This window comes from Candidatus Margulisiibacteriota bacterium (genome assembly GCA_003242895.1).
Taxonomy (GTDB): Bacteria; Margulisbacteria; Riflemargulisbacteria; order GWF2-39-127; family GWF2-39-127; genus GWF2-39-127.
In genome coordinates, this window is the sequence record QKMY01000021.1 from 57672 (window position 1) to 115342 (window position 57671).

Consider the following 57671-nt stretch of genomic DNA (forward strand, 5'->3'; position numbering starts at 1 on the left):
ATCTGGCGATTTTAGACGATGAATAATCAATATTATTATCCTGTTTTAAGTTCTTTTTGAATTCTTTTTGAAATTCTTCAAGTATTTTCTTGTGTTTTGCAGGATCAGTGGTATTTAATTTATGTAGAATGTATAATTTAACTGTTTGGAAATAGAATAATTTTCTTCTTGCTATCATTTCATTTCTGTATGCTGGAACATCTTTTCCGCTTTTATTGCTTTCTGAATTCAGCCCCCTATGTATTTTAAGTAAATCATTTACATATTCCAGGCTATTTGTATAGTTTCCGTTGATTATATGGTAATGCATCATTAATTCTGTATTGAGTTCTTCATAGTATTCATTCGGGATCATAATTCCCTCAGCAGGTTTCTTCTGGCTTAACAACGCTTCCAATTCAGCATATTGATCTTCTCTTTCTGCTAAAGTTAAATTACCTTTGTATATCCTGCTTTGTATCTCAATAGACTTCAACTGGTAATCCATAACTTCAGGAAAACGTTCATTGTAATCTTTCAGGAGTAGTTCAATCTGATCATAATCTTTGTTATTATATGCGGCTATACTGGCTAGCCGGTACAGGTCCTTTTGTAAAGGTAAATTACTTACACGGTTTATTGCTTCCTTTAACTGACTCGACATGTCATTGCCCAAAAAGTATTGGCATAATGATTCAAATTGTTTTCTGCTTTTTGCAAGAAAAAACTCATGATAGCGTGGGTTTTTTACTTTGTAGGGTTCCCCCTTTTCTAGGGTATCAAGAATATCAATGCTGTGGGAGAGGAACTTTTTGCCCATTTCAATTAAATTCTGATCAGAAAGCGGATTTCTTTGCTGTTCATCCTTGGTTATATTCAGCTTGCTAAAAATATTGACTAGTTGTTTGTCGAATTCTCCTGCTTCTGCCAGCGTATTCATTTTTTCGTCAGAAAAAGTATAATTATCAAATATAAAAGAAAGAAACCCGAAACTATTAACATACTCGTAAAGATAATACACATTTCCCTCATCCAGGCTGTTGCATTTTTCAAAAATATCAATATAATTTGCGAATTTATCAAAAATATTTTTGAGTATATTAGCTCTTGCCTCTGTGTTAATATGACTGTTATCCAACAATTTTATCAATCTCTCAATTTTATTGGTCAAACCGGAAACTGATAATTCGGCATAATGGTTAATTGCCAGAAATTCCCGTGTTCGTGGCAAGAGGGTTGCAACTCCTGCTTTTTCCAGGTCGCTGGAGATTTCTTTTGTTCGAAAAACTGTTTCCCCTATTAATTGGCTGATATTTTTAGAATCTTCACTAAAGATTATTTTGTTGTATTCGTTAATACTTTTATTTCCTTCATTCATGCGGTTATAATGTTCATTCAGAAAGAACAAAATGACTGTCCAGACAACCAGATCATCCTTCGCGTGTTTTTTTGCCTGCGTTACCAATTCCTGGGGAGTGCCGAACTTTTTTTCTAATTGTTTATAGAACAAACTTGTTTCCAGGCTAATGACACCGGTGTCTCGTTTTCTAAAAAGGAACGTATGATCTGCTTTTTGATAAGCAGTTCCTAGCATGCCATAGAATTTATCTTGTTCATTATTTTTACTATGTGATACGCTAATAATTTTTTTGTTCATATTTATCTTTCTTAAACTCCTGTCAACGAAAATAAATTGTAAAGAATAAATCCTTATCTATATATCGAGTGTTAATTTGTTTTATTTCACCTTTAGTGTAGCCCTGATTGTGATTGATAGGAACATGTTTTTGAGTTTTCGAGAAGCATAAGTTTATTAGATAAGTACAAGTTAAAAGGGTGACTCGCGGACCGCACATACTTAATCTGAGCTTTAATGATTAATGAGGGTATTGATGATAAATCTCTCAATACCCTCAGAACATATTATATAGCAGACAGTATATTAATCGTCAAAATTGCCTTCAGGCCCTTTATCGCTTTCGAGCTTGGCTGCTCTTGCATGGATCATATCTTCAGTCCAATCTGCAGGGTTCTCAATAACCTTTACATCACGTGCAATCTTATATCCATTGGCTTCTTCAATAGCTTTGAGTGCGTAGTCAGCAGTACCTGTAGAATTGAAAACATCCGTCATCAAATGATAGACAAATGCTTCGACATCAGCGACCATACGTTCCTGAACTTCGGCAGGTTGAGCTGCAAGCATTTCATCAATTGGCTTGTTAAGATTCTTGACGTTACCGCCGGTCCATCCTTTTTCGTCTACCAGTTTCATCATAGCTTCCCATGACTCTTCGGTTACTCCTTTGCCCGGTACTTTAACCGGTTTCTTGTTTTCCATTTTGGCGTTGCCGTATTTATCAACTTCACAACCCCAGGAAATCATCTGAAGTGCTGTTGCAACGTTTGCTTTTGTTGTGTTTGTCTCCATAGCTATCTTTAATAGTTTGTAAATGCTGTTCCCAGATGTGCCATGCTGTGCTCCGGATACACCGTATTTAGCTACTGCTTCATGAATTTGGGCAGTCAGCGAAGTCTGGATACCAGCGCCGTCAGCTTCGATTCCATGGGTTGTTCCATTATTTACTGCTATCCAGATAGGATGAATTCCGTGAGCGTTGAGCCCGGCGATGAGGAATTCAGCCTCATCAGGAGTTGAGAGACCTTCCTTCCCTTTGATTTCTCCGACTTCAACCTCAAGTGAAATATACGGAGCGATTTGTTGAATAAGCTTAGCAAGCTTGATGGTTGTCAGGAGATTTTCTGCATTAGGTAGATGTGAAGGATCAAGAGCAATTGAGGTTACTCCGGCATTGATCATCTGAGGGATCTCTTTGTATGCCTTTTCTATATCAACCTCATTCTTAATGCCGTAGTGGTCAGCATGGATAGCTACAGGAACTGTAATTCCAAGGCGGTTAGAGATTTTATCGACAACTTTGGCCAGTTCAACTATATTATGTGGGCAATAAGCTTTTTCGATGCCGCCTTCTGATTTTGCGATTTCGATAATTAGTGCTGAATTCGCTTTTTGAGCTGCACGAAGCGCTCCTTCAATGACCCAGCTGTTTCTGCCGTTAACGGCTATTGACATCGCATTGCCTTTCATCTCCATAGCCTTTTGGATAACTTCGCCGCTGACCAACAGTGTGCGGGATTTCGGGAATGCTGCCTGTACATTAGGCGTACGTCCGATTTCGAGAGCTTTTTCGAAAAGTGCTTTTCTTTCCTCTGAGTCAAGGATATTAACAATACTACCTTTTCTCATTTCAGCTGTATAATCAACAGCTTTCTGGTTCTCATGGCTGATGTAGAAAATCGACGGCATTCCGCCTGTCTCACCGTAGCTCTTACCACCAACGAGAGACCCGTTGATAAATTGCTGCATACCAAGTTCAAATGAATTCTCTTCATTTACAGACCCGCCATACTGAATAGCGATCTTTTTAGCTGCTTCTGCACCGAACTTTGTAACCAGTAGACTGTTAATGTATGCGCAGGTATCGTTTGCCTGTTCAGGTGTAGCTGTTACTCCAGTGCCGATAGCCCATACAGGTTCATAGGCAATGGTAATCGGACGGCCTTTGGCAGCTAATGTTTCGACATCGGCTGTTGTTACTCCGGACAGAGCACCTTCAAGCTGCGATTTTAGCAGAGATCTGACTTGCGATATGTTTTCTGTTCCCTCTTTACCCTGAGGGTATCTGGTATCGAATTTTTCACCGATGCAGAGTACCGGGGCAAAGCCTGCTTTAACCAGCTCGTTTACTTTTTCTCCATAAAAATCATTCTCTTTTTTCGAGTCAGTAGTAACGTTCTTCCTAAAGTTCTCACGATTCTCCGAATGACCGACTAGTGCACCAAAGACAAGTACTCCCATTTCCTCAAATTCTTTTAGTTGAGCAACTGTTACATTACCGGTGTTTTCTTTCCCGGTACCTACATTAATATCCTGTGCGACGAGATTAATCTCTGTGCCTTTAATGAGTTGGGCAGTAGAATATAGAAGTGCTTGGGACGGCGCAACAAAAAATATACCGCCAGGTTTTTTATTTCTTCTTATTGTATCAACAAAGTCCTTTATCTGCTTGTCTTGCTCCTCCATTGACTTGTTTGTTTTCAGGTTCGCACCTGTAATAGGAGCGCCGTCATAGGTAACTGTGATTTTCTTCGCTGATTCACTCTTCTTCGCTCTATCTGTCTCACTTGCAATAATCTTATTATTCACTTTCTTCCTCCTTAAGTTATTTTCTTTCTTAGACAAAACACAATCTTACCTGTTTCACGACACCTCCTCATGTCACATTACTCTAAAAAATATCACCAAAGAACTATTTTGAATAAAACTCTATTCTCAATAGTATCGTAAAGAATCAAAGATAATTTCAGTATATAGTTGTTGTTATCAAATATAGCTTTATTGCATATTATTTCGCAGGTGTTTTTTTCAACGGTTTCTATTGAGTCTTATTGATATTTTGAGAGTGGTTCTTCAGATTAAATTGGTATGGATAAAGTTGTCGGAATGAAAAAAAAGGGCCGGTTCATATCCCGGCCCTTTTTTAAGAAATAATTATATAATTCTACATTCTTACAAAGTTTTCTGGCTGACCTATAAGCAGTCCTTTGTTTTTCTCACCTTCTACCGCAGAGGCTATTTTATCCCATCTTGCTTGCGATGTGCCGAACCGTTCTTGCACATTTGGGTTATCCGGGTTATTAAAGAATGAAAAAATCCTGTTGTAATCCCATATGTTCCCTGGTGAAAAGATTTGTCCAGCCAGGTCCCATTTCTGGTTAGCTACTTCGCTGGCTTCCATAAGCAACTCATGAGTAAATCCTCCGACGTTGTCATAATAGACAACTTTGAAATTGATCTGATATGTGCCGTCTCCATTATCTTTTACTGTGAGCATATCTGGATCAATGATTGCTGTTTGTAACAATCCTTTCATTCCCATTGCTGAGTTGATTGAAAAGTTCTTTTTGTTATGCGCTGCGAGTGCGCTTTGAGAAATGATAGCCAGTTGTTCAGACATCGGGCCCTCTGCTTCTTTTTGAAGTTTCGCAAGGAGGTTCTCTTTAGTAAGGATTTCTTTTGCTTTGACATTCATTGTAAGTGTATAGAATGAAGAACCTGCGACATTTGCGCGGACAGCATAAGCATCGATATTGGCTACTCCGGCAATGTCATTTGCAACAACCTTTGCGGCTTTAGCAAACCCTGTAGATTGAGGGGCAAAATTGAGATCAAGCTGCTCCAACAGATCTGAAGGTGTGCGTGAATGTATGGAAGACAAGTTTCCGGAGATAATTTCAAAGCCATCAATATTTTTTGCCAGTGCACGAAGTAATACTGTTCCTCCATGAGTGGTGCATGATCCGGTATATAGAAGTGCAGCTGTTGTCGGGTTTGTTGCGGATGCCAAATTTAGCCATTTGTTCTGAGGTATATTGTTTCCCATATTAACGCCAAACAGCATGTGAGGGATCTCGGTCCCTTTAGGTATATTCTTTCCTGGAGCAGTTCCAATAGTGAGAAGTCCGGGATATTGCAGATAACCCTGCATAAACTCGTATTTTACCTGTCCTGTAGCATCAATCATCATAGCTGGATTTCCTGCAGCTAATAGAGGAGGAAGCATTTTAATATCAGTTCCATCTTTTTCAAAATGCAATCTGGCAGGTAATGCTTTTCTTCCGTAATCAGAGTCAAACACAATATCCATGCTTCCGTCATCATTTCTTGAGATAACGTTTATACCTTTTATTATCCTTGCATAAGAATAGTTTGATCTGGAAGCAAAATCTGCACTGGAGTCCATTGCTTTAATCCAGAATTTATCTGTCCAAGGCTCATCGGCATATTTAGCCCGGGTAATGAGATGGATATCTATCGGATGTTCAGCTTTCGGTCTTAACATCGCTAATTCAAGTGTGGTAAATCCGATTTCTCCTCCTCCTCTGATAATGACTTTTGCCGGAGCATTTGTTGTCGTCTTTTCGATGACCGCCCTTGAACTTATTACTTTAGTACGCATTAATATGACCTCCTCTGATATTTTTGTGAAATGTATAAAGTTATATCGAAGGATTAATCGGAAAGTTTCAGTAAATAATTAATTTCTAAAAACAACAATATAGTATTGTCTTGATATCTGCACAAATTTATGTGCGACTTATCAAAAATCTTGCTCATGGGCATGGGTGTCGTCCTGTGGAAAGAGGCTGAAGTAGGCATGAAGCATATCTGCCATAGATTGAGTCAATGTTTTATTAAAGGGCGCAGACAATTCTAGTTAATAATCTCCATTTAATGCGTCCCTGATAACGTTAGCTATACCGGAATGGTAAATCTTTTTAATAGCTGTTTTAACAATATTGATATCATTATTATTTTTATACGCCCAATTAATTATATGAGTATATTCCTCTTCAGTTAATATTTCCTGTAATTTCGACTGCCAGGCTGCAGAATGTTCCTCTTCGATTATCATATCTTCAGCGGTAAAATCATCTACCGCAGCCAAATTCCCAGAATAAAAGCCCATTCCCATTGTATTTTCCGGTTCTTTTTCTTTTAATGATTTAATAAGCAGAATACCGAGCCAGCCATAACTTATAGCAACCAGTTCCATTAATGCCGTAAATTTTTCCCGGGGTGAGTTATAAAAACCTTCAAATACCTGTTCGATTTCTTCCTGTGTAAATAGTAATGATAACAATGTTATTGCCAGCTTAGCTCTTGCTTTTTCTTTTTCTCCCCAGCTTTTCTCATGTGTAACCAAAAGGTAATCGTTATTATTATTCAATAACATTTGGTCGATAATTTCCTTGAAATTATCTTTTAGCTGGCTGTCGCTTTGGGCTAGTGAGAACAAAGCATGCTTGGGTATGTGCCGTTTAATATAATTATTTTGCTGCCATTCGTTGACCTGCGAGACAATATCACTCCAGGCATTAGGATATCCCATCGCCAAAGTTTTAGCCTGAGAATCTGATAAACCAGGGTTTTGTCTCCTGATCTCCGGATATGTCTCAAATAATATTTTTCTCCAATTATTGGGGTAATGTATGGCAAAATTAATGACAGCATAATCTGTTAGCCCGAGATTTGCTGTTTTTATTTCCTGGGTGGTTTCATGCAGAATTTTTTTCCAGGTATTGGGGTAATGTATTGCCAGGTTAATGACAGCATAATCCGCTAGTCCGGGGTTTGCTGTTCTTATTTCCTGGGTAGTTTCATGAAGAATTTTTTCCCAGGTATTGGGGTAACTTATGGCTAACTTCTTTGTGTCAGCATCGGATATGCTGGGCGCCTGTTTTTTTATTTCGTTCATCGTTTCAGATAATATCTGTTCCCATTTATTGGGATAGCTCATAGCCAGCTGTATACAATAAGAATCGGATAATTCTGGATTATCCCTTTTAATTTCCTGCGTTGTTTTATGTAGAATGTCCCTCCATGTCCCAGGGTAATTAAGAGCTAATTGAGTGCAGTAATAATCAGATAATTCGGGATTCTCTTCTTTTATTTCTTGTATCCGGGACAAAACAATTTTCCAGGTATTGGGATTTTTTATTGCCAGTACTTTGCAGTCATAATCGGAAAGACCTGGGTTTTTCTCTTTTATTTCCGTTACAAGATTTAAAATGTTTTTCCAGTTTTTGGGATGTTTAATTGCTAATAGTTTAGCTTCATAATTGGAAAGATCAGGAAAGTGGGCTTTTATTTCTGTTATCGTTTCATTTAAGATTTTTCGCCAGGTATTAGGGTACGTGATTGCGAGTTGTTTACAATCTGTATTGGAGATAGTAGGGTTTTCTGCTTTTATTTCTGCTACCGTTGTATACAGGATTTCTTTCCACTTGTCCGGGAAAATAATAGCTAATTGCTTGCAGTCGTAATCGGAAAGATCAGGGTTCTCTTGTTTTATTTCATAAATAGTCTTCAACCGGATCTTGCTGTTATTGCGCGCTGCCCGGTCAATGTTAGATTTGCTTAATTTATAGGTGGTTATATATTTATTTAAGATACCAGCGCTGATGGCTTTATTTATCTGTTCTTCCGTCAGGTCCAAGTCTTTATTATTCAACAGTTCTCTTTTCTGCTCTTCTATTCTGTTCTCAATTTCTTTCCAGTTTTCAACTACCCATTCTTTATCGTAATCTGGTAAATCCATATTATTTATGCAGATGCTGTTAATAAAATAGTGACTGTCCGGTGCAGCTTGCCCGGATAACTGTTTGAACCAGGGATTAGTAGTATTGGCAACCTTTTTTCTGGAGCGTGTTGTTAGCAGATATTCTATCTTCATGTTAGCAGGCAGGTCCATAAAATCATCTAAAGAAGCTTCTGTTAGAATCTTCAGTCGGGTATGATAAAAATATTGCTCAATAGCCTGACAGGTTTGTTCATCTTTATTTTTCGCATATATGTGCAAAAGTTCTTCCGGGGCTATTCCGGTTGTAAGAAAAGCTTCCCGCAGTGATCCTGCTCCACACTTTTGCCTCACGAATTTTTCGAATGCGGCAGGCAGTGAATCCTTTGTATTGTTTATTTTTATGTTGATAGCTATTAATTTGTTGTTCATTTTTTTCGACACTATTAGTAATTAAATATATTTTTAATATACCCGTTTTGATTTTTTATAAAACATAGCGATCAAGCTATTCGCCTCATCCCGGGCAAAAAAGTGTGGAATTTACATGTAATTGCAAAGGCAGCCTGGTTGTTTATCCGTACTGTAAAATCTTGGCTTGGTTTAGTAAGAAAGAAGTTCCCTGGTTATGCTTTAATCCGAATAATTCAGGTATCGATATTTGTTCGGATTTGGGATGTTTATTGCCTACCGTTATACTCAGCCCGGTTTTAAGGAGATGAAGATCACTTCCCTGTCCCTGGTCCCCGATGGAGATCAGATCATCAGGCTTAATATCGGTAATCTTTGAAAATTGATCTAAGGGCATCGATTTATTTTGATCTTCAGAAACTATTAATACAGAATTTTCAGATGGGGAGGCACGGTATGGCAGATCATCAAAAAGATCAAAAATACTATTTAAGGTGAAGGCGGCTTCAAGAGGGTTCATATTAAGTTGTTTTAATAAAACCCTGTAGTTTTCAAATTGCATTTGAGATTCGTCGAGGCCTAAATATAATGTAATAATTTTTTTCAAAGCATCAGCGTTTAAACTATCAATGGTGTTTTCCGGATTATTTTTAATAATAGTTTCAAAATCTAATGCACCATTTGTTACGTATTCCCCGGTGTTAATAAAGGTCCCACCTTCACTGGATGAAATATAGAGGTTCTTGAGTATATCGGGGGAATAGCCTTTTTCTGTAAGTCTATTATAAAAAGTTTTGAGGAAACCTGTTTCTTTCAGAACAAGACTATGTACATTCCTTGCTGTGAAAATCCCTATAGGTATACCTTCTTTTAAACGATCGAGGATAAAGTCCAATATATTCAGATCAAACTTGCCGTCAACTGATGTGATAGTGTGGTCGATATCCATAACAAGCCCTTTGTACGTATGTTCTAATCGGCGCTCAAGATCGAGCTTAGCTGTACTATGAATAGACCTTTCATGCCTTTTATCCTTATTTATTACGAGAAAAGAATTGAGTCTGTCTTTTTCATAATTTGTTTTAAATATGCTAAAAAGCTTGTTGTCCCAGATGGTAGCGAAATCTCTCGTGGTATGATTTTTTAGAACTTTTTTCCTCGATACTTCTCTTTCCTCTTCTCTTTTTAGAGCCCAGGATTTTAACGAGGTCTCATCTGCATCGATAAAGATAGAATAATCCAGCAACTTATGTAGATACTCATAAGGTCCGGATTTGTGATGAAGAACATTTAATCCTTCCACCAGAATAATTGGGGCGGATTCTATAATTGCTTTTTCTCCACCGGATTTACTATTAATATGGTCATAACTTTTTTGAATTACCTTTTTTCCTTGCTTCAAGTTTGATATTCTCTTGATAGTGGCTTTTATGTCATAAGAATCGGGATGAGTCTTTTGTATGCCATATAGTTTTAGCATCCAGTCGGGTAAAAAATCGTTATCAGTCTCATAGTGGCTTGTAGCAGCAGATCCCTTGCAGTCAACTTGCTCATTATTTAACTTATCAAAGATCAGATTAATAAGGAATGCCAGATCTTTCGTAAAAGAAGTTTTTCCGGAGGCAATGGAACCAGCGATGCCTAATATTAATCGATAATTCTGGTCCCCGGTTTCTTTCGCTTTCATTTCTCTTAATGTAATAATATTTATGGATATTGGAAGAAAAGTATTCCAGATTTCCAGTGGCGTTAATTTTGTTTGCGTAAAGACTATTTTGCTTTGGCATATTTCGAAAAACAAAGACATTTTTAATCTCATAAATTGCGGGGCTATCTCAGAGAACAAAGGATGTGAGGGCGGACAATACTGATTGTCCTGATTAACCTGCCTGTCATAGGCAATGAGCCTGTGCATAAGGAAATCCGACGGCTCATTAAATAATTCGGGTTTAGATAGAACCTGTTCAATCCAGGTTGCCCGTTCATTTTCAGAAATTAAGCTGTCTATTGCATTTCCTTCGGAAAAAGGGGGAAGGTGCCCTTTCATGGAGAGCGGTATTTTTGGGAGTGATGTTTTAATGCCGGTTTCTTGCGAATGATTTTTCCTGGCGGTAATCTCCAGTCTTTGGTCCATAATGGTTGGAATTGATTCTATCGGAATTTCCTGAGAATTTCTGTATAAAAAATCTTCCGGATGAGACAGACGGAGTTTAAAATAGTCATTATACATCGATAACTGTGTAATTTGCTGATGTACATCACACATTACGCAGGAGAATCCACTATCCTGAAGGTATCCTGAATACTCAGGTGCGGTGAAGTAGTGATAAAGTTCTTGAATCTCTTTATCCATACTTGTTAATCCGCTCCTGAAGTCCTCTGCCATAAACTGGATTTTTTCTAAGTAATAGTTTAATATTCCAGTTGAAATCCCAAACCAGCTGTTTCCTCCTATTTTACCTCCGCCTAGCATCATATCCCCGGAATAAGGATAGGTACTTATTAGTTGCAATAGTTTTGCAAATTCATCAGTCCGGCCTTGATTATACTTGATGAAAACAGGTGAATTCATTAATGACGGATCTGGTCTGACTCCATCCAGTATTTTCAAAATGCCCTGGTCTTTGAGTAATACGTGGGCCATGTTTAAGGTTTTTTTCACACTTGCTATTCCAATATTTCTGTCATGCGAATAATGAGCAAATTCTTCATCATCTTTCGCTTCGTTGAACTTTATGCCCGGGAAAGAAAATACTTCATGAAGAACACTTGTAAAATCAATATAATCGAAAGAGTCATTTAAGCCTTTTTGATAAATATAGTCTAAAATATCTTCCTTTCGAAGGTCCAATACTTCAAGTTTTGCCTCAGGGTTGAGATCGTGAGTTTTGCTTAAAAACTCTTTATCAATATCAAATGCAAAGTACTCGATAGTAAGATCTAACGCTTTGGCACACATGCGGTTATAGTATACTTTTTTCCCGTTTCCAGGACCAAAAATCACAACTTTTAAGGGCCTGGATAGATTTAATTCTTCATTGTATTCCTTTAAGCCCTTAGCAAAATCGTGATGATACTGTGGGTAAAGAAAATGTTGGTCCGTTGCAAAAAATGGACTTGCAGGAGAATCTCTTAAAATTGAATCCAGAAATAATAACTTTTCATCATCAGTCAGTTCGAACTTTAATTCAGGATCATTTAAAAGGTCCATACATTTTTCAATATGTAAATTATTATCAGAAAATAGAAGAAGCTCCTTTAAAGTCTTCATAAAAAGATCTTTGTTTTTATAAGTCCCGGGAGAAAGATTTAGGTCATAAACAGAGTTCTTTTGAATATCCCATTTAATAGTTAACCCGTTATCTTCGAAAACTCGAATCTCTTTAATATCTGCGTTAAAATAGTTTTTTAAATAATCAATTATATTTGGGTACCCTCGAAGAATATGTTCCATTCCTTTAACAACAGAAGTTCCTTGTGCAGATAAAGCTGCCATTATCAGGACCATTGTAGCCCGGAGATCTTTTCCTTCGACAACAGTTCCTTGAAGTTTTTGAACACCCTGGACGATGAAGTCATGACTGCCATCCAGAATCTCGATTTTTGCCCCCATTTTTTTGAGTTCCAATAAGTATGAATCACGATCTCTCAAAAGAGTATCACCAAGCCTGAAACAAACATCTTTTTTTAAGGTTGCAGCAAGAGCAATGAATGGAAGCATGTCAGAATTAGTTCGTGGCAGATATCCTGCTTCGATTTTGTCAGGAGCATATGGTTTAAGGTCTGGGTCGTTTGATAAAGTTAAACAGTCCTTGCCTTCGATATGGGAAAATTGAACGTGAATGCCTAAGTCTGAAAGGTGATCTATGGTATTTCCAAAATCTTCTTTACGAACGTCAACGACTGTAACCGATCCGTTGGTCATCGGTCCGAGAAGTGCAAATGATAAAGCCCAGGTCCGGTCCGGAGGTATTTCAAAAACAGCAGGATCTGTACTTTTATTGATCCCTTTATTAACCCTAATATATGATCCGGACTCGTTTTGAGAATCAAAGTGAACCTCAATGTCAGCACCCAGCGTCCTTAGGAATTTTGCAGCGTCCAGTATTTCGGTTTCTCTGGGAATATTTGAAAGCAAAAGGTTTTGGTTTAATTTTGAGGCAACGATCATGGCCAAAATAGTTACGGATATCTGAGGCTTTTCAAGATTAATATCTATTTTTTTCGGGAAATGTTCATCAAGCATTGCTTCAACTCCATCATGAAGCATTGTATAATTCATCCCCATTTTTTCTAATACCTGAAGATGTTGTGAAACCGGGCGATCTCCTATTTTATCTCCTCCGGGATATGCGATTGTGACTTTGCCTTTTTTTGTAAGCAAAGGAGCAATAATATGAAACGAGGCGCGAATGCTTTGAATCAATGAGTTTTTTGGTGCTAAGTTGTTAATTGAACTGGGATCGATCGTAAGTACCTGACTGCTTTCAGAATATTCAGGTTTTGCACCGATATCTTTTAATATCTCGACCCAGGAAAAAGTATCTAAAGTTGGCGGGACATTATGGAGGATAACTTTACGGTCAGCAATTAATGATGCCGTGATCATCTCCGCGACACCCCATTTACTGCCTGGAGCTTTAAGCGGGAATTCTGAAGAAAACAGAGGCTTTCCTCCGCTTATAATAAGCTCGGTTTTTTTAGCTTGATTAAGTTTCTTTGTGAAAATACTTTCAGCATCGGCTAAACGGATAGTTTTATTTAGACAGTCTAAAGGGAACCCGAAGGTTTTTTCTGGAATAAAAGATATTGTTTTATTGATCAATCTGGGTCTCCTTCATTCTTATATTGAACTAGTCTTTGTTCATATAGGTTATCTTGGACAAGAGCTACGTAATCTTTATTCCATTGTAAATTTTTTGCATATTTCGGTCCTATGAATATATCGAATGATCTGAGAGGGAGATTCATTAAAATAATTTGATTATAATTTGATTATATGGAGTTGTTTAATAAAGTGGATGCATCTATAATCACTCAAAATAATTCAAAATATACAATGAATTTATTCGGGTTTATTGTAAAAAAGTTTATGATTGGAATCGTGGAATGGAAAAGAAGAAAAAATTTTTGTCTGAACCGGGATTTCATGCGTACCTGTTTTCTACTTTTATCCTGGCTTTTTGTTTGCCTTTTCTTGATTGTATTATTGAATCAGTCTTAATTAATTTGTATGGTTACCTTTTTCTAGTGTGGGCTGTTATTATTGTTTTATTGTTTTTTATCTCACGGGTATTGATGGATCAAAATGATAAGGTAAGGTAATGTAAGGTAACGGTAAGGTTGAGATAAATGTTTAATCCTTTAATCATTTTAGCAATTGTTCTTATTTATTTAGTATTATTATTTCTTCTAGCTTTCTGGGTTGAAAAAAAGGCTGCTGCTGGTACTAATATTGGCAATAATGCATATATTTATTCCTTATCATTAACTGTCTATGTTACCGCCTGGTCATTTTATGGCAGCGTTGGCAAAGCTGCCTCAGCTGGAATGCTTTTTCTGCCCATCTATCTAGGGCCTTCTATTGCCTGTGTGGTTTGGTGGACAATACTAAAAAAATTACTAAGAATTAGAAATACCTATAGGATATCGAGTATTGCCGATTTGCTTTCACTTCGCTATAACAAGTCGCTCAGGATAGCAGCTTTATCGACATTAATAATGGTCGTAGGAGTTGTTCCCTATATTTCTCTCCAGCTTAAATCTATTATATTGACCAGCAGTTTGATATCCCAGAAGTTCGTAAATTTCAATATGGATTTAGGGCTCATTTTTGTACTCTCTTTGATTTTTTTTACCATAATATTTGGAGCGAGGAGGCTTATACCTACCGAAAGACACCAGGGCATGGTAGTAGTGATAGCTGTTATGGGCCTGGTTAAATTAATCAGTTTTCTGGCTATCGGTTATTTTGTGACCTATTATTTGTTTACAGGGGTTCAGGATATATTTACCGATTTTTTACATCATCCTGGCTCAAGGCAGATATTAGAAATTCAGTCTTCTAAGTCATATTTCTTTACCTGGGCATCGTATTTTTTACTAGCTTTATTTTCTTTTATGTTCCTTCCTAAAGTGTATCATATGAGTGTTATCGAGAATTTTGAGGAGAAACATATATTCACTGCGATGTGGCTTTTTCCTTTGTATATGTTTCTTTTTGCAGTTTTTGTTCTTCCGATTGCGATGGCGGGTTTGATTTTAGGATATCCTGCCGCACAGGCTGATGTTTTTGTTTTGGCATTACCGCTCAATTCCGGTCATCCCTGGGTATCAATATTTGGGTTCCTTGGCGGATTTTCGGCGGCTATGGGTATGACTATTGTAAGTACCTTAGCGGTATCCATTATGGTTACTAACCATTTTGTGTTGCCATTATCAAACTATTTTAAGCGCCTTAACTTTCTTAAAAGGTATGTCCTCCTATCCAGATGGAGCACTATCGCTATTCTTATTCTTTCAAGTTATTGGGTTGAGCGTCAGATCGGTGCGTATTTCTCTCTTGTTGATATGGGATTAATTTCTTTTGCTGCTATTATTCAACTTGTCCCGGCGATTATCGGCGGGTTTTACTGGAAGAGAGCTAACGAGTCAGGAGCATTTTTAGGTATTAGCGCAGGGTTTATAGTATGGCTGTATACAATGATAGTTCCTTTATTTGCTCAAAATAATACTATAATTAGTTCTCTTGTTAAATCTGGACCGTGGGGCATCGGCTTATTAATTCCCGAACACCTTTTTGGACTGTGTAGTTTATCTCCTGTAAGTAATGCGGTTCTATGGACACTCTTTTTTAATATTAGTTTCTATATATTCGGTTCATTATATTTTGAACAGGCTAGAGAAGAGCAACTATTGCTGGAAGAATTTGTCTCAGTGCCGGTCCCTCGGATATTTCCGATTAGACATATAGAGATGCCAACAATCGATAGCGGTTCAAAAATGAATAGAATAAAAGCGCTGTTCAGTCAGTATTTACCAGGACCTCAGGCCGTGGAGAGAGCTAACCAGTGCTTTTTTTCTTTAAGTCTCTCTGATAAAAATATGATATCAATTCTCGAGCTGTCAGATTTACGAAATGAAGTGGAAAGACTTCTTTCTAGTTTCGTTGGTGTTGCGACTGCTCATCAGGTATTGATAAATTTTGATATTTTTACGCCCGAAGAGGAACAAACGCTCAAACGGGCATATTCCGATATCATCGCCGAATTGAAACTACCTCCTTCAGAATTGCTCGCAAAAATTGATTATTACCGGGATAGAGAGCTGATTTTGGCCAGCCAGGCAAAAGAGCTGGAAGAAAAAATACAGGAAAGAGATAACGAGATCTCTACAAGAAAACAGGTTGAAGAATTACTCAGAAATTCCGAACGAAAACTTGCGGATATCCTTGATTTCTTGCCCGATGCTACCTTCGCTATCAATACTAACGGCGAAATAATTTTGTGGAATAAAAAAGCCGAAGAACTGTTTGGGAAGAAAGCAAGCGAGATGCTTGGCAAAGGAAATTATGAATATTCAATCCCGTTTTATGGAACAAGACGTCCGGCACTCGTCGATTATGTTCTCCATTCATCTGAAGAAATTGGGAAAATGTATGTAAATCTTAGAAAAGAAGATGGATCTATCATCGGCGAAGAGTTAACCCTCAGCGCAGAAAGGGGTGGTCGTCATATTCTTGGTACGGCGTCACCTTTGTACGATTTTGAAGGGACCATGATAGGTGTTATTGAATCTCTGCGTGATATTACTGATCAGAAAAAAACAGAAACAGAGATTATGGAACTTACTAAGAATTTGGAGCGAAGAGTTGCCGAGCGTACCAAACAACTTGAAGCTGCAAACAAAGAACTGGAAGCTTTTTCGTATTCGGTTTCTCATGATCTTCGGGCACCACTCAGAAGTATAGGCAGTTTTTGTCAAATATTGGTAGAAGAATATGAAGACGTGCTAAACTCGCAAGGCAAAGATTATCTTTCGCGAATTAATAATGCTGTTAATCGTATGAACATGCTTATAGATGATCTGCTGCGATTGTCCAGGATTTCTCGCACCGGAATTAACTATAGAAAGGTTAATCTCAGTAAAATCTCCTGGGAAATACTCTCCGAGCTTATGAAAGACAATCCTAATCGTAAAGTAGAAATAAAAGTTCAGCCGGATGTTATTGCTGAATGTGATCTTGACTTGCTGCGAATCGTTCTGGAAAATATCTTGGGAAATGCCTGGAAATTTACCAGCAAGAAAGAGATAGCCAGAATTGAGTTTGGAACTGTCGTTCAGGACAAAAAAACTGTCTATTTTATCAGGGATAATGGTGCCGGGTTTGATCAAAATTACATAGATAAAGTATTTCTGCCATTTCAAAGGCTGCATTCAACTGATGAGTTTCCAGGTTCCGGGATTGGACTTACCATTGTAAAAAGGATAATTGACCGTCACGGAGGTAATATCTGGGCTGAGGGAACTATTGAAGGGGGATCTGTTTTTTATTTCACCCTATAATGCGAGTTTTATTTTAATGACTTTTCTCCATTATGTCGTTCGATGGTAAAATAAAAACTGGTCCCTTTATCCGGTAAAGATTCCGCCCAGATATCTCCACCGTGTTTTTTTATTGTTCGCTGTACGATCGCAAGTCCAACTCCAGTTCCTTCAAACTCAGATCTGGAATGTGCTCTGTAAAATGGTTTGAATAAGTTCTCCGCATATTTCATGTCAAATCCGGCACCATTATCTTTAATATAGAAGACCCTGGAGCTATCGGTCATTGTTTCCCCGAATTCAATTATGGCTTCTTCCTTGTTCTTTGTGAATTTCCAGGCATTACCAAGAATATTTTCCATTGCTATTCGGAAATATCGGGCATCTACATCAACAATAATGTTTTGGGCAATGATGAACCTGCCTTTTCTCTCTGGGTTTTTTTGTTGTAGCTCGGCAGCAATTTCAGTAACAATATTACTAAGGTTTACAGATTTTACCTGTATTTCTTCTCGGGTAATTTGAGATAGGCTCAACAGATCCTCGATTATTTGTGCCATGTGGTTGCTTGAGGCTATGATTTTGTTCAAATAATCCCTTGTTGTGTCATCAAACTCGTCCGTTTCGATGATTATTTGTGCGTAGCCGTTTATTGATCTTAGCGGAGACCTTAGATCATGAGACACACTATAAGAAAAAGATTCAAGTTCTTTGGTGTAATCTTCCAGTTTTGCTGTTTTTTCTTTCACTTTTTCTTCAAGTTCGGCATTAAGTTTTATGATCTTATTTTCCACGTCAATACGTTGTGTTACATCTCGTGCGAGAGCGACTATATAGTAAAGTTGTCCCACCGTTACAAAATTGAGAGTTACTTCAACCGGGATCAAACTGTTGTCTTTTTTTATAAGTCTGGAGCTGATTATATCATTTGTTTTTGTCCCTGATTCAAATTCTGATATTATCTTATTTAATCTATGAACTTCAGTTTGATCAAATATAGCGCAAAAGGACATTTTCGATAAGTCTGCTTCTGAATATCCAAGGTTAATAAGTACCGCGTGATTATAGTAATCAATTGTTTCTGTAGGGATATTAACTAATAATAAAAGATCAATACTCCAATCAATAAGTGTCTTGAATTTTTCTAGTTCAGCTATCCTTTTTTGTAACTCAGGATAATAACTTTTACGAAGGGATTTTTCGCCAAGCCCTATAATCTTCTCTCTAATAAGATCCCATTTTTCAACGTCATCAGAGCGCATTTTTGTATATTCCTTCAATGTCGGAGACTGTTGGCTTTTTTGGATTTGTATAAACACAAGGATCATTAATTGCTTTATCAGCTAATTGTTTTATAAATGATTCTTTTAAGCCTATTGCTCTAAGTGATGGAGGTAGGTTAAGCTCCTCTTGCAATAATTTAAGTCGATTAATGATAACCTCTTTTTTTTCAGTACTGTTTCTTCCGTTTAAATTGAGTCCCATTGTTTTTCCTATTATCTTATACTTTTCCTCACAGGTATCGTAATTAAATTCAATTGCCCAGGGCAGTAGTATTGCATTGCTTTCCCCATGGGAAGAATCCAGGAAGCCGCCAAGACTGTGAGCCATAGCATGAACAACTCCAAGGCTTGCGTTGGAAAAGGCAAGCCCGGCCAGCAAACTGGCAAGCATCATGTATGATCTGTATTCAAGGTTGTCAGGTTCGTCGTAGGCACACTTAATATTTAACGTTATGAGGTTAATAGCTTCAAGGGCGTTCAAGTCCGTTACAGGGGAGCTGGCATTTGACACGTATGCTTCAATAGCGTGGGTCAGCGCATCTAATCCGGTGTGAGCGGTCAATTTAGGGGACATAGTCGTTGTTACCACCGGATCAATAAGGGACACCTCAGGAACGAGAGCCTTACTTATAATCGTAATTTTATTCTTTTCCTGAGTGTTTGTTATTATGCAGAATTGGGAAATATCAGCAGATGACCCTGCTGTTGTAGGAACGCAGATAAGCGGTGGGGCAGGTGTGGGTATCTTGTCTACGCCTTCAAATTCTAAGATGTGCAAGTTGTTAGTGCTTGCGATACCAATCCCTTTGGCACAATCGATAGGGCTTCCGCCTCCTACAGCAATGAGGAGATTACATTTTTCCCTGTTATAAACTTCTACGCCTTCTTCAACTTCCGTTTCCCGGGGGTTCGGATTAACATGATGATATATGTGATAGCCGATATTCTCAGCTTCTAATTTGGCGGTTACATCCTTAACCCAACCGGCTTCGATGATGCCTGGATCAGTAACTAGCAGTACTTTTGATGCACCAAGGTTTTTAGCGTATAATGCAGCCAGATTCCGGGCGTTATTCCCGAAGATGAACTCAGGTGCTACAAATTTTCTCATTTCAAACTTCGTATATATTTATACCACCCCACAATAGGCGAGTTTTTGTTTTTCGCATTATAGTAATGGCAGATAAGAATAGCAATATATTATTATTATCCGATGGTGGATGGCTTTGTCGCCTAATCCCTCCAATCACGATTTCTAATCCTATTCTTGGGAGGATTTAGAGCTACTAAAAAAATAATAAAATTTGTAGTAGAATAAGTTTGTGTTATAGTTTCTATTTTAGAAGTTAACGTATCGGGCATAAAGGTGCAGGTCATTAAACTGTCTTGTTAATATTTATTGAACCTGAAAAAATCGAATCAGTTGTAGTGATAATTATAAATTGTACGGACATATCCTGATGGATAAATAATTACTTTGAATTGAAGAATAAAAATGAGATTAAATGAATACTGCCCGGATCCCCCTCATATAACAGTTATTGTCACGTGGGGACGTAAAGTACCGCCGCATTTGGATCATACTTATCCTCGTTATGGGAAGAAGCAGATATTTTGCGGACCTTATTTACGAGATGGTTTCGTCGGGGATTTCCAATATATTTCAACTTCTACTCTTCATTTTGACATTGACGAAGTTATTTCCAAAATTGAGGATATTAATAAAATAGATATGTTTATTGCAGACTTGGAGGTCGGAATAGTTCCTTTTGTTAAAGGTTTAGACAAACTGGCTTGTCCAAAAATTGGAAAGATTGGAGATACTTTTCATGGCATGTATCCTTTGAGCTCTTTAATAGAGTATCTTCAAGTTGAACGCTATGATCACCTGTTATCTGTAGCTCAGCCTGCCCATTTACATTTTTTTTTCGAGATAGGATATAAGCATTGTGCTGCATTACCTCGTCTTGGCCCTTCTATCGATGTGACCAAAGGAAAAATTCAAAGAGATATCGGTGTTATCTATGTCGGGATCAGATTTAGTTTTCATCATGTGCGCAGGACCTTGATGCTTTTTTCCTTGGAGAGGGCGTTGACTGCACAAGGTATAGATTTTCGGCAGTATACTCATACCGGTCATAACGAATGGCTGTCGCTGTGTTCCAGGTCAAAAATAGCAGTATGTTCCAGTTCGAACAACCAGTTTACCCCTCAGATATTTTATATTATGCATACCGGCTGCCTTTGTATGGTTGATGAGCTAAGTCAGCAAACAGGGGTTTATCGTTTTTTTCAACCTGGAAAACACTTTATAACCTGGCGCAGTTTCTCAGATCTTATATCTAAAATACTGTACTATAGTGAGCATGAGGATGAGGCTGCTGCTATTGCTAGAGCTGGACAGGAAAAGGCAAGGGAGTATTTTCCTGTAGAAGCTGTAGAAGGTAAAATAATATACGATTTTGCAACTCGTAATATTCTGCCGTCCGAAAATTTCAGAGCGGATATTGATAAAAGATTTAATGCCGTAAGCAGTGGGGACTTTTCCGAGAAAAAATTTAATCGTAGAATCAGATTCTACGAAAATATTCAGGATTTGCATAGAAAGCATGAAACGCTCCATATATTGTTCTGGAAAATGACTGATGATATTTCGGCAATCGATGTTGCCGATTTGCCAAGATTAAATATAACCTGTTGTCTTGATGAAACAATTATAGATAAGGCAACGGCAGAGGCTGTCGCGAAGGACCAGGGGGTAACTGATATCACGTATGTTTATACTGCTGAGCTCAGCAGATTTGGACTATTTGATATTTGCTTATTGCAGGCAGATAATGAATCTGATGATTCTCAAATTACCGAGATGATGGGTTACTTGAAATCCAGCGCAGTGATATTTGTTTTCTCTGAAACAAAAGAAATACAAAAAAACCTTATCGAAAGTTATGGATTTGTTCCTGCTGCCAAGAGTAGTTGCAAGAACTTTCTTAAGAGGCAAATAGATCGCATTTTAGTCAAATTACCTTTGTTCTTGTTGCCATTTGGGATATATCGGTATTCTTTGTCGTTAATGCCACAGATGGAAATGGTTGAAGGCTTATATGCATTCTATAGAAAATCAGGGAACACTGATTTTAAGTTCCTTTTTAGTTTCCATGGTGCTCGAATGTGGTGGAAGTATTATTTTGTAAAATGCAAAAAAATAATAAAGATCAATTAAGGAAACAAAAACATAGGTTTGACTGGAACCTATGAAATGGTAAATAATCTAATAATCAGGGATATTAATGCTAAATAGTGTAATCGCATATGAAGATGAGCTATACAAAGACTTTAGAGAGAGTAAAGGCATAGCTTGCTATGTTCTTATAACATATAGTGGAGGTGTATTTTGGCAGGTTCAACAGATGTCAAAGAAATACTAAAAGAACTGGTATTACTTCAGGAGCAGCATGCTGACTTTAGTCTTGAGCAGTTCCAAAGTGCTACTTCAGCTTTTCAGTATTGCCTTTTATATTCGCTCATTTCTAAATATGCACCTTCCTGCTCCAGGATTCTTGATTGGGGTTGCGGTGCGGGGCATTGTTCTTATGTATTGCAACGATTAGGCTACTTTGTACATGCCTATGGGTTTAATTCATACCCGCTGATTAGTTTGTTAAGTAAAAAAGAAAAGTTTGTTTTTAGGAAGGCTGATCATTCGAGTCCCGTAAATATACCTTTTCCTGAAAACGAATTTGATTTAGTTGCTTCAGTCGGGGTCTTGGAACATGTTCGTGATCTTGGTGGAAAAGAAGTTCTGAGTTTAAAGGAAATTGCCAGGATATTACGGCCGGGAGGGCATTTCATATGCTATCATTTTCCTAATAAGTACAGTTTATTCGAGAATATAACCAGAAAATATCGTAAAAATACTTTTTCACATCAATATACCTATACCAAAGAGGATATTGTTAACCTGTGCAGGGAATCGGGGTTATTAGCGGTAGAGATCAAAATGTATAATTTTCTGCCTCGAAACATCGTTGGGAGATTTCCTGGATTTTTGCGCCATTCAGCTCTATTTAATTATATATATAACATGATTGATAATATTTTGACTGGTTTGCTTGGTTTTTTGTGTCAGAATTATTATTTTGTGGCTAAAAAGTCTCAATAATTAGAGAAGTGAGAAACAATTCCGGTTGAAGATGGAAGAAGATAATTCGTGTATAAAAAAACAAGAAAAATTATCAGTAAATATTATCGAAGTGTTCGTTTGTATTGGGAAGACCTAGTCTATTACCTTAAGTATTTCATACTGCCAGAGAAGATAAAGCATAGGGAGTTTGTACCGGTTTTTGTTAGAAAGAACAAAAAGGAATTACGTTTAGGCGTCATTTACGGTCACGTGAATCACGAAAAATATAACTTGGTTAATGGCTTGGGATTAGAATTTAATATCATCGAATTCGATTACGGTCATTATCCTTTTGATAAAGTCAGTACAAATAATGAGTTAAAGAAGCAGCTTAATAAAGAGATACTGGAATTTGTCGGGATAAGCAAGTTGGATGTGGTATTCTTTTATATTTCCGGCGCTCACTTGTACCCTGAGACTTTGCAGATTATTCAAAAAAAATACAAGATAATGACAATAAATATCTCTATGAATGACAGGGAGTCATTCCGAAATCGACTGGTTGACGGGTATTTTCTCGGCGTTAAAGATATCTGCAGATATTTTGATGCAAATTGGACAACTACCAGCCAGTCTATATACAAATATAAGGTGGAAGGCGCCAATGTGATATTCATGCCGGAGGGTGGTAATCCCCAAGTTCATCGAAGAGTTAGGGCAGAGTGTGCATATGATGTAGTATTCATCGGTCTTAATTATGGGAACAGAGGGGAAATGCTAGACTACTTAAGTTATAACGGAGTAAAGCTTAAGGTGTTTGGCAAAGACTGGTATGAAGGTTCTGAGGTAAGGTATGAGGACATGCCTAAGATCTATAATCAAGCAAAAATAAACCTTGGATTTGCAGGTGTGATGGACTATATTGGAGCTACCTGCCTAAAAGGCAGGGATTTCGAAGTCATGATGAGCGGTGGATTTTATATCACTCAATATAACAAAGAACTAGCTTCTTTCTTTCAAGAGGACCAGGAGATCGTTTTCTATCGCTCTAAAAAAGATCTCTTAACCAAGATCAATTATTACCTGTTACATGATAGCGAACGGGAAAGAATAAGAGCGAACGGTTACAAAAGAGCTCAGGAGCATACCTGGGCTAATCGTTTGTCAAAGGTAATAATTTTTCAGGGCAATGAACGTTAAATGCCATAAGAAAGGGTATCCTATGCAAAAATATATGTTTCCACTACTTAAATGTCTGAAACAATATGTTCCTATACCTTACAACCTGTTGTACCGGGTATATGCCATGGTAAAAAATAAAGAACATTATGAGTATATTACTAGAATTAACAAGTTTGATTTTGTTGTGAAATGTGATATTTCTGATTGGATACCTTTCAATATCTATTTCTGGGGAATTTACGAAAAGTACGAATCTCTCTATTTTCATAAACTGATTAATAAAGGGATGACGTGTTTTGATGTCGGGGCAAATATCGGGTATTACTCAATGCTTTTTGCCTCAAAGGGGGCTGAAGTGCACGCATTTGAAGCTGTTGCAAGGAACGCAGAGAAGTTAACTGAAAATGCTCAATTAAACCTCTATAGTAATATTAGAATCAATCATTTAGCAGCTTCCAATAATTGTGAACCTATAAAAATATTTCTATCACCTGATGCTAACGGAAACCATAGCGCGATAAACCAGTTCCTTTCCGGACAGTTTGAGCTGTGTTCTGCAATAACAATTGATGCATACTGTTCCCTTAATAACATCCGTCACATTGATGTTATCAAAATAGACGTAGAGGGTAGTGAGATAAATGTAGTCCATGGTATGGAACGGATGATAGGTGAGAATAGGGTTGATTATATCCTCATGGAATTTATTCATGATGATCCGGCATACATTGATCTTTTCAATACGCTTATTCGAGTGTTCGATAGTTATACTATAGAAAAAGGAACAAAGCTTAAAGCAATAGGCATGCCGCCTTTTTCCGGAAATGTATTATTTATTAGAAAGAATCTCAAAAAATAAATAACGGGGTTATATTATGAAAAAAATACTAATAGTTTCTGAATATCGCGAAAATGACCCCAGGTATTTTCAAGTTACCTCAATTATTAATTTTATTCGTAGTCAGGGTTATGATCTGGATATTTTTGACATGCACAAATTTGTCATTCCTAGATTGCCATGGGAAATAAATATTAATTTTGTTTATCTCAGGAGCCTTTTCCTTGTTAAGCACATTGTGCGGACGAAACCTGATATAGTTTTTGTTCTGAAAGGTCATGGAATATTGAGGAAAACTATTGCCAAAGCCAGAAGCCTTGCTTCTGCTACCAGATTTATACTTCATGCCTACGATGATATATTCGGAGTAATTAACGATTATAGCCGTTCGAGTTGTATTCGGGAGTATGATATTGTTGCCCTCTATGATAAGTATAACTGGGAGGAGCTTAACGAACGTCATATTAATTCAATCTATACACCATTATGGTTCGATAAGGAATTATTTGATTCTGTTACAGTGAAGGGGAAGAAATATGATGTGACCTTTGCCGGGTCCTGGAATAAAAAAAGAGAGAAGCTGTTAAATGAATTAGTCGAGATATACCCTGATATAGGATTGCATATCTGGGGCCCTGATTGGAATCATTGTTCTTATAAAAATCTAATGAAATTCTATCATCCCGAAGCAGTATATGCAGAGAAGATGGTAATGATATTCAAGGAATCCAAAATTCTGATCAATATTTTTGATGAGCATACCATCAAAGCGACGAATTACAGAACATATGAGGCTTTGGGTTCCAAATCGTTATTGATTAACGAAGCAAACAGCGAATTAAACAATCTTTTCAAGATTGGTGAACATCTGGATGTTTTTAGCAATGCCCGGGAACTCAAGGAAAAAATTAAATATTATTTGAATAATGAGGAGTTGTGCAGGGAGATGTCTGATACCGCTTATAATTATGTATCAGAGAATTATACCTTAGCGCATTTCATGAATAAGATTTTTGACAGTATTAAGTAAGCTATAGAGAGGTAATCCGGAAATTTTTTATTTTCATTATTCTTTAATAAATTGTAGTATAATATAGCATATTATACACCCACAGATAATATAAGGTAATATATCTGTTTAGTAGGAACTATGCAAAATTTTAAAATAATGATGATAACTGATGACTTCCTACCCAATATCGGTGGGATAGCTTCTCATATCCATGAACTATCACGATTTCTCGTGAAAAAAGGCCATCAAGTAACAGTGCTTCATCATATCTATGGACAGGGAAGTCCGGATATTGAGTATATAGAGGGAATTAAGGTAATAAGGATATACACCTCAAGCACACTGCCGAAATTACGCTTTCTTATCAAATTGTTTAGCATAGCTAAGTATATTTACTGTAACGATAGCGATGTTATACATTTCCATGACTTCCCGGCCGGACCGATAGTCAATAAATGTATTTTCTCGAAAAAAAAGAGTATTTTTACTAATCATTCCTCCCAGTATTTGGAATGGTTCGATAGCCCAAAAAAATCTCTGCTCCCATTCTTGATGAGAGGGTTCTCTTCAATAATAGCGCCGAGCGAAGAACTGAAACAAAAGGCAGATTTCTATGGTAATGCATATTTTATCAGTAATGGTGTGGACACTGAAAAATTTTCATTAAAAACACACGTCTGTGACGATTATGTGAATAAAAAATATAATATAAGAACTGCTAATATTATTCTCTGTCCCCGAAGATTGGAGCCTAAAAATGGCGTTAGATATCTGATAGAGGCTATTCCCCACATAAAAAGCACAAATTATCAGATAGTAGTTGTCGGCGGAGGTTTTGACGAAGAAAAAGAAAAAATGCTCAAATTCCTGAAAATAAATAATATAGAGGAAAAAGTTGTGTTTACAGGGAATATCCCGAATCATCTGATGGTAAACTTTTTTTGCAGCGCCCGTATTGTGGTGTTGCCTTCCTTGATGGAAGCTACAAGTATTTCAGCCCTCGAGGGTATGTCTTGTTCCCGGCCTATATTATGTACCGATGTAGGAGGGCTCCCTTTTTTAGTAAAAGACCGTTATAACGGATTTGTTGTACCTCCTTGTGATTCCTTGGCGCTGGCAGAAAAAATTGATGTGCTGCTGTCATCGCCTGAATTATGTGAAGAGTACTCAAAGAATAGCAGGAAAATTGTAGAGGAGAATTTCAGTTGGGACGCCATAGCGTCAGAAGTCCTCGGAGTCTATAATTTCCGCGAGTGCACAGGAGTATAATAATGTGCGGCATTTCACTGATATACTCACTTGATAGAACCATCGACTTCGATTTATCAATAAAACAAATAAACCGGGAACTCCATCACCGAGGACCTGATGATTGCGGTATCTATCTGGGAGAAAACTTCGCACTGGGCCATACTAGGTTATCGATAATAGACCTCTCAGCTGCCGGACACCAGCCTTTTGTTAACCAGTCTGAAGATCTGGTTATTGTTTATAATGGAGAGATTTATAATTACCTGGAACTCAAAGAAGAGTTGGCAGACTATTCGTTTAAATCAAAAACCGACACCGAAGTAATACTCGCGGCTTATAAAAAATGGGGAAGTGACTGCGTCAAGAGATTTAATGGCATGTTTTCCTTTGTAATCTTTGACAGGGAATACAATGTTTTTTTCATTGCCCGGGATCAGTTTGGAATAAAACCTCTTTATTATTATCATAGTGGTGATACGTTAATTGTTTCTTCGGAAATAAAGGCCATATTTGCTTCCGGGATAGTAAAGCCGCAGCTGGCACGGGATAATGTGTATGAATACTTTCTCGATAACTATGTAAAAGAACCGAATACTATCTTTCAGGGCATATCTACCATAGAACCTGGAATGCATGCAACTTATGATATACACAGCAATAGCCTGATAAAATGCAGATATTGGGACTTTTCTTTTAGCCCGGACGGTACGAGATCTGAAGAATATTGGGCAGAACGGTTGGAAGCGGCTTTTAAGCGTTCGATTAAACTGAGGCAGATGTCCGCTGACGTAGATGTTGGCGTTTTTCTTAGCGGAGGTATGGATTCTTCGGTAATAACTGCGCTGATGAAAGAGAATGTTGATGTTTTGAAAGCATATACGATCGGTTTCAATGAGAAAGAGTATGATGAGTCGGATTCAGCGAGGACTATCGCGAAGAATGCCGGAATTGAACACACCGAGGTGGTTCTGGCCAGGGATGAGTTCATCCGGGAATTTGATTCGATTATTGCAAAGATGGATCAGCCGTCAATTGACGGATTTAATACCTATTTTGTTTCTAAATATGCAGCAAAAAATGTGAAGGTGTCTCTGTCAGGATTGGGCGGTGATGAATTATTCTCAGGATATCGTTACTTCACTCTGATACCGAGAATATTGAAGCTGAAATGGCTGCTCAATCCGTTCGTGACTGAATTCATACCTATAAAAAAGCTAAAACTTCTTGCTTCAGTGCCAAAAACCAGTACGGACCTGTTTGAACTCTTTATGTCCACTTTTACGCGGGATGAGCTGTGTCTCTTGTTTCGGGATGAAATTGCGGTCCCGCAGAATAACGAGGTCTTTCATCCGAACATATTATCCGAGCTGGCTATTAAGAATTATATGATCCCGATATTGCTGCGTGACGCGGATGTCATGGGGATGGCCAACAGTATGGAAGTGAGGTTCCCATTTCTTGATATCGAAATGTTCGATATCATCGCTCGAATACCTCCCTCACTGAAACTGAACAAAGGTATTCTTCATAAGGTATTAGCAAAATACTGCCCTGGAAAGTTGTTCCAACGGAAAAAGAAGGGCTTTGTTGTTCCCATAAAATTATGGATTAAAGATGTAATTCTTGCTAATAAAGTTATGGTGATCTCCGTGTATCGGTCAATTGACATGTTCAACCTGAGTTATATCGAGAAGACCCTTGACCAGTATCTAGGTTCTGAAAATCCTGGCTTTAAGCAATCAAATAAAGCTATTTCGCTTTATGTGTTTGCTATTTGGTATGATCAATTAAAAAAGAGATATACATGATCAATATTCTATTCCTTAATCATGATGCTGCTCTTGGCGGCGCGGAGGTTAATCTTCTAAAGACATTAAGAACTCTTGACAGGTCTAAGTTCGTTATCAACGTGTGGCTGGGCAGTCAGGGATTGTTAGAAAAAGAAGTTAATGCTATTCCTCAACTGAAAGTGCACCGGTCCGTTTCACGCAGGTTGAAGTTTAATTATAACCCGATTGCAGTCATTCGGGATTTGTATTCTAATGTTTACTGTATTAGTCGTATCGTTAAACAGGAGCGGATCGGGATACTCTACGCCAATTCCTTTCGTTCCGCTATTTATGCAGCGATCATTAAGTGTTTTCAACCACACCTTAAATTTGTTTGGCATAAACGGCATAGCACCGCAAAGAACCTTGCATTCACTTTTATTGCCTCGAATTCCGATCTGGTACTTACAAACTCGAATTCTTTGAGATCAGAATTGATCACATATAGCGTTGGGAGTGATAAGATAAAGACAATATATAACGGGATTGATTTTAAACTCTTTGAAAAGTATTCGATAAAGGAATCTGTGCGTCAGCCGGGGGTGAAACAACTCGTATGCATCGGTAAAATTGTTCCTGCTAAAGGACAGCTGGATTTTATCAAATTAATTGAGAAACTAAACAAAGAAAGAGATTGTATCGGGACGATAGTTGGAAAAGTGGTTGATTATGAGTACTATGCTGTATGCAAGAATTACATTAAAGCCAAAGATTTGGGAGCAACCATAAATTTCGTTGACGAAACATTGCAAGTTTATGATATTATTGCGATGGCAGACGTACTGATCTCTGTTTCTTATAAAGAAGCTTTTGGCATGGCTATCCTGGAATCATTGGCATGCAAAACTCCGGTAACAGCATATGATGTCGGCGGAGTGAAGGAAGTTGTCGGTGAGGCCTTGTCACCACTGGTATTAGTGCCTGCGGGGGATATTGACGCAATGAGCCATATTGTTATTAAGCTCCTAAGCGATAGTAACTATGTAACGAAAGTTCTTTTTGAGGCTGATCGACATATTAAGCGTTTCGATATTAGCAACTGCAGGGCTGAGACAGAAAAATGCTTGGAGAATTTATTCTTGTGAACAACTGATTTGTCACGGTATGGTGGTTAATATATAGTTGATAGTAAGTAAATATTCTGATAATAAGTTCATGATGTTTGTAGAAAAAAATATCTTTTTGCAGCTAAAAAGTCTCCATAATTAGAGAAGTGAGAAAAATTTCCAATATGAAAAAAATTGTAATCGACGCTCGTATGATAAACCATTCAGGAATTGGCAAATGCCTGCAGAATTTGATTCCGTTGTTAGCTGGTACTTATCGTATAATTCTCATCGGTAATAAGAACGAAATTACTGAGTATCCCTGGAGCCGGCATATATCGCTGATTCATCTTGATTGTCCCATCCTCTCTATACAGGAACAACTGAGGTTGCCTTTGGCAATTCCGGATTCAGATTTGTTTTGGTCTCCGCAATACAACGTTCCTCTTTTTCCTATTAAGGCTGTAAAAAGGCTTGTGACAATTCATGATGTTTATCATTTGTCGTATTATAATTCACTCAGTATAAGTAAGAAAGCATATGTTAACATTGTAATCAATGCTTCGATTGCATTATCAGGAAAAGTCCTGGTAGACTCAGTTTTCACTAAAGCTGAAATACTTAAATATATTAAGGTTGACGAGCGTAAGTTGGTAGTTAATTATAATGGTGTTGATACAAGTGTTTTTAGGAGGATTACGGATAGGGCGACGTTAGATGAAGTTATTAAGAAATATAATCTTCCCGCTAAATATGTTTTATATGTAGGCAACGTAAAACCGAATAAAAATTTGAAAAGGCTAATGAAGGCAGTCGCTCAGATTGACCGTGAATACCGGATTGTAATCGTGGGCAAAAAAGAAGGGTTCATTACTGAAGACTCGGAGCTTTTTGAGTTAATGACGAGCAACCCTGAGTTGAACGAACGGGTTGTTTTTACCGGAAGGGTTGATGATGCTGATCTTCCTGTCTTTTATAGCTTAGCTTCGGTTCTTGCTTTTCCTTCGATTTATGAAGGGTTCGGATTGCCTCCGCTTGAGGCTATGGCCTGTGGCTGTCCCTGTGTAGTATCGGCTATCGCCAGTATTCCCGAGATATGCGGTAATGCAGCTCATTATGTTAACCCTTACGATGTTGATGACATTGCTCAGGGTATCAATGAAGTTTTATCCAACTCGGCTTATAGCGGCATGCTGCTCCGTAATGGAATTGAACGACTTGGATTGTTTGATTGGAACCGATCTGCCGGGAAGGTCCGAGAAGTTATTGACAGCTTATTTTGAAGAAAGATTTTAGGCTGAATATTTCGGCTTAATAATATAATTATTAATGGAGATTTTATGAAAAAAAAAGCGATTATTACCGGAATTAATGGACAGGATGGCTCATATTTAGCTGAATTGCTTTTGGCGAAAGGCTATGAAGTACATGGAATTGTCAGAAGATCGTCATTAGAAAATGATAAGAAATTGGTTAACTTGAAAAATAGTATGGATAAAATTGAGCTGCATCATTGCAGCATGGAAGACCATTTGAGTTTGTACAAATTAATATCTCATATAATCCCGGATGAGTGTTATCATTTGGCTGCCTCAAGTTTTGTGAGCTATTTATTCGATGATGAGCTGTCAATTGTGAATACGAATTTTAATGCAACTCATTACCTGTTATCAAGTATAAAAGAACTGGTCCCAAACTGCAGATTCTATTTTGCCGGTTCAAGTGAAATGTTCGGTGAACCGGAAACTTCTCCTCAAGATGAAGAGTGCCGGTTTAATCCGCGATCAATCTATGGGATATCAAAGCTGGCAAGTTATTATGTAACCAAGAACTATCGTGAACAGTATGGTCTCTATTGTTGTACCGGAATAACGTATAATCATGAGTCACCCCGTCGGGGACATTCGTTTGTAACCAGAAAAATCACTTCAGGGGTAGCAAAAATTGTTATGGGAAAAGCCAGGAAATTAGAACTTGGAAATCTTGATACCGTAAGGGATTGGGGATATGCTCCTGATTATGCCCAGGCAATGTGGCTTATGTTGAACAATCCTTTAGGCCCAAAAGATTACGTAATTTCGACAGGTATTGGTCATACAGTTAAGAATTTTCTCGATGTTGCATTTTCTTTAAAAGGGTTGGATTATCGAGATTACGTTGAGGTAAATCAGAAATATTTTAGACCAGCTGAAAAAAAATGCCTTATAGGCAATTCTTCATTAATTAAAGAAGAATTAGGCTGGATGCCAACGAAAAAGTTCGAGGATATTATTACTGATATGGTACTGGGAGATATTGATTTATTGTCGAATAATGTGCAGGAATGCGGTTAACGATAATACATTCCATCCGTTGGAATTTATATAATGACAGATTAATGTGCGTGATGTTAATATATTGAGGTGCCGTAAATAAAGGCTTAGCGTAAGGTTGGATTAACATGGGCAAGGTGAAAAAAGTATTACAAATAAATAAACTTTACTATCCTTGGATCGGTGGAGTAGAGAAGCACATACAAGATCTTTCGGAACATTTGCTGGAGTTTGATGACCTGGATATTCAAGTGCTCGCCAGCAATGAAACTTATAACTATGCTGATGAGGTTATTGGCGGGGTCAAGGTGAAAAAGCTTCCGAATATAGTCCACCTGTTTTTTAAAAAGGTATTACTTTTCTCAACGCCGGTTTGTCTTTCATTCCCGTTTTGGTTAAGAAAAATAAAAGCAGATATTCTTCATTTTCATATGCCCAACCCACTTGGCGTTATGTCGTATTTCCTGGCACGCCCAAAAGGGAAGCTTGTGGTTACATGGCAAAGCGACATCGTGAAACAGAAGAAATTCCTTCTGCTCTATGCCCCTTTCGAACGATGGTTTTTACGTCGGGCTGACGTTATCATAACCACTTCCGGTAATTTGGTTAATTATTCCAAATTCTTACCTCCTTTTAAGGATAAGTGCAAAATAGTACCTTTGGGAATCAATATCGAGGATTACGGGCTAAGTAGTGAAGGCATCCAAAAAGTGAGTGACATTAAAAAGGGCCATACCGGGAAGCACGTGTTGTTTGTCGGCAGGTTGGTTTATTATAAAGGTGTTAAGTATTTGATTGATGCAATGGAACACATCGACGCAGAATTGACTATCATCGGCAGTGGTCCGTTAAGGACCATCTTGGAAGCTCAGATTGAAAAGAAGGGTCTTTCAGGTAAGGTGACAATAATACCTCCGGTGACAACAGAAGAATTAGTCTGTCATTATCATTTGTGCGATGTTTTCGTTTTGCCGTCTGTGGCAGTAAGTGAAGCATTCGGAATCGTACAATTAGAAGCAATGGCCTGCGGTAAACCTGTTGTGTCAACGAATCTCCCCACGAGTGTGACGTATGTCAATGAGAATGGCAAGACCGGTATTGTTGTAGAGCCTGAAGATTCAATGGCTTTAGCCGAAGCAGTTAATAAGCTGCTCAATGATAACAACTTGCGAACAACGATGGGAGAATATGCGCAAGCCAGGGTAAAAAGAGATTTTACGAATAAGCAGGTCGCATTCAAAGTAAGAGAAATATATAAGGAACTTGTTTCTTTTTGAGTTGAATTGTACGGCAAGAGGTTCATTGTTTCATTGCTATACTATATAATGTAGTTGGTTCTATTTCTAAAACATTTTTTGTGAAAGGTGATTGACGTGGATTTTTTAAAAGATCATTTGCTATTGGTTGAATATTTAATCTTGATCGGAGTCGCACTGGGGTATTGGTTATTGGAGACGAAATCCAAGATTTTTGATAAGATTTTGAATGTCCTGATGCTGGTCCTGGTTGCTGGTATTCCTATAATTTATTCCTCAATAACGCGGTCTGTTTTTGAAGTTAACAAATTGCTGCTTCTCCGTCTGGTACTTAGTTTCGGCTATGGACTGTGGCTTACCAAATGTATATTGCTTTCAACTCAACACAAAAAAACAGAAGAAACTACAGAAAGAAAAAAGACAACAAATGTTTTAGGGATAAGCTTAGCTGTTTCTACCATTGTCCTTATTAGTATTTTACCGGTAACGTTGCCTTGGAAGATATTCACATTAGTTATTGCGATTTTAACCATATACCTTATTCCTTCGATAGGGTTCCAATGGAAATGGATGCGGCTTGAGAATGCTTTTTTAGCTTGGTTGCTGGTAAATATTTTTGCTACAATCATTTCAAAAAATATGTACGTAAGTATTATTGGTGCCTATGATCGCTGGGAAGGGATCATTACTGTTTTTAATTATATAATGCTGCTATTGATGTTTGCTCAATTAGTAAGAACTCGGCGTGCTTTGTATTGGCTTCTTGGCGGACTGCTGGTACCAACGACGTTATCGGCTATTTACGGTATTTTTCAGAGCTTTGGCGTCGACTTCATGCATTGGAGCGTCGATCCTACTTCGAGAGTATTTGCCAGCATTAATAATCCAGTCCATTTTAGCGCATATGTAGGTATGTTGGTTCCTGTAGGCTTAGGCTTTTTACTGCATTTGTGGTCATTATCTGCGAATGATAAAGATTTAAGTAATAAGTATTCGGTATTGAAATGGGTTATTTATATATCTACATTTCTCTGTTATTACGCGCTTTATCTATCTTTTTCCCGTGCAGCTACTTTAGGGTTTACCGCTTCGATGACCATCTTCTATTTGTTTTCTTTAGACTTATTCAGTAAAAAAAGTAAAAAAACTTTTATTCTGGATTTTTTTCTGACTGGAGGATTTATAGCCTTATTTTATATTGATTATATTTTTCTTTACTTTATGCATGAGTCCCTCGGAAAATATGTTCTTGCTGCGACCGGTCTTTATTTTATCTGCTATTTTGTCTATCAGCTAGTGTATATGGCTGAAGAGAGATCTCCTATCGCTATTGTTCGCAGTCTTCTTGCAAATCTTCTATTGCTGACAGTATTTTTCTTTGATGATAGATTTTCCTTTCTTAAAGATCATTGGTGGGGTTTCGTTGCAATTGCCGGATTATTATCTGTTATCGGCTATTATTTATTCTCAATGACGAGAAAAAAAGGTTTTGACGGTGTCCGGCTTTCAAGCAAAATACTGATAGTGTATATGTTTGCAAAGCTTCAATTTGTGGTATCAAGCTGGGCAGCCATTGGTATCTATATCGTCCTGTTATTTGTGATCTATATACTTGTACAGGAAAAAGATAATCTCAACAAAACTTTTTTCAAGGCTATACTTAAGCTGTTCGCAATAATAATTGCTATTCCAACGGTGATATGCCTTCTCTTCGATCGAACAATGATTGATCAGTTTGTTAGTCCGGAACTTGGTATCTTGATAATGAACTTTATTTTTTTGACAGCTGTTAGTATTTATCTTTTCGTTATTGGAAAAGAAAATATTAAGCAAGAGAAGATAAATATGCTGGTCTCTTTTATGTTGCTTTTTGCGGTAATTGTATTTGTTCCATCTTTTTCGAACAAAATAACCGAGCTTTTTCAACAAAAAGATTCCTCTAAGTTTAGTGCCGCACTTCAAGCAGCAGGAAAAGTCGGATCATATGGGACTGTAGCATTGGAAGGAACTGCTCGAACCAGTATGTGGAAGAGTTCGTTGCCATGGATCAAAGACAATATGTTTTTAGGGACCGGACCGGATACGGTAAAGGAAATGTACCCTAAATATCGTCGGGCAGATTACGGTATTCTTGAAGGCGGTCACAATTTTACTCCTGACCGGGTGCACAATGAATATCTTAACACTGCAATCACAACTGGCCTGATAGGGTTCGCTGTTCGATGGTTTTGGTTAATCGGAGGATTTTTTGTAATTTCCTTAGGGTTTTTGTATAAAAATCAAAACAAACCTTTATTTTACATTCTTATAGGTACAATGTCCGGAGCTATGGTCCATTTGGGACAGCTCAATTTTAATTTCAGTGTTGTTGCTACAGCTGTTCTTTTTTATTCCTTAATAGGGTTATCTCTTGCAATCGGATATTTTAATCTTGGCAATCCGGAAGAAAAACTAGAGGAAGTACCGGCTGAAATTGATAATAAACGTAAATCGAAATCAAAAAAAGAGCTCAGGATGTCTAATCCTTTTTTTGATGAACCGTTTGATGATACCAAAGTAGATTCTTCGGCCTGGGTAAAAATTACACTTTTATGGATAGTGGTAGGAGTTTTTGTCTGGCAGGCTTTTTGCCCTTACTTAGCTGAGCGTTATTATCGCGAGGGGTTTAATTATTCGTCACAGAAGCGACGTGATCTCTCGATTGTAGAACTTGCCAAAGCTTGCAATTACGCACCATGGGAGACTCAATATCGTGTTCAATTAGGGAAAGACTATGAAGAGATGGCTGGAGATTTGACAAATATTCCGGAGAAATTAGCGGCCTATAAAAAAGCGGAGCTGGAATATGATAATATACTCAGGATAAGCCCATTAAACCCCTGGTATATAAATAGATTGGCAAATGTATTTTTACAATATCAGAATTTATATTCCGATCCAAAAATGAAGGCTGACTATCTTAACAAAGCCGAAACTCTATTACACAGTGCCGCTACTATAGACAACAATGATCCTCTGTTTCATATGAGCTACGGTTTTTTTATGCACAAATTGGGAAAAGTAGATGTTGCAATGAAAGAATATGAAAAAGTTCTTGCCATAGATGGCAGGATGAGCGAGGCCAGGTATAATATGGCAGATATATACAGAATGCGTGGGGATGTAACCAGGGCGATTCAAGAGTATGAATATATCGCTACGAGTGATCCTACTTTTACTAGTATATATGATAGTCTGGGGAGAATATATTTTTCTAGACAAGAATTTAATAAAGCAGTTTTTGTTTTTGAAAAAGCGCTCATTCAAAATCCGACAGACATTAATTTACTGCGCAATTTGGGAGCGACCTATCACCAACTACAAAATTGGGATAAAGCTGTTGGTGTTTATAAGCAAGCCTTACGAAGCAATCCTCAGGATGTAATGATAAGGCGGTATCTTGCTCAAGCCTATTATAATAAAGGAGATATTGAACTCGCTTTAGCTCAATTGGAAGAAATACAGAGGATAGCACCGGATGATCAAGCAGTTATTCAAAATATTAACGCGATGAGGTATCAGCTTCAACGGGGTCAAGCAAAAAAATAAGATGCAAAAATACGTCGTTCGATATTCTTTGACATTAGTTAAATTATTTGGTGACATAGTAATTATTAATTTGGGTTTACTATTTGGGTATGCCATTAAGTTCAAATTATATCTTCTTAGCAGTTATTTTAACATTAATATACAAATAGAGAATCCTGCCGCTCAGATTGAGCCATACCTTTCTATAATGTTTGTTTATTCGTTGTTGATGGTTTTTACCCTCTATTTTGCCGGCGTATACAAAATGCGGTATGGTATTTTTGCTGAGTTCGATGAGATCATTAAGATTATCAAAGGTATCAGTATCGGAGTAATTGAGGTAATGGCATTTACCTTTATTTATAAGAGTTTTCCCGGATCGCGATTTGTACTCTTATATTCAGGGTTATTTACGATTTTCTTGATGTCCTGCTATCATATTTTCATTTTACAACTCCAGAACTATTTTCGGACCAAGGGCCTTGGAAGCCAGAAGGTTATGATTGTCGGTTCGGATGAAATGGGGCAGTCGGTAGCTGAAAGAATAATCAAGAATCCGTCAGCTGGGTTTCATTTAGTCGGGTTTGTTGATAATAAGAACCCGGAAAAAATATCTTATAATATTAGCAAGTATTTTAATTATCTAGGTAATCTTGATGAGCTTGTAAATATTATAAAACAAAAAAGAATAAATAAAGTTATTGTAACAACCACGGATGTAGCACGTGAGGACCTCGAACAATGGTATCAGAAATGTGAAGAGCTTAATGTCGAGTTCCAGATTATTCCGGATTATTTAGAACTTATATCAACAACGGTTTCCATATCTGACATTGACGGTATCCCAATAATTACTATTCGTAATCTCAAACGATCATGGATTGAAAATGTTTATAAACGGATATTGGATATCTCAATCGCTTTATTTATGGTGCTCCTGGTATCTCCTGTAATGTTGCTTACCTATATTATGATTCGTATTACATCGAAGGGACCAGCTGTCTTTGAGCAGGAAAGGGTCGGGAAAAATAGTAAATCATTCAAAATGTACAAATTCAGGTCTATGATGGTCGATGCAGAAACTGGTTCGGGCCCAAAAATAGTTGTTGATCGAGATGATGATCGAGTTACTGCAGTTGGTAAGATCATTAGAAAACTGAGTATCGATGAATTGCCCCAATTAATCAATGTTCTTAAGGGGGACATGAGTATTGTCGGACCACGGCCTGAACGCGAACATTTCATAAAAAAATTTGATAATGAATATCCTGGTTTTTCGAAGCGATTGTTGGTAAAGCCGGGAATTACCGGGTGGGCTCAGATAAACGGACGGGCTGCACTATCATCAAGAGTTGAAGAAAAACTTCGTTATGATCTTTATTATATAGAAAACTGGTCAATTCTTTTTGATATCAAAATAGTTATCAAAACTGTCCTGAAAGTAATCTTTGCCAAAGAAGCTTATTAGGATTTCATTTGCCTTATAGCGTATCCAAAGTGTGGATACAGTGCTGTACGTATCTACTTTGGGTATTGTCCTTCTGTGTATATTTCTATATAATTAGGTAAAAATTAATTAAGGAGACCTGTGTGAGATATTTGATATATATTTTTATTGTCACTTTATTCTCGATAAACACCGCTTTTTCCTATAATCTCAATGTTTATAGTAGAAATGTAAAAGATGATATTGGCGAGGTGGTAATTAACAATAATATTATCATGAGATTATATGACACTATTGATAAGCAAGACCCTGCTATACGGGCGGAGAAAATGGTTCAGAGAATTACTCAGCTTATAGCTATTGGTCTTAACCCTTATAACATAAAAGTAAAATATACGGACGGTTATTATCACGGGGTTATTGGTAACAGAAAGTTGTTCACAGTCGGAAGGAAGGAAGCAGCAATTAATCAGACAACGGAGGATATGCTAGCTATTGAGTGGATTGAAAAACTTAGAGCTGTGCTAAAAAATATGCCTGTTTCTGATGTGAAGATAAGTGAAGATGAACTACAATCTTCTCTTGCTAATAATGTGCCGGAAACTGGTTATGCTTCTTCCTTTGAAGCTGATTCAAATGATTTCCTGGGAGTGCACCCTTCCTTGCCGGTTGGCACTATTGTAAGGGTCAAAAATATTCATAACAGCTGGAGTATCGTGGTGAAGATAATTGGAAATAAAGTTCTTCCTGCCGGAAGAGTGATCACTGTTTCGCAAACAGCAGCCAAGGCGTTGGGATTAGCACAGACCGGGCTTAGTAAAGTCTTAATCTCTACTGCGGTGTATTGATGGCTAGAGTTCGATTTGCTCCGAGTCCAACAGGAAACCTCCATATAGGAAGCGTGAGGACTGCGCTTTTCAACTGGCTTTATGCTAAACGGGTTAATGGCAGCTACATTTTAAGAATAGAAGACACTGATCTCCAAAGGTCCACAAAAGAATACGAGGACAATATACTTGCAGGTCTTAAATGGCTCGGTCTCGAATGGGATGAGGGACCAGGAAAAGAAGATTCGGTTCGATATCGACAGACAGAGCGTATTGCACAGCATGTTTATGTGCCATTTGTCGAGAAATTGCTTGAGCAAGATGACGCATACTACTGTTATTGCACTCCTGAAGAGCTTGAAAAAGAGAAAGCATTATCTGCCGCTCAAGGTCTCGCACCTGGATATACAGGAAAATGCAGGAATCTGACAAGCGAACAATCTGAACAATACAAAGCCGAAGGAAGAGCGTGTGCTGTTAGGTTCAGGGTTAAACCTGAGAAGATAATTGTTAAAGATATTATTCGGGGCAATGTCGAATTTGACACAAACCTGATTAATGATTTTGTCATACAGAAAGCAGACGGCTCGCCGGCATATAATTTTGCTGTAGTAGTAGATGATATTGCAATGAGGATTACCCATGTTATTCGCGGAGAAGATCATCTGCCGAACACTCCTAAACAAATTATGCTTTATAATGCGTTATCGTCCAATTTGCCTGAATTTGCACATCTTCCTATGATACTTGGCCCCGATAAGTCTAAACTCAGCAAGAGACATGGGGCTACGTCGGTTGTTGAATATCAGGAGCAAGGGTTTTTACCGGAAGCGCTTATTAATTACTTATCTTTGCTTGGCTGGTCGCACCCGGAAGGCAAAGAAAAGATGCCGGTTCAAGAGATAATCAATAACTTTCATATAGAGAGAATATCAAAAAGTGGTGCTGTGTTTGATGTAGAAAAACTTAGATGGATGAATGGTCTGTATGTAAGGGAATTACCGGAAGAAAAACTTGTTAAAGCAGTCATGCCATTTTTAATTAGAGCTTATGGTTCTTCAGTTGAGGAAAAAAGCCAGGAATGGCTGAGTGAAGTTATTCAATCTGTCCGGGATAATTTGACCGTGTTAACTGACATTGTTTCTGCTACAAGTGTTTATTTTGTTGCTAAACCTGAATATCAGCCGGATTTTATCCTGAAATATCTTCACGATGATCTGAGCAAATCGATAATCACCGATGTTATCAATACCTTTACGTCTTTATCTGTGTATTCGGAAGAGGTAATTAAAGATTATATTAACGCACTGCCGGTTAAGTATTCCTGTGGGAAAGGGAAGGTACTTAAGCCCCTTCGTTATGCCGTTTCCGGACAGGAACACGGGCCATTGTTTGTTAAATTATTATACCTTTTAGGAAGAGAGACTGTTGTTGATCGCTTAAAAAAAGCGTTAGATATGTAGCTTAGCTTTATAGCCCCAACCTTAAGGGGGGGGCCAGGAAGTGACAAGTAACGCGTAACAGGTGACGAAGCTGTAAGTCCCGTTTAGAGGATTTAGGGAAGGGAAAAGAATATGGGGAAACATAAGGTTCTGCTTGGAGTAAATATCGATCATGTCGCAACAATTCGTGAAGCCCGAAAAGGTATAGAGCCTGATCCTGTACATGCTGCTGTTATCGCTGAACTGGCCGGTGCTGATCAAATCACCGTTCATTTGCGGGAGGACCGTCGACATATAAATGATCGGGATATAAGCTTGCTGCGGCAAACTATTAAGACAAAGCTTAACCTTGAAATGGCTGTAGAGCGAGAGATTATTGATATTGCGAAGTGCATAAGGCCTGATTCTGTGACCCTGGTTCCTGAAAAGCGTGAAGAGGTTACTACCGAAGGCGGGTTAGATGTAAAAAACAATTTCGAAGCAATTAAAAATGTTATCCATGAATTTGAATCAGAGAACATTGAAGTAAGTCTTTTTATTGACCCTGATTCGGAACAGCTGAATTTCTCGTATAAAGCAGGAGCTAAAAATGTTGAATTTCATACCGGTCAGTACGCTAATGCAAAAACTTCTAATCAAGTAGCTGAGGAACTCGAAAGACTTAGCCGGGTAGCAGGAGAAGCCTCGAATTACGGCATAAAAGTAAAAGCCGGGCATGGATTGAACTATCAGAATGTCAGGGCTGTTGCCGGGATTAAGCAGATTGAAGAATTGAATATCGGACATAGTATTGTTAGTCGAGCTGTTTTAACCGGTCTGAGCGAAGCTGTCTTTACCATGAAAAAAATGATAAATGAATAACCGGCATCTTTATAGTTTAAATGTTCTTCCAATTAGCGAGATATCAGCGGACGAAGGCTTGTGCTATCGAATTAGTGTTGATCCTGGTCAACTGCGTTCTTCAATTGAGAAGAATAATCTGTTCAATCCCATTATGGTTTATAAATGTGACACCGGATATATTGTTATTAACGGCGTAAAAAGAATCAAAGTTTTAATAGATCTTGGATATACTTCTGTTCCCTGCCAGATATTGTCACATGATTCTCTTCTCGAAGCTTACGTTTACGGTCTTAAGTCGTCCTTCGCTTGTGATTCCTTATCCTTAATTGAGAAAGCAAGGGCTGTCGATGTTCTGCTTACTTATTTCCAGATTCCTCAAGAGACCATAGTTTTGAATTATTTTCAGATAATTGATTTCCCACGTAAAGAGAATATCTTTTCGTTGATATCGGATGTTGTCAAATTCCCTCTGGTAATGCAGGCTTTTTTACATAAACATAATTTACCGATAAACGAGTGTTACCGTATAAGAAATATACCCTCTGAAGATCAACTTTGTCTCATCAGTTTTATTGATTCCTTTCAGTTAAGCTACTCTAATATCAAACAGCTTTTTGAGTTAATCATTGAACTTGCAATTATGGATAATATTACTATCAAACAAGTTATCGAAAATGAAGATATTCAGCTCCTGTATAATGATCAGTCAGTGCATAAAATGCTCAGGGTTCAAAAGATTAAAGAGCTTCTGCAAAAAAGAAGATATCCTGATATTCAAAGCTACCAAGAGTTGATGCGCGACAAAGTAAAGGAATGCAAGCTTTCTCGGGATATCAAGCTCAATTATTGTAAAGATTTGGAAGATGAACGATTAGAATTAGCTATTGCATTCTCATCGGAAAGCGAACTTGTTAGTTATCTGGATAGGGTCAGGAATCTTGTAGATCAAAAAAAGATCAGCGAAATTTTTGAGTTAATGGATTCATTCTATAAATAAGATTGATCGCTTAGAACAGTCCAGGGTAATCGAGGAGAGACCAATGATGTACGATCTTGCAATAATAGGAGCAGGCCCCGGTGGGTATGAGGCAGCCTTGTATGCAGCTAAAAAAAACCTAAAAGTAGTTCTCATCGAAAAAGATCTTATCGGAGGTACCTGCCTTAATCGCGGATGTATCCCGACCAAAGCCATTCTTTCTTCCGCGAAAGCCTATCGACTGATGAAGTCAGCGGGTAAGTTCGGGATCGAGATATCCGAAGGGTCGCTATCACTTTCTTATGAAAAAGTCATGGCAAGAAAAGATAGTATAGTCGATATCAATCGAAAAGCCCTGGAGGGTCAACTCCGCAAAGCAGGTATCACGCTTGTCTTTGGTTCTGCAAAAATTATTGATGTAACGTCTATTTCTGTCACAGGACAGTCAGATCCTATTACTGCTCGATATGTGATAGTTGCGACAGGTACGCGGACTGCAAATATTGGAAATATCGAGATCGACCATAAGGACATTCTTTCGAGTGACGATATGCTTTCGTCACAGGAACTTCCTGAATCGATGATCATCATGGGTGGGGGAGTTATGGGCTGCGAATTTGCCTTCATTTTCGCAGAGTTCGGAGTTAACGTTACTGTCGTGGAAGCACAGGATTTTCTCCTGCCATTAGAAGATCATGATTTAAGTACGCTAGTATTGCGTGAAATGAAAAAGAAAAAAATAAAAGTCCTTACCGGAAAAAAAATAGAAAAAATTGAACATTCGGCTAGCGGCATAAATATTATTGATAGCGATGGAGCACTGCACTCGGCTCAAAAACTTCTTGTTACAGTGGGCAGAAGAAAGATCACCGATAATCTGGGACTAATTGAGACCGGTATCACGCTCGACAAACAAGGAAGCATAGCCGTAAATGATTATATGCAAACCTCGGTTCCTACTATTTATGCTGTAGGTGACGTCTCCGGGAAAAAAATGGTGGCGCATGTAGCGGCTGAGCAGGGAAGATCAGTTATTGATCATATTTTAGGGGTTCCGCGGAAAATTAATTACAAGAATGTACCAATGAGCATTTTCACTATCCCCGAAATTGGTAGTGTGGGTTTAACGGAGAACGAATTAATTAATGTCCATCTGCCGTATGTAAGCAAACAGTATTTATATCGCAGCTTAGGGAAGGCTCAGGCAGAAGATGAGATCGTCGGGTTGTTTAAAATACTTTTCGAGCCAGAGAGCGGTGTAATTTTAGGTGTTCATATAATGGGTGAGCATGCCTCTGACATTATTATGGAGGCGGCTATTGCGATGGAAACAGCTATAACCGTAAGTGCGTTTACAAATGTTATTCATGCGCATCCTACCTATGCAGAAGGTTTAAGACTAACAATGCTTGAATAATTTCTTCAAAAAATACCTTCAAAAAATAATATGTTTAACTCAATAAACTTGTGGGCACACTATTAGTAGGAAGACAACATTTGAAGGGAGTTAAGTATGCCAGCACAATTAGCCTTACTTTTAAATCAGGAAATTTGTAAAGATTTTGATGAAGATTTAACCGGGAAAGACTTTAAAAACTTCTCAGCAGAATTTGTAAAGGTATATCAAGATTTTGAAGATGAAGAGCAACATCTTTGGGTTGGTGCCGTAAGCTATTTTGACACTGCCTTTTAGAATATACTAAGTATTTATTTGTAGTGAAAGCGCATTAATCACAGACATTTGAACCTCGATATTTATCCCTCGAGGTTTTGTTTTTAGTTTTCTTTAATGAAATTATTTTTAAGAAATAACTAATATTTATTATGTTTTGATATATTTAGGAACTTAGTACATCTGGAAACGATATCTAAAATGAGAAATAAAACTATTGCTACACCAATTGACCTCAAGCGGGTAAATGCAATCACTGCATACAAAAAACAGTCTGAAACGATGCCGCCTTCAACAGTAGAATATACTATAGGCCCGGATGTTCTAACTCCACCAGACATACCGAAACCAGAACGTAAGGCTTTCTTGCCAAATCAAAAAGAGGTATCTATTTGGTCAAGCAGTGACCGTAGTGGAAGTGGTCTGGGAATAACCGTGCCGGTATCTAAGATTTATAGCAAATTGCCACAAGTGTATTCTACCTATGTTAAGAATAAAAGAAAACCTAAGGATCAAGGAGAATTCTTGATTCCATAAACTGGACTCTTGAACATTCCTAAAAAATGTTATAACCTACCTCCATATTAATTACTGGGTGATTTTGGTAATATCAAGTATAATAATGTATTAAGAGTTTTACTTTATTGTTTAATGTGTCGAAAATAGCAGAATTGTATGTTGAAACAATGTGAGGATACAGTAATGATAGAATTAAAACAGATGTCAGATCTTACTGGTTTTATCCGTACGCATAGATTATCAGGTGAAGATCTTCGGGAAATCCAATTGCAGGACAAGGACCTGCGTGAGGTTGTAAATAATTATAATGTCTTAGTTTCTGAGAAAAAGCAGGTGAAGTTGATAAAGCCGGCAACAGAAGAAGAAGGTCTGATCTCTATAGATAACCTGCTTGATGATCTCGCCTATGGTTATGAAGCTATCGAAAATAAACCTGTCAAATTTACACCGATGTCAGGTGCGGCATCACGTATGTTTGGCTTCCTCGAGAGTTACTATCAGAATGCCTCTGATGATGATAATGAAAAAGTTAATACTTTTATAAAAGGTTTGGATGAACGTCAGCCCGGTCCTCATTTTTCTTTTGTAAGGGAATTGAAAGATGTCTTAAAACGGGATAACCTCAATTTATCCAAACTGGTTGACGAAAAAAAGTATAAGACGATCATATCGTACGTTCTCAATGAGAATGGGTTGAATTATAGAAATAAGCCCAAAGCGCTTATCCCTTTTCATGTGCAAAACGGCAGAGCTATCTTGGCACTGGAAGCACAAATGGAAGAAGCCTTGCGATATGGGAACGGGAACTTGTTTATTACTATATTGCATGAACATCAGGACCAATTTATACAGGCCATTGAAAAGATAAAAAAAGAGAACAACGAATTGAGTCAGGTTTATATTCATATTTCGGAACAATATAATTCTACGAATACTATTGCAATCGATCCGGCAACAAAAGAAATAGTTCGGAATAATGATGGGAAGATTTCTTTTTTCCCTGCTGGACATGGGGCGCTTATCAAAAATTTGCCAAATAATGGCCCATCTATTTTGCGTAATGTCGATAATGTAACGAGTGACGAGATTCGCAAACAGGTCATAGACAAATATCATAAGGCATTTTCCGTTTATCTCAGCCAAATAAAAACAAAAGTCAGCACTATTCTGACTCGTCTTGATGCTGACTCAATAAGCGAAACGGACCTGAGAGATCAAATGTTTGCATTACAGAAACAAGGTTTCCAGCTTATTATTGATAATGATAGTTTTTCTAATGCACCTTTTGACGAAATGAAAAGGATTGCAAGGATTGCCTTGAATCGCCCGATTAAAATCGTTGGAGTAGTTAAGAATCAGGGAGAGCCGGGAGGCGGTCCATTTATTATTGAATACGGGGACTATCGAATCATATCTATTGTTGAAAAAGATGAAATTCCTTTAGAGCAAAAATCGCTTATGGAAAAGGGAAAATACTTTAATCCGGTCGATATATTGGCAGATCCCGTAGACTATAAAGGTAATTTTTTTGATCTGACAGAATTTATTAATAAATCGCGGTATTTTATTGTATCGAGAAGGTTCCTGGGGAAGGAAGTAAAACGGATGGAGCATCCGGGTTTATGGAATGGCACCATGGACGGATGGAATTCCATATATGTTGTTATGCCCAATGAGACATTTGCCCCAGTCAAAGAAGTGAATGATCTTTTACGCCTTGAGCATCAATAGGATATCATCCTTGCCTTTTCTTCCAATCATATTTTCCTTTTGTATTTAATCTTCTATTAGAATTTGCTTCAAACACAGAACTAAGTGTAGCTAGCAGCTAACCATAATATTGCTTGAGACTGCATATTAAATATGATAATATAACCTAGGTATATATTTAAGCTTTGAAAGAGAGGATGAAAATAATGAAAGTTATAGTTAGAGGCCATAACTTAGAAATGACAGAAGCGCTAAAAGATTATGCAGAAAAAAAATTATCTAAAATAGAAAAATATTTTGATAATATTCAGAAGGTTAACGTTGAGCTTGACTATAGATCAACAAAAGAAGAGGATAAACGGCATGTGGCTCAGGTAACAATTTGGGCATCAGGATCATTAATACGTGGTGAGATAGCTTCAAAGGATATGTATGCCTCGATTGATATGGTTTTTAACAAGCTGGAGAAACAGGTAATAAAATATAAAGAAAAACTAAAGACCAGAAAAAAAGAGAAGTCATCAATTGGCAAAACGCTTGTAGCCGAGATTCTTGAAGAGGAAAGAAATAACCTGCCTAAAATATCAAAGAGCAAAATACTTTCGCTTACTGAGATGACACCCGAGGAAGCTACCTTACAAATGAAAATGATTGATCATGACTTTTTCGTTTATAAAAACATTGACACTGGTGCGGTTAATATTGCCTATACAAGAAAAGAAGGCGATTTCGGGAATTTAATCGTAAGCTAATTGTTGTTTTAAAGGTTCGGATTATAGAGGACCTAAAAAGGAGAGAATTGTATTGTTAAAGTTTATAGCTAAATTGTTTGGTGATGCGAATCAAAAGAAGATTGCTGCATTGCAACCGTTGGTGGACAAGATAAACCTGTTTGAACCGGAAATTGTTCCATTGAGTGATGAAGAGTTGAGGAATAAAACCTCTTACTTTAAACAGCTTCTTGCTAACGGAAAGACTATCGATGATCTTTTGCCGGAGGCCTTTGCTGTCGTACGTGAAGCTGCCAAAAGGTCAATTGGAATGCGACATTTTGATGTTCAGCTTTTGGGCGGAATAGTTCTTCACCAGGGTAAGATTACGGAAATGAAGACCGGGGAAGGAAAAACTCTGGTTGCGACTTTGCCTGCATATCTTAATGCTTTGACCGGTGAAGGCGTTTATGTTGTTACGGTCAATGATTACCTGGCAAAAAGAGACAGGGAATGGATGGGTAAAGTTTATGAGTTCCTTGGATTAAGTGTTGGTGTTATTCAGTCTCAAATGAGCCATGTTGAACGAAAAATCTCTTATAATGCTGACATTACTTATGGAACGAATAATGAGTTTGGTTTTGACTACTTAAGGGACAATATGGCCACAAGCATTGAGGAATGCGTGCAGAGAAATCTTAATTTTGCGATCGTTGATGAAGTTGATAGTATTCTTATCGATGAAGCTAGGACTCCATTAATAATATCTGGAATGGTGGAAGATTCGACCGCAAAATATAAAAAAATAGCACGTATCGCAAAAATGCTTACAATAAATGAAGATTATACCGTCGATGAAAAACAAAAAAATGTTATCCTGACCGAAAATGGAATGGAAAGAGCTGAAAAAGAGCTTAATATCGAAAGCCTTTATGATGTTGCTAATATGGACACAGCACATATGATAGTCCAATGTCTGAAGGCAATCAAATTGTTTAAGCGGGATGTTGATTATGTTATCAACGAAGGAGAGGTTGTTATCGTCGATGAATTTACCGGTAGATTGATGATTGGCCGACGATATAGTGATGGATTGCATCAGGCTATTGAAGCAGTGGAAAATGTTAATATTAGAGCTGAAAGCCAAACTCTTGCCTCTATTACTTTTCAGAATTATTTCCGAATGTTCAAAAAACTTGCCGGTATGACCGGAACTGCGATGACAGAAGAAGCAGAATTCGGGAAAATCTACGGACTGGAAGTTCTTGATATTCCTACCAATAGAGATATGGTGCGTGAAGATGCTCCTGATGTCATCTACAAGTCAAGGAATGAAAAATATAAAGCAATTATTAACGAAGTAGCTACAGCACATAAGGAAGGCATCCCTGTTCTTGTTGGTACTATTGCGATTGAGACCTCTGAGCATTTATCAGAATTACTTCAGAGAAAAGGTGTTCCGCACCACGTTTTAAATGCTAAATACCACGAAAAAGAGGCAGAGATTATCTCACAGGCTGGAAAAAAAGGTGCAGTGACTATAGCGACTAATATGGCTGGACGGGGTACTGATATTGTCCTGGGTGAAGGAGTTTCAGGTATAGGCGGACTTCATGTTATTGGTACTGAACGTCATGAGAGCAGACGAATTGATAATCAGTTGAGAGGAAGATCAGGGCGGCAAGGAGATCCCGGATTCTCCAAGTTCTATGTATCCCTTGAAGATGAACTTATGCGATTGTTTGGCTCTGACCGGATCGCAAAGATCATGGGGACGCTGGGGCTTCCTGATGACACCCCGATTGAGCATTCATTAGTATCGAGAGCGATAGAGAAGGCACAGAAAAAAGTAGAAATGCATAATTTCGAAATTCGTAAACAGATACTTAAGTTTGATGATGTTATGAATAAACAAAGAGATTCTTTCTATAAACTGAGAAGAACGATCCTTGAGGGGGCCACCCTCAAAGAGAAGGTTCGCGAAATAATCAATAATATTATAGTTGATTTTGTTAACCTTCATGTTCCTGAAAAGGTTGATATAAATAAAACCCAATGGGATAAGGAACTCCTTGTTGAATCGTTGCAGAACATATTTCCCATAGAAAATATTTCGGCTATTGTTGAGAACTCAAACTCAAGAGAAGACCTTACTCAAGATTTGATGTCCGTTGCTTCAGAACTCTATGAACATAAGGAACGAATTATCGGTGAAGAAAATCACCGGGAGCTGGAAAAAATCGTAATGCTCAGGATTGCGGATACGAAATGGATCGACCATCTTCATAACATGGACGTTCTCCGTGACGGGATAGGTCTAAGAGCATACGGACAGAGAGATCCGCTTGTTGAATATAAGATTGAAGGCTATACCATGTTTCGCGAGATGATGACAATGATAGAAGAAGAGTCGGTGAGTATGCTGTATCGAATGCAACCAGTGGTGCAGGAAGTAGAAGTTGCACCTATTGTAAGGAACGTGTCTTATAGTGGCGGGCAGACAGAAGAAGCTTTGCAACCGGTTCACAATCTAGGCAAAGTAGGAAGAAATGATGTGTGCTCTTGCGGGAGCGGGAAAAAATATAAGAAGTGTTGTGGAAATTAACCTGACCATATCGATATGTAAGAAAGGTACCCATAATGGAATTAACTGAATTAAAGACACTAGCGAGTAAAATGCTCGATGAAATAACTAAGATGGGAAACTATCTTTGACCTACCTAATCTACAGTTCAAAATTTCCGAATTAGAAAAACAATCCGAATCTCAGGATTTCTGGAATAAACCAGACTCTGCCAATAAGGTAGTCAAAGAACTATCGATCTTTAAACAGAAATTTGATCGCTACCAGAAGCTGTACACTGAAATTTCTGATCAACTTGAGTTTATCAATTTATTACTCGAAGAAAATGAAGCAGATGACGAGCATGCTGAAGATCTAAAGAAAACATTTGATGTGCTTTATTCTGAATTTCAGCATTTCGAAATAGAGTCTTTGTTAAATGGTCCGTATGACAATAATAACGGTATTTTTGTTATCACGGCAGGCGCTGGTGGCACTGATGCTCAGGATTGGGCGCTAATGCTTTTTCGTATGTATACGAGATTCTTTGAAAGGCAAGGATTTCGTTTCGAAGTTTCTGATTATTCCCCTGGAGATGAAGCCGGCATTAAAGGTGCTACTATTTTGGTGGAAGGCTTATATGCTTATGGTTATTTGAAGAATGAGATTGGAATTCATAGGCTCGTGCGGATATCACCATTTAATGCCAATGGTAAAAGACAGACTTCTTTTGCCTCAGTTGATGTTATCCCCCAAGTGGAAGAAGATAAGAATACTATAATAAGCCCTGAAGAAATCAGGATCGATACCTATCGGTCAAGCGGCGCTGGCGGACAGCATGTAAATAAGACAGATTCTGCTGTTCGAATTACGCATATACCGACAGGGCTGGTGGTTCAATGCCAGGCAGGCAGATCGCAGACAAAAAACAAAGAGATGGCCATGCATATTTTGTATTCAAAATTGTACAATTTAAAAATGGACCAGCAAAAAGAGTCATTGAGCAAGGCCCGAAGCGAAAAGAAAGAGATCGGCTGGGGCAATCAAATCAGATCGTACGTATTTCATCCATACTCACTCGTAAAGGATCATAGGACAAAGATTGAGACTGGTAATGTTAATTCTGTTATGGATGGTGATATTGCAGAATTTATTGAGGGATATTTGCGTTCGCAAGTGCAATGAAATTTTAAGATAGGAACATCAAATGAGAAATAGCATAAATTATCGCCATTTTTTAAGGAATTACAGGTTAACTTATTGGTTGTTTATTATCATGGCACTTCTTCTCGGTAGTGGGATTGTTGTTTCTAAAATAATAATGGAAACTAATAATAAAAATGTTGAGCTGATCATGTCATTTAATACTGTAAAGGAAATGAGTAAAAATTACGGAATACCTTTTGATGATATGCTCGGAAGAATAAGTACTGCCGGTATAACTTCGATAGCTTTAGAAGAACGAAATCTGGAAACGCTGCAAAAGGATGGCATGGTTACCCTTCTTACTGTTGACCAGCTTAACAATCTGAACCGGATTCATAGGAACTACAGCAATAAGATCAGTCACTTGATCAATATTATGAAAACAACCTCTGAGTATGTTTATGTTATTTGTGATAACAAAAGATTATCTGACGATGTTCGAGCAGGTCTAACTCTTCAACTCGGACCTGACAGAGTAAAAGAACTGGATATGAACATTTTGGAAATCAAAGGATCGGAAGAAGGCCTTAAATCTCTTCCTTTAGGTTTTGACAATAAAATAGCAAAAGCAATAAGTAATCGTAATCTCTATGTAATTCCTCGATTAAAACAAAGTTTTTACTATAGTCCGGAAACTATATCTGCAATATTCACCTCTTTATCGAATATGGAGGTTCCTGTAGACAAAATTATTTTTGAAGGCGATACCATTCTAGGCTACAAGAATAATTTCAAAGCAACAGCTGCCCAATTCCGAAAATATGGATATAATTTTGGGTTTATCGAATTTGCATTTCAAAAGGGCGATTCAAAACTGGCACATTTAATCCCTGAATATACTATGAAAGTTCACAGTATCCCGACAAATGAGCTTTCGACGTACACTGTATCTCAGGCTGTAAAACGGTATTTTAGAGCAGCGCGCGAGCGAAATATACGTTTGTTGTTCATCAATCCCTTTGCGGAGCTGGAGCTTGGACCGGATATGGCAAAATTGAATTCTGACTATATTACTATGATCTCACAAGCACTGACTAACAAAGGATACCGTATCGGGAAGGCAATCCAGATGGATTTCAGTAATGTTTCATCTCTCAGGTCGGTCAATCTTATGTTTATAATTGTCGGTATATGGTCTGTTTTTATGCTGATTATTGACAGATTTTTTAAGATGAATTGGTATAAGCACTATGTCATACTTTCTGCTGTCATAATAGTTGCAGCAATTATCCCATTTATATCAAGCTATCCGGGTTTGTATTCCGGACTAGCATTGCTGGCGGCAATATTTTTCCCTACCTATGCGATTATATCTCAGTTTCCATCGAGTAAATATGAACCGGCTTTGACTTTGCCTCAAAGCATTATCAGGGCTGCAAAAATATTCCTGATATCTTTATGCGGTGCGATGTTTGTAGTCATATTATTGAGTAAACCGGTGAACGTTGTCGGTGTAGAAGGCTTTTCCGGTGTTAAGATCGCGTTTCTCGCACCGCTTCTTTTTGCGGGTCTATACTTCTTTGTTGAACCTGATAGATTGAGGTCAATAATGTTTGTATTCAAAAGAATGATGCAGAAGTCGATAACCATAGGGTATATTGCTGCTATTGCTGCTTTTGCCGGTTTGCTGCTTTTGTATATTACAAGGAGCGGAAATAACATGGTCGTACCGGTATCAGCCCACGAGACATCCTTTCGCGAATTCCTCGAAAATCTTTTCTATGCTCGCCCACGAACAAAAGAAATCTTACTTGCATACCCTGTCATGATTTTTTCCTTGTATGGGGCTAATCGGTTTTTTAAATTTAACAAGCTGTGGATAGGTGCTATATTAGCTACAATAGCCCCGATTTCGGTCATAAATACTTTTGCTCATGTTCATACGCCTTTGCTCTTATCTTTTTTTAGATCGACGGCAGGGTTAATTGTGGGCATAATTGTTTCCCTATTTGTAATTGGATCATACTCTTTCGTAAAAAAATATTTAGGTAAAGCAGAAAAATAATAATGAACTCTATTTTCTTGATTGGTTATTACGGTTATGGAAATTTTGGCGACGAAGTTCTCCTTAAAACATTTATTAATAAACTAAAAGGCAACGGCAAGTGGAAAAGAATCCATGTCCTTTCGACAAAATATCATAGTCATGACAAGATTACTTATATCCCGCGATTTAGTTTCTTTCATATTTTTAGGGCAGTGCGACAGTCAGATATCGTTCTGTTTGGTGGAGGAGGAATTTTTCAGGATACGACCTCATCCAAGAGCTTGTATTATTATATTTTTTTAATATTACTCGCTAAACTGACGGGAAAAAAAGTCCTGGTAGCCTTCCAAGGAATTGGGCCTCTTAAGCGAAGAATAAATCACTATATTTTTCGCTATGTAATTGATCATTTTCTGGATTATGTGTCGCTTAGGGACGTGGAGTCATTACAACTTCTCAAGAATACAGTTAAGGTTCGAAGGCCTTTGCAGTATTTTGATGATCCTTCACTCTCATTTTTTCGGGATTCTGTAGATTTGACAACAATGAATAATCTGGAAAATGTTTTGGGATTAAATGTCAGGCAAACAGGAAATGAGGAGATAAATGCTGACCATTTTGCTGCAATTATCAATCGTATCGTTGAAAAATATAATGTTTCTTTAAAGTTTTTTATTTTACAGGAAGAACATGAACTTGATTTAGTGACAAAGATTAATAGCATGCTGACTGTGAAGGCAACAGTATGTCAACTGACGATCGATAATTTTACAGAAGTGTTCAAATGTAATTATCTGCTGGCAATGCGCCTGCATCTGTTGATACTGGCTTTTTCGGCTAATATAAGGTTCCTTGGTATAACGTATGATCCGAAAGTAAGTAACTTTCTGGATGGGGTGGACACCGGTAAGGTATCGCTTGATCTTGATACTCTGGAAACGAAGCTTGAGCAACTGTTATCCGGAAATGTAAAAAAGCGTAATGAGGAGATTTTTGAAGGCAAAATAAATTCTGTAGAGGCTGGATTTAAAGCGCTCTTTGATTTGATAAACGATGGAGGTAGTCCTGGAAATGGAACAGTATAGTATTCTTGGAGTTAATGTTACAGATGTCACTTATCAACAGCTTTACGAAAATGTAAAGGACCATATTGATAACGGTTCAGGTCTAAAGTTGGTTTTTACGCCAAATCCAGAAATTATTTATATGGCCCAGTTTGATCCTGATATCAAGACTATGTTGAATAGCAGCGATATTAATTTGCCCGATGGGATAGGAGTATTGATAGCCTCAAAAATGTTAGGGCACCCGATCAAAGAAAGAATAACCGGAATTGATACCATGCTGTATCTTTGCGAAAAAAAAGCGGGTAGTGTCTTTCTGTTTGGTTCAAAGCCCGGGATTGCCGAACTTGCAGCGATTGAGCTGGAGAAACGTTATCCCGGACTCAAAGTTGTGGGCTTCCATGATGGGTACTTCCAGGATGATAGCAAGATGGTTGAGTTGATAAACCGGAGCGGTGCTGATATTGTTTTTGTCGGTCTTGGTGCGCCGAAGCAGGAAAATTGGCTTGTTAAGAATAAGGATAAGTTACAACCAAAGGTTGCGATGGTAATTGGAGGCTCGATGGATGTGATTTCAGGTACGAAAAAAAGAGCGCCCCAAATATTCCAGAAATTAAATGTTGAATGGGTATTCCGGTTTTTCCAGGAACCGTCACGTTTCATGCGGATAATCGTACTCCCGAAGTTTTTATTGCGTGTAATACTAAATTGTAAAAAGTAAATTATTAAGCTAAAATAGAAAAGGTTTTTTTTTATTAGCTCAATAAATAGAGGAGGTCGCAGATGGTATACGCTCTGTTTAAAGGTAAAATAGTTCCACTGGAAGAAGCAAAGATTTCAGTAGTTACACATGCATTGAACTATGGGACCGGTGTTTTTGAAGGAATCCGGGGATACTATAATGAAGAGAAACAATCTATATTTATTCTTAAGCTAAGAGAACATTTCGAGCGACTTTTTAATTCTGCTAAAATAATGATGATCGATATTCATTATACAGTAGATGAGCTTTGCGAAAAGACGTTAGAAATAGCAAAACTTAATAATTATAAAGAAGATTTTTATATAAGGCCTCTTGCTTATAAATCTTCAGAAATAATTGGTGTCAGATTACACAATCTTGAATCGGATTTAACTATATTTACGGCACCTTTTGGAGCCTATGTTGATATTGAATCAGGCATTCGGGTAAGAACATCATCATGGAAGAGGATAGATGATACCATGATGCCTGCACGAGCAAAGGTGTGTGGCGCTTATGTTAACTCTGCATTTGCAAAGACCGATGCCATGCTCGATGGTTACGATGAAGCAATAATGCTTAATTTGGATGGTCATGTGGCTGAAGGATCAGCCGAAAACCTTTTTATGTATAAAAATGGAAAGATGATCACTCCTCATATTCATGAAAATATTCTGGAAGGAATTACGAGATTTGCATTAATTCAACTATTGCAGGATGAGCTGGGTATCGAGGTGGTTGAGCGTTCTATTGACAGGACGGAGCTATATCTGGCGGATGAGATGTTCCTGTGTGGTACTGGAGCTCAGGTTTCTCCTGTGATAGAAATTGATAGGCGAAAAATCGGCACTGGTGCCGTGGGCGGGATTACGAAGAAACTTCAGGATATTTACTTTGATATTGTTCGCGGAAATAATCAGAAATACTCAGGTTGGGTTACGGAAGTAAAATAATATTATGATTGGAATCGATATCGTCGAAGTATCACGCATAAAAAAAATAATAGATGCATATGGCGACAAATTTTTAAAAAAAGTTTTTTCTGCCGGCGAGATCAAGTATTCTACTGTATCTCCTGAAATGCAGTATCAGCGTTTTGCCGTAAGGTTCGCAGCAAAGGAAGCAGTCGTAAAAGCTCTAGGTACGGGATTTCGCACTATTACGTGGAAAGATATTGAGATTGTCAAAAATGATATGGACAAACCTTTGGTCAAATTGTCTGAAAAAGCATCAACTTTTTGTGAACAACAAGGCATTAAAAATATCCATGTCAGTTTGTCTCACACTCGGAATTATGCGGTTGCTAACGTGTTGCTTGAAAAGAGTTATCAGGGTTTAAGTCAATAAATATTTTGCTGTCTGCTGTTTCAAAAAGTCCCGGTTGATTACTATTATATTTCACAAGTATATATGATAATTTTTTTCTTGCTTTTTTTCCCGAGTTTATTGTGGGAAGATAGATAAACAAGTGTTACATTACAATGCTTAGTTTTTTTATTGTTATTGCTTCTAGGTGCATAATAGCTTTGCATAAACATATTTTTTTTACCTCATTAGTAGTTACACTAATTATCGATAAAAAAGACATCTTAATTCATCTAAAGAATAAGCTCTGATTGTTAATTTGTACAATAAGTCCGAACCTTAGCTGATTTTTGATTGCGTAAATTCAAACAATGATTCGATTAGGTTGCTCGATAACTTGCATAGTTCGTCTAGTTCTTTTGCGCTGTTGATTCTCAGGTCCTCTAATATTCTGTTTTTATATACAGTTTTATATGCTGAGTTCTTACTTTTTATAGTGCCGTTTTGGCTGATAAATAAATGGAAATCCAGGTTTTGAAACATAAAAAATAATAAAATTACTATCCATGCGAGAATTAATTGTTTCAAAGTGATCACCTCCTAACTGAATCTTTTTATATTTGCTGCTATAAGTAAAATATCTACGGACATTTATAGTAAATTGAGGATTGCTTGTAATTGAAATGAAGTAATCTCAAGGTAGGTTCAAAGTATTTCATTATTGTATCTAGGAATTTTGATACACTGAGTGATTCCTCTTCATGTCGAAGCTCTTCTTCGTAGTCTTCTTCTATATCTATTGTGATGAAAAGATGTGTATCATCGCAAGCAGGTGCATCAATATCGCACTGGAATTTCCCTTCTTTATCAAACTTTTTTATAACCCCTGTATCGAGGTTCGTAACGTACAGATAGTTTTCATTGTCAATTGCCAGATTAATAGTGTGGCGGTCCATATTTGAAAAGCAGTTAAATGACGTAACGAATTCTCCTTCCGGATTGAACTTCTGTATCCGGTTTCTCCCAATATCCGAGACATAAATGTTTTGTTCTGAATCAATGATTAAATGCGAAATCGCATACCCGTTATTTCCATTTGTGAACCGCCCATCTTCATTAGTTTTGGTAATCCCTCCAAAACTTCTTATCTGTGTACCCTCAGAATCAAATACCGTGATTATTCCTGAATGAGGTTCTGCCACGAATACTTTATTATTTCTGGCGCTTTTAACTTGCAACCTGTTTGATGGGAAATTAATTTTTTTGAAATCGTTATAGGTGTCATACATGATATCCTTGCCTCCTCTATAATATGGAATACTTGGAGTGCTTAAGAACAATTATTGTACCAACTAGCCAGGAAGGCTTTATCATGGGGAATCTTTGTTAGATTATGGTTGCCGTGTGTTGCATTTTGCTTCAATGAAGGCACACCATGTAGAATATTCAAACATACAGGAATCCCTCCTCGATAATATTTAATGAGGAGGGATTCAGTTACGATGATAGATCTGTGATAATTGAATTATCCTAATAATCGTTCAATCTTATCTTTGTTTATGTGCATTAGGTTTTTCATACTTGATATAGATGTTTGAATCTGTAACTGATCTCTCAGGAGATTCATGACGCCCTTTGCCGTATCGATATTCTGTAGTACTGAGAGGCTTGATTGCTGACTGTCAATTTCGTTAAGTTTGCTGTTAATTGTTGACTGGCTTTCCTGGGTTTTTGCTCCCACGTTAGCTTGTTGCGATGATACTTCATTAATCGCAGCATCAATTTGTTTTGTCGACATATCAGTCGAAGCGCCTTTTAGCACTTCTTTCAGTTTGTCTCCTTCAGTAATCAAATTTTGATTTC

General features: G+C 37.6%; 41 protein-coding genes (2 of these 41 cut by a window edge). 31 read left to right on the forward strand and 10 right to left on the reverse strand.

All coding sequences use genetic code 11. The features are described 5' to 3' along the window. The 5 genes from DKM50_02685 to DKM50_02705 all read right to left on the reverse strand — a co-directional run. Positions 1-1636 carry the 5' portion of a hypothetical protein gene (locus DKM50_02685; protein PZM83199.1) on the reverse strand. 1172 nt of this gene lie to the left of the window's left edge, so 1636 of the gene's 2808 nt are visible here — the first part of the coding sequence; it begins with the start codon at positions 1634-1636; its stop codon lies beyond the left edge, outside the window. A gap of 285 nt (positions 1637-1921) precedes the next feature. Then, positions 1922-4207 (reverse strand): hypothetical protein, encoded by a 2286-nt coding sequence (locus DKM50_02690; protein PZM83200.1) that lies wholly within the window; start codon positions 4205-4207, stop codon positions 1922-1924. A 355-nt stretch (positions 4208-4562) separates the two neighbouring features. Next, positions 4563-6020 carry a hypothetical protein gene (locus tag DKM50_02695; GenBank protein ID PZM83201.1) on the reverse strand — a complete coding sequence of 486 codons (1458 nt, stop codon included), beginning with the start codon at positions 6018-6020 and terminating at the stop codon, positions 4563-4565. A 258-nt stretch (positions 6021-6278) separates the two neighbouring features. Further along, positions 6279-8573, reverse strand: a complete 2295-nt coding sequence (locus DKM50_02700) for a hypothetical protein (GenBank protein PZM83202.1) — start codon at positions 8571-8573, stop codon at positions 6279-6281. A gap of 142 nt (positions 8574-8715) precedes the next feature. Next, entirely contained in the window at positions 8716-13377 is a 4662-nt protein-coding gene (locus DKM50_02705) for a hypothetical protein (protein PZM83203.1), read from the reverse strand. A 174-nt stretch (positions 13378-13551) separates the two neighbouring features. Between DKM50_02705 and DKM50_02710 the strand changes: the two genes are divergently transcribed. Both DKM50_02710 and DKM50_02715 read left to right on the forward strand, forming a co-directional pair. After that, positions 13552-13776: a hypothetical protein gene (locus tag DKM50_02710; protein PZM83204.1), complete on the forward strand. Its 225-nt coding sequence runs from the start codon at positions 13552-13554 to the stop codon at positions 13774-13776. 128 nt (positions 13777-13904) lie between these two features. After that, on the forward strand, positions 13905-17117 hold the full coding sequence (locus DKM50_02715) for a diguanylate cyclase (GenBank protein ID PZM83205.1): 3213 nt from the start codon (positions 13905-13907) through the stop codon (positions 17115-17117). An 8-nt stretch (positions 17118-17125) separates the two neighbouring features. Here the strand turns inward: DKM50_02715 and DKM50_02720 are convergent, their stop codons facing one another. Together DKM50_02720 and DKM50_02725 are read right to left on the reverse strand one after the other, a co-directional pair. Further along, positions 17126-18424 carry a hypothetical protein gene (locus DKM50_02720; protein PZM83206.1) on the reverse strand — a complete coding sequence of 433 codons (1299 nt, stop codon included), beginning with the start codon at positions 18422-18424 and terminating at the stop codon, positions 17126-17128. Beyond that, positions 18348-19490, reverse strand: coding sequence for an alcohol dehydrogenase (locus tag DKM50_02725; protein ID PZM83207.1), 1143 nt, complete (start codon positions 19488-19490; stop codon positions 18348-18350). Before DKM50_02725 ends, DKM50_02720 begins: the two co-directional genes overlap by 77 nt. Before the next feature lie 384 nt (positions 19491-19874). Here DKM50_02725 and DKM50_02730 point away from each other — a divergent pair, with 384 nt between their 5' ends. The 29 genes from DKM50_02730 (at position 19875) to acpS (ending at position 55850) form a co-directional block, all read left to right on the forward strand. After that, positions 19875-21602: a hypothetical protein gene (locus tag DKM50_02730; GenBank protein ID PZM83208.1), complete on the forward strand. Its 1728-nt coding sequence runs from the start codon at positions 19875-19877 to the stop codon at positions 21600-21602. A gap of 168 nt (positions 21603-21770) precedes the next feature. Further along, positions 21771-22541 carry a hypothetical protein gene (locus DKM50_02735; GenBank protein ID PZM83209.1) on the forward strand — a complete coding sequence of 257 codons (771 nt, stop codon included), beginning with the start codon at positions 21771-21773 and terminating at the stop codon, positions 22539-22541. 48 nt (positions 22542-22589) lie between these two features. Beyond that, positions 22590-23702 (forward strand): hypothetical protein, encoded by a 1113-nt coding sequence (locus DKM50_02740; protein ID PZM83210.1) that lies wholly within the window; start codon positions 22590-22592, stop codon positions 23700-23702. Next, on the forward strand, positions 23692-24543 hold the full coding sequence (locus DKM50_02745) for a hypothetical protein (GenBank protein ID PZM83211.1): 852 nt from the start codon (positions 23692-23694) through the stop codon (positions 24541-24543). Before DKM50_02740 ends, DKM50_02745 begins: the two co-directional genes overlap by 11 nt. Before the next feature lie 16 nt (positions 24544-24559). After that, positions 24560-25552, forward strand: a complete 993-nt coding sequence (locus DKM50_02750) for a hypothetical protein (protein ID PZM83212.1) — start codon at positions 24560-24562, stop codon at positions 25550-25552. A 120-nt stretch (positions 25553-25672) separates the two neighbouring features. Then, positions 25673-26803 (forward strand): hypothetical protein, encoded by a 1131-nt coding sequence (locus DKM50_02755; GenBank protein ID PZM83213.1) that lies wholly within the window; start codon positions 25673-25675, stop codon positions 26801-26803. Positions 26804-26805: 2 nt separating this feature from the next. Beyond that, positions 26806-28593 carry an asparagine synthase (glutamine-hydrolyzing) gene (gene asnB, locus DKM50_02760; GenBank protein ID PZM83214.1) on the forward strand — a complete coding sequence of 596 codons (1788 nt, stop codon included), beginning with the start codon at positions 26806-26808 and terminating at the stop codon, positions 28591-28593. Further along, positions 28590-29699, forward strand: a complete 1110-nt coding sequence (locus DKM50_02765) for a hypothetical protein (protein PZM83215.1) — start codon at positions 28590-28592, stop codon at positions 29697-29699. The genes asnB and DKM50_02765 overlap by 4 nt, the downstream gene beginning before the upstream one ends. Positions 29700-29845: 146 nt before the next feature. Further along, a complete protein-coding gene (locus tag DKM50_02770; protein ID PZM83216.1) occupies positions 29846-30943 on the forward strand; it encodes a glycosyltransferase family 1 protein in 1098 nt (365 codons plus the stop codon). Positions 30944-31000: 57 nt separating this feature from the next. Beyond that, complete coding sequence (locus DKM50_02775; GenBank protein ID PZM83217.1) at positions 31001-31993, forward strand: GDP-mannose 4,6-dehydratase; 993 nt, start codon at positions 31001-31003, stop codon at positions 31991-31993. A 107-nt stretch (positions 31994-32100) separates the two neighbouring features. Then, a complete protein-coding gene (locus tag DKM50_02780) occupies positions 32101-33249 on the forward strand; it encodes a glycosyltransferase (protein ID PZM83218.1) in 1149 nt (382 codons plus the stop codon). A 96-nt stretch (positions 33250-33345) separates the two neighbouring features. Beyond that, the gene (locus DKM50_02785; GenBank protein PZM83219.1) at positions 33346-36816 is read left to right on the forward strand and encodes a hypothetical protein; all 3471 of its coding nucleotides are present in this window, start codon (positions 33346-33348) and stop codon (positions 36814-36816) included. 1 nt (position 36817) lies between these two features. Continuing rightward, positions 36818-38263, forward strand: coding sequence for an undecaprenyl-phosphate glucose phosphotransferase (locus tag DKM50_02790; GenBank protein PZM83220.1), 1446 nt, complete (start codon positions 36818-36820; stop codon positions 38261-38263). Positions 38264-38385: 122 nt separating this feature from the next. Further along, positions 38386-39090, forward strand: a complete 705-nt coding sequence (locus DKM50_02795) for a hypothetical protein (protein PZM83221.1) — start codon at positions 38386-38388, stop codon at positions 39088-39090. After that, entirely contained in the window at positions 39090-40532 is a 1443-nt protein-coding gene (locus DKM50_02800; protein ID PZM83222.1) for a glutamate--tRNA ligase, read from the forward strand. The genes DKM50_02795 and DKM50_02800 overlap by 1 nt, the downstream gene beginning before the upstream one ends. A gap of 111 nt (positions 40533-40643) precedes the next feature. Further along, on the forward strand, positions 40644-41372 hold the full coding sequence (locus DKM50_02805; protein ID PZM83223.1) for a pyridoxine 5'-phosphate synthase: 729 nt from the start codon (positions 40644-40646) through the stop codon (positions 41370-41372). After that, positions 41365-42351 carry a hypothetical protein gene (locus tag DKM50_02810; GenBank protein ID PZM83224.1) on the forward strand — a complete coding sequence of 329 codons (987 nt, stop codon included), beginning with the start codon at positions 41365-41367 and terminating at the stop codon, positions 42349-42351. Before DKM50_02805 ends, DKM50_02810 begins: the two co-directional genes overlap by 8 nt. 43 nt (positions 42352-42394) lie before the next feature. Beyond that, the gene (lpdA, locus tag DKM50_02815) at positions 42395-43747 is read left to right on the forward strand and encodes a dihydrolipoyl dehydrogenase (protein PZM83225.1); all 1353 of its coding nucleotides are present in this window, start codon (positions 42395-42397) and stop codon (positions 43745-43747) included. A gap of 96 nt (positions 43748-43843) precedes the next feature. Continuing rightward, positions 43844-44023: a hypothetical protein gene (locus DKM50_02820; GenBank protein ID PZM83226.1), complete on the forward strand. Its 180-nt coding sequence runs from the start codon at positions 43844-43846 to the stop codon at positions 44021-44023. A 180-nt stretch (positions 44024-44203) separates the two neighbouring features. Beyond that, entirely contained in the window at positions 44204-44539 is a 336-nt protein-coding gene (locus DKM50_02825; protein ID PZM83227.1) for a hypothetical protein, read from the forward strand. A gap of 138 nt (positions 44540-44677) precedes the next feature. Continuing rightward, complete coding sequence (locus DKM50_02830; protein PZM83228.1) at positions 44678-46252, forward strand: hypothetical protein; 1575 nt, start codon at positions 44678-44680, stop codon at positions 46250-46252. A gap of 176 nt (positions 46253-46428) precedes the next feature. Beyond that, positions 46429-46983 (forward strand): ribosome-associated translation inhibitor RaiA, encoded by a 555-nt coding sequence (gene raiA / locus DKM50_02835; protein PZM83229.1) that lies wholly within the window; start codon positions 46429-46431, stop codon positions 46981-46983. Between the two features lie 52 nt (positions 46984-47035). After that, complete coding sequence (locus DKM50_02840) at positions 47036-49546, forward strand: preprotein translocase subunit SecA (protein ID PZM83230.1); 2511 nt, start codon at positions 47036-47038, stop codon at positions 49544-49546. A gap of 35 nt (positions 49547-49581) precedes the next feature. After that, positions 49582-50689 (forward strand): peptide chain release factor 2 gene (gene prfB / locus DKM50_02845; GenBank protein ID PZM83231.1). Its coding sequence is split into 2 segments (ribosomal slippage): positions 49582-49653 and positions 49655-50689, totalling 1107 coding nucleotides; the frame shifts between segments, so codons are not numbered across the junction. Between the two features lie 91 nt (positions 50690-50780). Continuing rightward, positions 50781-52715, forward strand: a complete 1935-nt coding sequence (locus tag DKM50_02850; protein PZM83232.1) for a hypothetical protein — start codon at positions 50781-50783, stop codon at positions 52713-52715. 2 nt (positions 52716-52717) lie between these two features. Continuing rightward, the gene (locus tag DKM50_02855; protein PZM83233.1) at positions 52718-53782 is read left to right on the forward strand and encodes a hypothetical protein; all 1065 of its coding nucleotides are present in this window, start codon (positions 52718-52720) and stop codon (positions 53780-53782) included. Continuing rightward, positions 53751-54482: a glycosyltransferase gene (locus DKM50_02860; protein ID PZM83234.1), complete on the forward strand. Its 732-nt coding sequence runs from the start codon at positions 53751-53753 to the stop codon at positions 54480-54482. Before DKM50_02855 ends, DKM50_02860 begins: the two co-directional genes overlap by 32 nt. A 62-nt stretch (positions 54483-54544) precedes the next feature. Next, a complete protein-coding gene (locus DKM50_02865; GenBank protein PZM83235.1) occupies positions 54545-55456 on the forward strand; it encodes a branched chain amino acid aminotransferase in 912 nt (303 codons plus the stop codon). A gap of 4 nt (positions 55457-55460) precedes the next feature. Further along, entirely contained in the window at positions 55461-55850 is a 390-nt protein-coding gene (gene acpS, locus DKM50_02870; protein ID PZM83236.1) for a holo-[acyl-carrier-protein] synthase, read from the forward strand. Between the two features lie 297 nt (positions 55851-56147). On the opposite strand, the gene DKM50_02875 is transcribed toward acpS, so the two are convergent. The 3 genes from DKM50_02875 to DKM50_02885 form a co-directional block, all read right to left on the reverse strand. Further along, complete coding sequence (locus DKM50_02875) at positions 56148-56396, reverse strand: hypothetical protein (GenBank protein PZM83237.1); 249 nt, start codon at positions 56394-56396, stop codon at positions 56148-56150. Between the two features lie 53 nt (positions 56397-56449). Continuing rightward, positions 56450-57097 carry a hypothetical protein gene (locus DKM50_02880; GenBank protein PZM83238.1) on the reverse strand — a complete coding sequence of 216 codons (648 nt, stop codon included), beginning with the start codon at positions 57095-57097 and terminating at the stop codon, positions 56450-56452. A gap of 236 nt (positions 57098-57333) precedes the next feature. Beyond that, a protein-coding gene (locus tag DKM50_02885) for a hypothetical protein (GenBank protein ID PZM83239.1) crosses the window boundary here: on the reverse strand, positions 57334-57671 show its final stretch. 376 nt of this gene lie beyond the right edge of the window; only the last 338 of its 714 coding nucleotides appear in the window; the start codon falls outside the window, past its right edge; its stop codon occupies positions 57334-57336.

What these genes read in the sequence shown, in the direction of transcription:
- DKM50_02715 (PZM83205.1), top strand. Translation starts at nt 13,905, where the DNA reads ATGTTTAATCCTTTAATCATTTTAGCAATTGTTCTTATTTATTTAGTA.
- DKM50_02800 (PZM83222.1), top strand. Translation starts at nt 39,090, where the DNA reads ATGGCTAGAGTTCGATTTGCTCCGAGTCCAACAGGAAACCTCCATATA.
- DKM50_02825 (PZM83227.1), top strand. Translation starts at nt 44,204, where the DNA reads ATGAGAAATAAAACTATTGCTACACCAATTGACCTCAAGCGGGTAAAT.
- DKM50_02745 (PZM83211.1), top strand. Translation starts at nt 23,692, where the DNA reads ATGAACGTTAAATGCCATAAGAAAGGGTATCCTATGCAAAAATATATG.
- DKM50_02725 (PZM83207.1), bottom strand. Translation starts at nt 19,490, where the DNA reads ATGAGAAAATTTGTAGCACCTGAGTTCATCTTCGGGAATAACGCCCGG.
- DKM50_02810 (PZM83224.1), top strand. Translation starts at nt 41,365, where the DNA reads ATGAATAACCGGCATCTTTATAGTTTAAATGTTCTTCCAATTAGCGAG.
- DKM50_02695 (PZM83201.1), bottom strand. Translation starts at nt 6,020, where the DNA reads ATGCGTACTAAAGTAATAAGTTCAAGGGCGGTCATCGAAAAGACGACA.
- DKM50_02860 (PZM83234.1), top strand. Translation starts at nt 53,751, where the DNA reads ATGGAGGTAGTCCTGGAAATGGAACAGTATAGTATTCTTGGAGTTAAT.
- DKM50_02780 (PZM83218.1), top strand. Translation starts at nt 32,101, where the DNA reads ATGGGCAAGGTGAAAAAAGTATTACAAATAAATAAACTTTACTATCCT.
- DKM50_02820 (PZM83226.1), top strand. Translation starts at nt 43,844, where the DNA reads ATGCCAGCACAATTAGCCTTACTTTTAAATCAGGAAATTTGTAAAGAT.
- lpdA (PZM83225.1), top strand. Translation starts at nt 42,395, where the DNA reads ATGATGTACGATCTTGCAATAATAGGAGCAGGCCCCGGTGGGTATGAG.
- raiA (PZM83229.1), top strand. Translation starts at nt 46,429, where the DNA reads ATGAAAATAATGAAAGTTATAGTTAGAGGCCATAACTTAGAAATGACA.
- DKM50_02855 (PZM83233.1), top strand. Translation starts at nt 52,718, where the DNA reads ATGAACTCTATTTTCTTGATTGGTTATTACGGTTATGGAAATTTTGGC.
- DKM50_02750 (PZM83212.1), top strand. Translation starts at nt 24,560, where the DNA reads ATGAAAAAAATACTAATAGTTTCTGAATATCGCGAAAATGACCCCAGG.
- DKM50_02720 (PZM83206.1), bottom strand. Translation starts at nt 18,424, where the DNA reads ATGATCCTTGTGTTTATACAAATCCAAAAAAGCCAACAGTCTCCGACA.
- DKM50_02830 (PZM83228.1), top strand. Translation starts at nt 44,678, where the DNA reads ATGTTGAAACAATGTGAGGATACAGTAATGATAGAATTAAAACAGATG.
- DKM50_02710 (PZM83204.1), top strand. Translation starts at nt 13,552, where the DNA reads ATGGAGTTGTTTAATAAAGTGGATGCATCTATAATCACTCAAAATAAT.
- asnB (PZM83214.1), top strand. Translation starts at nt 26,806, where the DNA reads ATGTGCGGCATTTCACTGATATACTCACTTGATAGAACCATCGACTTC.
- DKM50_02880 (PZM83238.1), bottom strand. Translation starts at nt 57,097, where the DNA reads ATGTATGACACCTATAACGATTTCAAAAAAATTAATTTCCCATCAAAC.
- DKM50_02770 (PZM83216.1), top strand. Translation starts at nt 29,846, where the DNA reads ATGAAAAAAATTGTAATCGACGCTCGTATGATAAACCATTCAGGAATT.
- DKM50_02850 (PZM83232.1), top strand. Translation starts at nt 50,781, where the DNA reads ATGGCACTTCTTCTCGGTAGTGGGATTGTTGTTTCTAAAATAATAATG.
- DKM50_02790 (PZM83220.1), top strand. Translation starts at nt 36,818, where the DNA reads ATGCAAAAATACGTCGTTCGATATTCTTTGACATTAGTTAAATTATTT.
- DKM50_02700 (PZM83202.1), bottom strand. Translation starts at nt 8,573, where the DNA reads ATGAACAACAAATTAATAGCTATCAACATAAAAATAAACAATACAAAG.
- acpS (PZM83236.1), top strand. Translation starts at nt 55,461, where the DNA reads ATGATTGGAATCGATATCGTCGAAGTATCACGCATAAAAAAAATAATA.
- DKM50_02765 (PZM83215.1), top strand. Translation starts at nt 28,590, where the DNA reads ATGATCAATATTCTATTCCTTAATCATGATGCTGCTCTTGGCGGCGCG.
- DKM50_02775 (PZM83217.1), top strand. Translation starts at nt 31,001, where the DNA reads ATGAAAAAAAAAGCGATTATTACCGGAATTAATGGACAGGATGGCTCA.
- DKM50_02755 (PZM83213.1), top strand. Translation starts at nt 25,673, where the DNA reads ATGCAAAATTTTAAAATAATGATGATAACTGATGACTTCCTACCCAAT.
- DKM50_02805 (PZM83223.1), top strand. Translation starts at nt 40,644, where the DNA reads ATGGGGAAACATAAGGTTCTGCTTGGAGTAAATATCGATCATGTCGCA.
- DKM50_02730 (PZM83208.1), top strand. Translation starts at nt 19,875, where the DNA reads ATGAGATTAAATGAATACTGCCCGGATCCCCCTCATATAACAGTTATT.
- DKM50_02865 (PZM83235.1), top strand. Translation starts at nt 54,545, where the DNA reads ATGGTATACGCTCTGTTTAAAGGTAAAATAGTTCCACTGGAAGAAGCA.